At 54.0% G+C, this 57671-nt stretch carries 51 protein-coding genes (1 of these 51 running past the window's edge); 21 read left to right on the top strand and 30 right to left on the bottom strand.

What is annotated here, in order from left to right:
• Positions 1-404: the start of a nickel/cobalt transporter gene (locus J1781_RS16130; protein ID WP_217233882.1), read on the bottom strand. It extends 616 nt beyond the left edge of the window; 404 of the gene's 1020 nt are visible here — the first part of the coding sequence; it begins with the start codon at positions 402-404; its stop codon lies off the left edge, out of view.
• A complete protein-coding gene (locus J1781_RS16125) occupies positions 395-1066 on the bottom strand; it encodes a DUF1007 family protein (RefSeq protein ID WP_129955115.1) in 672 nt (223 codons plus the stop codon). The genes J1781_RS16130 and J1781_RS16125 overlap by 10 nt, the downstream gene beginning before the upstream one ends.
• Before the next feature lie 181 nt (positions 1067-1247).
• Between J1781_RS16125 and csiE the strand changes: the two genes are divergently transcribed.
• On the top strand, positions 1248-2528 hold the full coding sequence (gene csiE / locus J1781_RS16120; protein ID WP_129955114.1) for a stationary phase inducible protein CsiE: 1281 nt from the start codon (positions 1248-1250) through the stop codon (positions 2526-2528).
• Here the strand turns inward: csiE and J1781_RS16115 are convergent.
• Together J1781_RS16115 and glyA are read right to left on the bottom strand one after the other, a co-directional pair.
• Entirely contained in the window at positions 2525-3685 is a 1161-nt protein-coding gene (locus J1781_RS16115; RefSeq protein WP_217220816.1) for a 3-phenylpropionate MFS transporter, read from the bottom strand. The genes csiE and J1781_RS16115 overlap by 4 nt on opposite strands.
• A 163-nt stretch (positions 3686-3848) precedes the next feature.
• The gene (glyA, locus tag J1781_RS16110) at positions 3849-5102 is read right to left on the bottom strand and encodes a serine hydroxymethyltransferase (RefSeq protein ID WP_129955112.1); all 1254 of its coding nucleotides are present in this window, start codon (positions 5100-5102) and stop codon (positions 3849-3851) included.
• Between the two features lie 328 nt (positions 5103-5430).
• On the opposite strand from glyA, the gene hmpA reads away from it, so the two are divergent.
• Positions 5431-6621, top strand: a complete 1191-nt coding sequence (gene hmpA, locus J1781_RS16105; protein WP_129955111.1) for an NO-inducible flavohemoprotein — start codon at positions 5431-5433, stop codon at positions 6619-6621.
• Positions 6622-6685: 64 nt separating this feature from the next.
• Here the strand turns inward: hmpA and J1781_RS16100 are convergent, their stop codons facing one another.
• The 7 genes from J1781_RS16100 to J1781_RS16070 form a co-directional block, all read right to left on the bottom strand.
• Positions 6686-8086: a cytochrome c gene (locus J1781_RS16100; protein WP_129991677.1), complete on the bottom strand. Its 1401-nt coding sequence runs from the start codon at positions 8084-8086 to the stop codon at positions 6686-6688.
• A 10-nt stretch (positions 8087-8096) separates the two neighbouring features.
• Positions 8097-9698, bottom strand: coding sequence for a GMC family oxidoreductase (locus J1781_RS16095; protein WP_129955109.1), 1602 nt, complete (start codon positions 9696-9698; stop codon positions 8097-8099).
• 26 nt (positions 9699-9724) lie between these two features.
• Positions 9725-10246 (bottom strand): sorbitol dehydrogenase family protein, encoded by a 522-nt coding sequence (locus J1781_RS16090; RefSeq protein ID WP_129955108.1) that lies wholly within the window; start codon positions 10244-10246, stop codon positions 9725-9727.
• A gap of 411 nt (positions 10247-10657) precedes the next feature.
• Positions 10658-10996, bottom strand: coding sequence for a nitrogen regulatory protein P-II (glnB, locus tag J1781_RS16085; RefSeq protein ID WP_013574351.1), 339 nt, complete (start codon positions 10994-10996; stop codon positions 10658-10660).
• Positions 10997-11150: 154 nt separating this feature from the next.
• Positions 11151-12488: a two-component system response regulator GlrR gene (gene glrR / locus J1781_RS16080; RefSeq protein WP_129955107.1), complete on the bottom strand. Its 1338-nt coding sequence runs from the start codon at positions 12486-12488 to the stop codon at positions 11151-11153.
• A complete protein-coding gene (gene qseG / locus J1781_RS16075; RefSeq protein ID WP_129955106.1) occupies positions 12485-13240 on the bottom strand; it encodes a two-component system QseEF-associated lipoprotein QseG in 756 nt (251 codons plus the stop codon). Before qseG ends, glrR begins: the two co-directional genes overlap by 4 nt.
• Positions 13240-14679 carry a sensor histidine kinase gene (locus J1781_RS16070; protein ID WP_129955105.1) on the bottom strand — a complete coding sequence of 480 codons (1440 nt, stop codon included), beginning with the start codon at positions 14677-14679 and terminating at the stop codon, positions 13240-13242. Before J1781_RS16070 ends, qseG begins: the two co-directional genes overlap by 1 nt.
• Before the next feature lie 1028 nt (positions 14680-15707).
• On the opposite strand from J1781_RS16070, the gene J1781_RS16065 reads away from it, so the two are divergent.
• Complete coding sequence (locus J1781_RS16065) at positions 15708-16430, top strand: hypothetical protein (RefSeq protein ID WP_129955104.1); 723 nt, start codon at positions 15708-15710, stop codon at positions 16428-16430.
• 222 nt (positions 16431-16652) lie between these two features.
• Here the strand turns inward: J1781_RS16065 and mrdA are convergent, their stop codons facing one another.
• Positions 16653-18599, bottom strand: coding sequence for a peptidoglycan DD-transpeptidase MrdA2 (mrdA, locus tag J1781_RS16060; RefSeq protein ID WP_129955103.1), 1947 nt, complete (start codon positions 18597-18599; stop codon positions 16653-16655).
• A gap of 207 nt (positions 18600-18806) precedes the next feature.
• Entirely contained in the window at positions 18807-19205 is a 399-nt protein-coding gene (locus J1781_RS16055; RefSeq protein ID WP_235173780.1) for a hypothetical protein, read from the bottom strand.
• Positions 19206-19398: 193 nt separating this feature from the next.
• Between J1781_RS16055 and J1781_RS16050 the strand changes: the two genes are divergently transcribed.
• The 3 genes from J1781_RS16050 (at position 19399) to J1781_RS16040 (ending at position 22130) form a co-directional block, all read left to right on the top strand.
• Positions 19399-20175 carry an alpha/beta fold hydrolase gene (locus J1781_RS16050; protein ID WP_129955102.1) on the top strand — a complete coding sequence of 259 codons (777 nt, stop codon included), beginning with the start codon at positions 19399-19401 and terminating at the stop codon, positions 20173-20175.
• 365 nt (positions 20176-20540) lie between these two features.
• The gene (locus J1781_RS16045) at positions 20541-21791 is read left to right on the top strand and encodes an L-lactate MFS transporter (RefSeq protein WP_129955101.1); all 1251 of its coding nucleotides are present in this window, start codon (positions 20541-20543) and stop codon (positions 21789-21791) included.
• Positions 21792-21926: 135 nt separating this feature from the next.
• Positions 21927-22130 (top strand): hypothetical protein, encoded by a 204-nt coding sequence (locus tag J1781_RS16040; protein ID WP_129955100.1) that lies wholly within the window; start codon positions 21927-21929, stop codon positions 22128-22130.
• A 52-nt stretch (positions 22131-22182) separates the two neighbouring features.
• Here J1781_RS16040 and J1781_RS16035 read toward each other — a convergent pair whose 3' ends face one another.
• Positions 22183-23529, bottom strand: coding sequence for an enolase C-terminal domain-like protein (locus J1781_RS16035; RefSeq protein ID WP_129955099.1), 1347 nt, complete (start codon positions 23527-23529; stop codon positions 22183-22185).
• A complete protein-coding gene (locus J1781_RS16030; protein WP_217233881.1) occupies positions 23522-24859 on the bottom strand; it encodes an MFS transporter in 1338 nt (445 codons plus the stop codon). The genes J1781_RS16035 and J1781_RS16030 overlap by 8 nt, the downstream gene beginning before the upstream one ends.
• A 674-nt stretch (positions 24860-25533) precedes the next feature.
• Between J1781_RS16030 and J1781_RS16025 the strand changes: the two genes are divergently transcribed.
• The gene (locus tag J1781_RS16025) at positions 25534-25671 is read left to right on the top strand and encodes a hypothetical protein (RefSeq protein ID WP_165383765.1); all 138 of its coding nucleotides are present in this window, start codon (positions 25534-25536) and stop codon (positions 25669-25671) included.
• 656 nt (positions 25672-26327) lie between these two features.
• On the opposite strand, the gene cspE is transcribed toward J1781_RS16025, so the two are convergent.
• Positions 26328-26540: a transcription antiterminator/RNA stability regulator CspE gene (gene cspE / locus J1781_RS16020; RefSeq protein WP_013574336.1), complete on the bottom strand. Its 213-nt coding sequence runs from the start codon at positions 26538-26540 to the stop codon at positions 26328-26330.
• 352 nt (positions 26541-26892) lie between these two features.
• On the bottom strand, positions 26893-27948 hold the full coding sequence (locus tag J1781_RS16015) for a DUF1615 domain-containing protein (protein WP_165385185.1): 1056 nt from the start codon (positions 27946-27948) through the stop codon (positions 26893-26895).
• 182 nt (positions 27949-28130) lie between these two features.
• Here J1781_RS16015 and J1781_RS16010 point away from each other — a divergent pair, with 182 nt between their 5' ends.
• Both J1781_RS16010 and J1781_RS16005 read left to right on the top strand, forming a co-directional pair.
• Positions 28131-28856 (top strand): DUF3053 domain-containing protein, encoded by a 726-nt coding sequence (locus tag J1781_RS16010; RefSeq protein ID WP_238483361.1) that lies wholly within the window; start codon positions 28131-28133, stop codon positions 28854-28856.
• Positions 28857-28946: 90 nt separating this feature from the next.
• On the top strand, positions 28947-29219 hold the full coding sequence (locus J1781_RS16005; RefSeq protein WP_129955095.1) for a hypothetical protein: 273 nt from the start codon (positions 28947-28949) through the stop codon (positions 29217-29219).
• Between the two features lie 64 nt (positions 29220-29283).
• Here J1781_RS16005 and J1781_RS16000 read toward each other — a convergent pair whose 3' ends face one another.
• The 4 genes from J1781_RS16000 to J1781_RS15985 all read right to left on the bottom strand — a co-directional run bounded on the left by J1781_RS16000 (position 29284) and on the right by J1781_RS15985 (position 32999).
• Positions 29284-30846 carry a sensor domain-containing diguanylate cyclase gene (locus J1781_RS16000; protein WP_217137875.1) on the bottom strand — a complete coding sequence of 521 codons (1563 nt, stop codon included), beginning with the start codon at positions 30844-30846 and terminating at the stop codon, positions 29284-29286.
• A gap of 131 nt (positions 30847-30977) precedes the next feature.
• Positions 30978-31457 (bottom strand): 2TM domain-containing protein, encoded by a 480-nt coding sequence (locus J1781_RS15995; protein WP_129955093.1) that lies wholly within the window; start codon positions 31455-31457, stop codon positions 30978-30980.
• A gap of 114 nt (positions 31458-31571) precedes the next feature.
• Positions 31572-32063: a GNAT family N-acetyltransferase gene (locus tag J1781_RS15990; RefSeq protein WP_129955092.1), complete on the bottom strand. Its 492-nt coding sequence runs from the start codon at positions 32061-32063 to the stop codon at positions 31572-31574.
• Between the two features lie 27 nt (positions 32064-32090).
• Entirely contained in the window at positions 32091-32999 is a 909-nt protein-coding gene (locus J1781_RS15985) for a LysR family transcriptional regulator (protein ID WP_217137877.1), read from the bottom strand.
• 114 nt (positions 33000-33113) lie between these two features.
• On the opposite strand from J1781_RS15985, the gene J1781_RS15980 reads away from it, so the two are divergent.
• The 5 genes from J1781_RS15980 (at position 33114) to J1781_RS15960 (ending at position 36251) form a co-directional block, all read left to right on the top strand.
• Positions 33114-34265, top strand: a complete 1152-nt coding sequence (locus J1781_RS15980; RefSeq protein WP_217233880.1) for a serine hydrolase domain-containing protein — start codon at positions 33114-33116, stop codon at positions 34263-34265.
• Positions 34262-35506 (top strand): MFS transporter, encoded by a 1245-nt coding sequence (locus J1781_RS15975; RefSeq protein ID WP_217233879.1) that lies wholly within the window; start codon positions 34262-34264, stop codon positions 35504-35506. Before J1781_RS15980 ends, J1781_RS15975 begins: the two co-directional genes overlap by 4 nt.
• Positions 35507-35603: 97 nt before the next feature.
• Positions 35604-35753 carry a hypothetical protein gene (locus tag J1781_RS15970; protein ID WP_217137925.1) on the top strand — a complete coding sequence of 50 codons (150 nt, stop codon included), beginning with the start codon at positions 35604-35606 and terminating at the stop codon, positions 35751-35753.
• A 24-nt stretch (positions 35754-35777) separates the two neighbouring features.
• Entirely contained in the window at positions 35778-35885 is a 108-nt protein-coding gene (yniD, locus tag J1781_RS15965; protein ID WP_013574326.1) for a small membrane protein YniD, read from the top strand.
• A gap of 123 nt (positions 35886-36008) precedes the next feature.
• Complete coding sequence (locus J1781_RS15960; protein ID WP_205951619.1) at positions 36009-36251, top strand: hypothetical protein; 243 nt, start codon at positions 36009-36011, stop codon at positions 36249-36251.
• 20 nt (positions 36252-36271) lie between these two features.
• Here J1781_RS15960 and recD read toward each other — a convergent pair whose 3' ends face one another.
• The 3 genes from recD to recC are packed head-to-tail and all read right to left on the bottom strand — an operon-like array spanning position 36272 to position 45512.
• On the bottom strand, positions 36272-38326 hold the full coding sequence (gene recD / locus J1781_RS15955; RefSeq protein ID WP_217233878.1) for an exodeoxyribonuclease V subunit alpha: 2055 nt from the start codon (positions 38324-38326) through the stop codon (positions 36272-36274).
• Positions 38323-42054 (bottom strand): exodeoxyribonuclease V subunit beta, encoded by a 3732-nt coding sequence (gene recB, locus J1781_RS15950; protein ID WP_217233877.1) that lies wholly within the window; start codon positions 42052-42054, stop codon positions 38323-38325. The genes recD and recB overlap by 4 nt, the downstream gene beginning before the upstream one ends.
• Positions 42051-45512: an exodeoxyribonuclease V subunit gamma gene (gene recC / locus J1781_RS15945; protein ID WP_217137881.1), complete on the bottom strand. Its 3462-nt coding sequence runs from the start codon at positions 45510-45512 to the stop codon at positions 42051-42053. Before recC ends, recB begins: the two co-directional genes overlap by 4 nt.
• Positions 45513-45841: 329 nt before the next feature.
• Between recC and J1781_RS15940 the strand changes: the two genes are divergently transcribed.
• The gene (locus J1781_RS15940; protein ID WP_129955084.1) at positions 45842-46147 is read left to right on the top strand and encodes an Rdx family protein; all 306 of its coding nucleotides are present in this window, start codon (positions 45842-45844) and stop codon (positions 46145-46147) included.
• Positions 46148-46283: 136 nt separating this feature from the next.
• Positions 46284-48071 (top strand): methyl-accepting chemotaxis protein, encoded by a 1788-nt coding sequence (locus J1781_RS15935; RefSeq protein ID WP_217233876.1) that lies wholly within the window; start codon positions 46284-46286, stop codon positions 48069-48071.
• Positions 48072-48152: 81 nt separating this feature from the next.
• On the opposite strand, the gene J1781_RS15930 is transcribed toward J1781_RS15935, so the two are convergent.
• The 3 genes from J1781_RS15930 to J1781_RS15920 form a co-directional block, all read right to left on the bottom strand.
• A complete protein-coding gene (locus J1781_RS15930) occupies positions 48153-49310 on the bottom strand; it encodes a M20 aminoacylase family protein (RefSeq protein ID WP_217233875.1) in 1158 nt (385 codons plus the stop codon).
• A 191-nt stretch (positions 49311-49501) separates the two neighbouring features.
• Entirely contained in the window at positions 49502-49735 is a 234-nt protein-coding gene (locus J1781_RS15925; protein ID WP_129991667.1) for a putative hemolysin, read from the bottom strand.
• Positions 49736-49855: 120 nt separating this feature from the next.
• Positions 49856-50602, bottom strand: a complete 747-nt coding sequence (locus J1781_RS15920) for an SDR family oxidoreductase (protein ID WP_217233874.1) — start codon at positions 50600-50602, stop codon at positions 49856-49858.
• Between the two features lie 96 nt (positions 50603-50698).
• On the opposite strand from J1781_RS15920, the gene J1781_RS15915 reads away from it, so the two are divergent.
• Both J1781_RS15915 and J1781_RS15910 read left to right on the top strand, forming a co-directional pair.
• Positions 50699-51622 (top strand): AraC family transcriptional regulator, encoded by a 924-nt coding sequence (locus J1781_RS15915; protein ID WP_129955079.1) that lies wholly within the window; start codon positions 50699-50701, stop codon positions 51620-51622.
• 65 nt (positions 51623-51687) lie between these two features.
• Entirely contained in the window at positions 51688-51915 is a 228-nt protein-coding gene (locus J1781_RS15910; RefSeq protein WP_129955078.1) for a hypothetical protein, read from the top strand.
• A 62-nt stretch (positions 51916-51977) separates the two neighbouring features.
• Here the strand turns inward: J1781_RS15910 and bhsA are convergent, their stop codons facing one another.
• A complete protein-coding gene (bhsA, locus tag J1781_RS15905; RefSeq protein ID WP_129955077.1) occupies positions 51978-52235 on the bottom strand; it encodes a multiple stress resistance protein BhsA in 258 nt (85 codons plus the stop codon).
• A gap of 333 nt (positions 52236-52568) precedes the next feature.
• Here bhsA and paoA point away from each other — a divergent pair, with 333 nt between their 5' ends.
• Genes paoA through paoC form a run of 3 tightly spaced genes read left to right on the top strand, consistent with a single transcriptional unit; the run spans position 52569 to position 56266 of the window.
• Entirely contained in the window at positions 52569-53117 is a 549-nt protein-coding gene (gene paoA / locus J1781_RS15900) for an aldehyde dehydrogenase iron-sulfur subunit PaoA (protein WP_217233873.1), read from the top strand.
• On the top strand, positions 53114-54064 hold the full coding sequence (locus tag J1781_RS15895; RefSeq protein ID WP_129955075.1) for an FAD binding domain-containing protein: 951 nt from the start codon (positions 53114-53116) through the stop codon (positions 54062-54064). Before paoA ends, J1781_RS15895 begins: the two co-directional genes overlap by 4 nt.
• 3 nt (positions 54065-54067) lie before the next feature.
• A complete protein-coding gene (gene paoC, locus J1781_RS15890) occupies positions 54068-56266 on the top strand; it encodes an aldehyde oxidoreductase molybdenum-binding subunit PaoC (protein WP_217233872.1) in 2199 nt (732 codons plus the stop codon).
• 174 nt (positions 56267-56440) lie between these two features.
• Here paoC and J1781_RS15885 read toward each other — a convergent pair whose 3' ends face one another.
• Both J1781_RS15885 and J1781_RS15880 read right to left on the bottom strand, forming a co-directional pair.
• Positions 56441-56692, bottom strand: coding sequence for a colicin E3-like toxin immunity protein (locus tag J1781_RS15885; protein ID WP_113877978.1), 252 nt, complete (start codon positions 56690-56692; stop codon positions 56441-56443).
• 8 nt (positions 56693-56700) lie between these two features.
• A partial coding sequence (locus J1781_RS15880; protein WP_217233871.1) for a colicin E3/pyocin S6 family cytotoxin occupies positions 56701-57671 on the bottom strand: 971 nt, incomplete at its 5' end.

The following is a 57671-nucleotide window of genomic DNA, read 5'->3' as shown; positions in this document are numbered from 1 at the left end:
AACACGCCAAGGACCACACTGACCAGCAATATCGCCACCAGTCCCTGCAAAATCGCCGACGCGAAGGTCAGCTTCAGGCTGGTTTTCAGCCGTGAAGGATGTGTCGCCAGGTAGGTGGTAATGACGATTTTACCGTGCCCCGGCCCGATAGCGTGGATTACGCCGTAAATCAGGCTGAAGCCCGCCAGCGTCATCCCCGCCTGCGCAGGATTTTGTTTCACCTGCCGCAGCAATCCGGCCAGTTCCTGATGTAACTCCCGCTGCCAGATAATGCTGCTGAGCAAAATACGCGGCCAGTAATGAATTAACAGACAAGCACCGCCCGCCAGCAGCAACAGAAATACCGCCAGCGGCCAGAGATCGCGCCAGGACAGCGTTTTCGATGGCGTGGAGATTAATGACATTCCAGCGTCACCTTCTGGGCAAATTGCTGACCAAGATCCATGTCTTCCGGCGGGGCATCAGCCTTATCGAGTGACAGGGCATAGTTTTGCAGCGAGGCATCCGGCTTTGGTGTAAACAGCGCCAGCGTACAGCGTTTTTCCAGCGCCGGTGGCAAATGCAGCGCGGTGTTGTCTTTATATGTCATATCGACAAAATACGAAGGATCGAAAGTGGAGAATTCCATGGGTTTGCCTTCCAGCACTTGTGGTTTCGCCAGCGGCAGGACGAATTCCAGCACCGCCTGATCGCCTTTGCGGGAAAGCTGATATTCACTGGGCAGATCCAGATACTTCACCGGTTTTCCATCGCGATAGAAATCCGTGAAGTAATGCTGGCTTAGCACGCGCGCCATCACTTCCGCCGCCAGTTTCTTCCAGATATCCGAACCCGGTTTGGCGTTATGCGCGTCATAGAGTAAATCTGCCGAGGTGATTTCATCCATCGTCCAGACCATTTTCAGCCCGGTCAGTGAGGTTTCATTTGTCACCAGTGTGGTCTGCATATCAATAAAACTGTGCGGGTGCGCCAGCACCGTGGCGGGCAGGCCCAACAGCGCAGCGCACAGCCATTTAACGTAACGGGGAAAAGGCCGGTTCCGGGCCTGGTGTAACGTCATTTCCATATCTGGCGCCATTATATTGTTACTAAGTAACAGTATTTTGCTGTGCATTTAAGCGGTCGTCAAAAATATCTGTGATCTGAGTTGTAAGCCGGAGTAAAAGCCAATCTCCGCGCCTTATTGCGGGCATTCGCTTTGCTATGCTTGACTAATAATTTCAGGCGATACTTTTTCGGCAGGTGATATGAATCCAGAAAAACAGCCCTCCCCTGCGCTTTCCGCTACGCAACGCCGTTGCCACGTGTTGCTGATGCTTTACGCGCCGCTGACGGCGGTTCAGCTGGAGATCATCAGTGAAATTAATGGTGTCGCATTAGACATCACGTGGGAAGATCTGGCAGAAGTGACCTGCGAAATTCAGCGGATCCACCAGCTTGATGTGCTGCAATATAGCGAAAAACAGTGCCGTATTCAGGGCGACGCGCTTGCTCAGCGTCTGTGTTTATTTCAGGGTTTGCGCCGCACATTACGTATTTCCCCGGATTTCGTTTCGCGCCATTTCATCCCATGGTTGCACATCGCGTTTGAAGGCCAGACCTGCCCGAAAGCGGCACTGCGCACCGATATTCTGGGTTTGATGCTCGAAGATTGCGGTGCATTGCTGCCCAGGCCGCTGAGCGGACATGACCGCCAGCTGATGCTTATCTGTCTTCAATACTGTCTGTGGCAAAACAACGGCCCGACCGGCTTGCGTTTTACCGAACAACAGCGGCGCTGGTTGCGTGAAAAACCGGAATATCCTGCCGCCCGCGAACTGTTTAGCCAGTTGCAGGCACTCAGCAAAGGCCGTCTGGATGACTGCGAATGTGAGTTTTTCACGCTGATGTTACGGATGCTGAAAATCCACAGTTATCAGAGTTCCGGCTCAACGGAAGATCAGCGCCTGTTATTAGAAATTGAAAATATGGTGGCGCGTTTTCAGGATATTGCCGGCATGAAATTCAGCAGTTACGAAGGACTGGTCGGCCAGCTTTTCGCTCATCTGGGCCCGGCAATTGAACGCTGTCATTTCGGCATCGGCATCGATAACCTGATGCAGGAAGAAGTGAACCGGATGTATCCGCGTCTGGTGCGTACCACCCGCGAGGCGTTACAGGGGTTTGAGCACGAATACCTGATTACGCTTTCAGAAGATGAAGTCGGGCTGGTGGCCATCACCTTTGGTGCATGGCTGATGCAGGGTAACGCCTTGCAGGAGAAACAAATTTTGCTGCTGACCCACGATAATCCGCAGCTGGAAGAAGCCGTCGAGCAGCAAATCCGCGAGGCGACGCTGCTGCCGCTGAACATCAAATATCAGACGCTGGCGGATTTCTATAAATTCGGCGCACCAAGTGGCGTAGCGATGATTGTCACCCCCTACGCCACCCGCAGCACTGACGCCGATCCGCTGGTGATCCACACGCAGTTACCGCTGGCAAAAGAGCAGCGGAAACGTATCCGCTCGCTGCTCGAAGCTCCCTAACGGGCTGATGTCGCAACCGTTGACGGCGTCACAGCCGGACGCAGAAAAATCGCCAGCACCGCCAGCAACGCCATCACCCAGAATAATCCGGCATGCAGATGTTCGAACAGGAAACCGGATAACATGGTCATCACTGCCACGCCGCCCCCCATTGCCAGGGCGGAATACACCGATTGCAGACGGATCACCTGATCACCTGGCCGTGCAGCAATAAACCGCATGCCCGCCAGATGGCAGACCGTAAACGTGCCACAGTGTAAAATCTGCATCACAATCAGCCACGGCAAAGCGGTAAACGCCCCCATCATTGTCCAGCGCAACACGCCGCATACGGCCGAAAGCAGCAGAAGATCCCGTGCCGACCAGCGGCTGAACAGCTGTTTACTGAAGGTGAATACCAGCACTTCCGCCACCACACCCAGCGACCATAAATAACCGATAGTTGTGGAAGAATAGCCCACATCCTGCCAGTAAATGGCACTGAAACCGTAATACGCTGCGTGAGCCCCCTGTAGCAGCGTCACGCATAACAGAAAACGCCAGACCGGTTTTTCGCTCAGCAACGCTTTCCACGAAATACCCGGCGCACCGCTTGCACGCGGCTCTCCTGCCGGCTTCACGCTCGGGCGCAATAACATGCCGAGCAGCATCGCCGCCACGCCTGCGGTCAGCGTATAGAGAATCGCGTTATGGCCATACACCTCGACCAGTTTGCCTGTGACCGCCGAACCAATCACAAAGGCAATGGAACCCCAGACGCGCACCTTGCCATAATCCATATTGATCTGCCGTTGTAGCGTACCTGCCAGCGCATCGGTCAGCGGCACCAGCGGACCGAAGAACAGACTGAATCCGGCGATGTTAATCATCAGCCATGCCCAGCCGTTGCCAAACCAGAAACCGACGGCAAACGCCAGCGTAAGCAGCGCCAGAATACGCAGACCGGTAATAAGGTAAGAAGGGTCTTTGATGGAGGGAGAAATGATGAGCGTGCCGAGAAAGCGGGCGACCAGACCGGCACCGAGCAGCAGGCCGATGCTTTCGGAGGAGATCCCCTCGCCTTTGAGCCACAAGCCCCAGAAGGGAAGAAAAATACCGTAACTGAAAAAGTAGGTGAAATAACTGAGTGCAAGCCAGCGCGTGGAACGCAATTCCATAAATCCTCCGGTGTGAGGCCAATACTTTGACAAAGCTCACAATCGCTAGCAATCCGCAGACGCTTTCTGACTTCAGGAATGTCTGCCAGCTCACAAATTCTGATACATGCCCATAAAAAAACCCGCCGGAGCGGGTTTTCGCAGCTTAACGGCTTCGCAAATATTACGCGTAAACCGGGAAGCGTGCACAGATGTCGAGCACTTTCTGTTTAACGCGTTCGATGGTTGCTTCATCGTTCACGTTGTCCAGCACGTCACAGATCCAGCCAGCCAGTTCACGCGCTTCGGCTTCTTTGAAACCGCGACGGGTGACGGCTGGTGTACCGATACGCACACCGGAAGTCACAAACGGGCTCTTCGGATCGTTAGGCACGCTGTTTTTGTTCACAGTGATGTTAGCGCGGCCCAGTGCAGCATCCGCTTCTTTACCGGTCAGGTTTTTATCCACCAGATCCATCAGGAACAGATGGTTGTGTGTGCCGCCGGATACCACTTTGTAGCCGCGTTCCAGCACCACAGCCACCATGGCCTGTGCGTTTTTAGCCACCTGTTGTTGATAAGCTTTGAACTCAGGCTCCATCGCTTCTTTCAGTGCGACTGCTTTACCGGCAATCACGTGCATCAGCGGGCCGCCCTGGCCACCCGGGAAGACAGCGGAATTGAGTTTTTTATAGAACTCTTCGTCACCGCCTTTCGCCAGAATCAGACCGCCGCGTGGACCGGCCAGCGTTTTGTGCGTGGTGGTGGTCACGATATGTGCGTGAGGAACCGGGTTCGGGTAAACGCCTGCAGCAATCAGACCGGCAACGTGTGCCATGTCAACGAAGAAGTAAGCACCAACGCTGTCGGCGATTTCACGCATTTTTGCCCAGTCAACGATACCGGAGAATGCGGAGAAACCACCGATGATCATTTTTGGTTTATGCGCTTCGGCCTGACGTTTTACGTCTTCGTAATCGATATCGCCGCTTTCGTCGATGCCATAAGGCACCACGTTATACAGTTTGCCGGAAAGGTTAACCGGTGAACCGTGAGTCAGGTGACCACCATGGCCGAGGTTCATCCCCAGAATAGTGTCGCCCGGTTGCAGCAATGCGGTATACACCGCGAAATTTGCCTGTGAGCCGGAGTGCGGCTGAACGTTGGCGAAATCTGCACCGAACAATTCTTTTGCACGGTCGATGGCCAGTTGTTCTACGATGTCGACGTACTCACAGCCACCATAATAACGTTTGCCCGGATAGCCTTCGGCATATTTGTTGGTCAGTTGCGAACCCTGAGCCTGCATGACACGCGGGCTGGTATAGTTTTCTGACGCAATCAGCTCGATATGTTCTTCCTGACGAACAACTTCTTTTTCCATTGCTGCCCACAGCTCAGCATCATAATCGGCAATGTTCATTTCACGCTTTAACATCCGCATCTCCTGACTCAACAAACTAAAAAAAAGCCCCTTCCGGGTTCTGCGCCACAGTGTAAATGTTTAAGCGGCCTTCGGATAGGGTCAGTTTGAGGTTTTTAGGCAAACGATTGGCTCCAGATACAGCAAGGCTTTGATCTGCGAACCTCTGCCCATAATCAAGAGATATTTATTCACCCGGTCATGCACAAATTTCAGCTTTGTGACCCGACCCCTGCGGGGGAAAGCCCTTACCCCTTTAGGGGGGTTTACAGCAATAGTCGGTTTATATAACATGCATTTTAAATACATGTTATATAAAATTCTCACAGAGCCGGAGTTCACCATGCTTGATTCAGCCACTATCGCCACCGTTAAATCCACTATCCCTTTGCTCGCTGCGACTGGCCCGAAACTGACCGCACACTTCTATGACCGCATGTTCACACATAACCCCGAGCTGAAAGACATCTTTAATATGAGCAACCAGCGCAACGGCGATCAGCGTCAGGCGCTGTTCGATGCCATCTGCGCTTACGCCGCCAATATTGAAAACCTGGCGGCGCTGCTGCCTGCCGTGGAGCGCATCGCGCAGAAACACACCAGTTTTACCATTCAGCCTGAGCAATACAATATTGTCGGGACTCACCTGCTGGCAACGCTGGATGAAATGTTCAGTCCGGGCCAGGAAGTGCTGGATGCGTGGGGCAAAGCCTATGGCGTGCTGGCGGATGTGTTTATCAACCGTGAAGCTGAAATTTATCAGGACAGTGCAGAAAAAACCGGTGGCTGGCACGGTACGCGTGAATTCCGTATTGCCGAAAAACAACCGCAAAGTGAGCTCATTACCTCTTTCGTGCTGGAGCCTGTCGATGGTAAACCGGTGGCGGACTTCAAACCGGGGCAATATCTGGCGGTGTATATTCGTGATGCTTCACTGGAGAATCAGGAAATCCGTCAGTATTCTCTGACGCAGGCACCGAATGGCAAAAGCTACCGCATCGCGGTAAAACGCGAAGGGCAAGGTGCGGTGTCCAACTTCCTGCATAATTTCGCGCAACCGGGCGATATTATTCATCTCGCCGCCCCGCACGGTGATTTCTTTATGGACATCAGCGATATCACGCCGGTGGCGCTGATATCCGCCGGTGTCGGTCAGACGCCAATGTTAGGCATGCTCAACACACTGGCACAGCGCGGACACCCTGCCCCGGTTCAGTGGTTGCACGCCGCGGAAAACGGCGCGGTGCATGCGTTTGCCGGTGAAGTGAAAAACGCGCAGGAAAGCCTGCCGCAACTGGAACATCATGTCTGGTATAACCTGCCACAGGCTGATGATTTACCCGGAGAAGATTTCCAGTATCAGGGACTGATGGATCTGAGCAAAGTCAGCGGGTCACTGAGCACCCCGGACATGCATTTCTATCTGTGCGGACCGGTGGGCTTTATGCAGTTCGTCGCCAGACAACTGCTGGCGATGAACATCAGCGAAGCTAACATTCACTACGAATGTTTCGGCCCGCATAAAGTGATTTAATCCCTGCACGAAAAAAAAGGCTGACACAGAATGTCAGCCTTTATTATTGCTGCGTCAGCAGGTATTAAGGACGACGGCGACGCATAAAGAATAAAGCAATCAGCAGGATAACCACCAGCCCGGCAATGCCCATTCCCCAGTGCGCCAGTTCCAGCAGCGGCGAAGGTTTGCCGCCTGCACGCAATTCTTTCACCCGCTCCGGCGTAACTTTCGCCTGATCGTTGCCAAACTGCTGCAACAGCTGATTGCTCAGCGTAGCGACCTGCGTATCAGACAGTAAATGCTCAAAGGCCGGCATCGCGACATCTTTGTTTTCCGGCCCGCGCTGCACGCCATGTAAAATCGCCATCACCAGATTGTCGCTGTTCAGATGTCCCAGCGCAGTGTTATTCATCAGCGACGGCAGGCCACCGTCTTTGCTGCCACGCCCGTCGGGCTGATGGCAACTGGCACAATAACCGTCATACACCTGCCAGCCGGTCATTTTTCCGGCGTCAGCCGGACGCGGAACGCCACGCAGCGTATCGACATAATTCGCCGGTGATCCGAACTGATCGGCGGCTTTCGCCTGTCCTTCCTGACTGACCGGTGTGGTTTGTTTCAGCCAGACGGCTATCGCCTGCAAATCGCTGTCGCTCAGATGGCTCAGGCTGTGGTCAATCGCTTCAGCCATCGGCCCTGCCGCCTGCGCCTTGCCCGGTGCGTGACCCGTTTTCAGGTAACCGGCAATTTCATCCGTGCTCCAGTTGCCAATACCGCTGACCGCATCCGACGTAATGTTCGGTGCAAACCAGGTGCCCAGACTGCTGCCGCTCAGCGCTTTATCGCCCTGCTCTGCCATCAGCGCATTACGTGGCGTATGGCAAGTGCTGCAGTGTGCGAGTGCTTCGCCAAGATAGGCCCCCCGGTTGATCTGATCGCTTTTCGACGGATCGGCTTTAAACGCCCCTTTTTCGAGGAACAACAAGTTCCAGCCCGCCATCGACAGACGCACGTTGAACGGGAACGGCAATGCTGTCGGCGTTGATGGCACATCCACCGGTGACACACCCTGCATAAAATAGGCATACAACGCTTTCATATCGTCATCGCTGATTTTGGCATACGAGGTGTAGGGCATCGCCGGATACAGATTCGCGCCATCGCCGCGCACGCCGTCGCGCACTGCATGTTCAAACTGTTCCAGCGTGTAATTACCGATACCGTCTTTTTTAGAGGGTGTGATGTTGCTCGAATAAATGGTGCCCAGCGGCGTCGCCAGCCCGAGGCCGCCGGCAAACGGCTTGCCACCTTCGGTGGAATGGCATGCCACACAGTCTCCGGCTACGGCGATATATTCGCCTTTCCTGATCAGCGCATCCTGCTCCGGCGATAACGCGGCGTAAGCCGTGCCCGCAGTCAGGCTCAGGCCAAAGGCCAGCAACGCGCCCGTCAGACGTTTGTAAGTGAAACGGTTCAGAGTCATGTCAGTCAGCCTATAGCGCGGTTTTGGCAAGATGATCAGCGGTACGTAATGCCAGCGCAACAGCGGTCAGCGTGGAATTGACCGTGGCCGAGGTTGGCATCACGCCGGTACTGGTGATGAACAGATTTTCATGGTCATGGGTGCGGCCGAATGCATCTACCACAGAATCTTTCGGGTCATGACCCATGCTCATCGTGCCGGTGATGTGCTGGTTGTTGCCGTAAACGCCCGGCTTACTGAAGCGTAAGTTGGTGCCCCCCATCAGTCGGGCAATTTCGGTGTATTCCTTCACCGCACGCGCCATACCGCGATGCACATAATCATCCATGTGGTAAATCGCTGCCGGTTTCGGAATACCCAGTTTGTCTTTTTTATCGCTGAGAATGATGCGGTTATCGTAATTGGGCAGCTGTTCCATCACGTTTTTCAGACTGGTCTGGTGCGACGCCCGGCGACGAATTTCGTTATCCAGACTGATGCCGTAGACGCCTTCCGCCAGCAAATCCTGCGTGACCGACTGCACCTGGGAAGAGTTGGCGATATCGATACGGAACGAGGCGTAATCTTTACGGAAATCGCCGTCGCGCAGGCTGTTGATTGAAGCCGGGCTCATCGGCCCGCGCCCTGCCCACAACGGTTCTTCGGTTTCAAACGTCAGAGAATTACTCGGGTGATCCATCAGGTGACGCCCGACGGTGCCGGAACTGTTTGCCAGCCCGTCCGGATATTTATCACTGGCAGAAATCAGCAGCAGTTTCGGGCTTTCAATGCCGTTGGCTGCCAGAACGAAGTTTTTCGCCGTGACTTTATGCTCACCTTTATCCGGATCATAATAATGCGCGGCGACAATGCGGCCTTTTTCGTCATGTTCCAGACGGTAAACCACGGCGTTGGTAATAAGTTTTGCGCCCGCCGCCTCAGCAGCCTGCGCAGCGATGCCGCCGTGATATTGTGCGTCGATCGGGCAAATCGGCATGCAGTTATTGTTACCGCAACAGGCCGGACGTCCGTCATAGTTACGGCTGTTACGCGCGGTAGTGTTAACAATCACGTCATAACCGCCAGGTGCCAGTCGCTCACGAAAACGCTGTTGCAGCCAGGATTCGGCGACCGGTTCCATCGGGAAGGGCTGGTTGCGCGGTGAGCCGTTGTCAGGTGCACCGGAGACGCCCATTTTCACTTCAGCTTCGTAATAAAACGGTTCCAGTTCTTCGTATGACAACGGCCAGTCACGCCCGACACCGTACAGCGTGTTGATCTTCATATCGTTTGGCAGAACACGCCACGCCTGTGCCGCCCAGTGCCAGGTGGTGCCGCCCATAATACGGATATATTCCGCCGGGAACGGATACGGCCCCTGCTGTTGCAGATAATCATTATCTTCCGGTTTATACACCGGATGTGGCGACCAGTCGGAATACGGATACGGCGACATAAAGTCTTTTTTACGCGGCGAATTACGGAAGTTTTCAGTCAGCGTTCCGCGGTCAATGCGCGGGCCGGACTCCAGAATAATCACGGAGATACCTTGTTTTGCCAGACGCTGTGCGACCAGCGAGCCGCAGATCCCTGAGCCGATGACGACGACGTCAGCGGAAAGTTGTTCACTCATTGCTTAACCCTTTTGGAACGTTATTTTCAGACGGGCTGTTTTGCCCAGGTACCGTAAGCGCCGTAGGCATAGCTCGGCGGATTGAGGTGATCGCGAACCGCAACATTCATCAGCGCATTTTCATACGCCAGACAAACGGCCTGTTTACCCTCGCCGACCACACCGAGATACCACGCCTGAAGGATGCTGCGCGGCAGTTTCGCCAGCGCAGGCTGCTGTGCATCCAGCGTTTTTTGCAGATCAGCGGCGTCAATATGATTCGCCGTGATAAATCCCTGCAACGCCTGAACCTGTGCGGTGAAGTCCGGGTACAACTGCAACATCGTCTGGTAATAACGTTCAGAAAGGGCCGGATCTAACTGTTCGTGACCGGTCAGATACAGAGAAAGTTGGGTGAAATCCTGTTTTGCCTGAGACAAACCGGCAACCGGCGCGGCATAGACCGGGCTGAGCAGCAGCTTATTCATCAGCGGAACGGAAAGCGCCGCCAGTGCGCCCCCTAAAAATACGCGACGGGAAATACGTATGGGTTTTTCTTGTTGTGACATTGCAAAGCCTTTTGAATGGGCGTGAAAACCACGATCAACGGAGATCAATCCACACCAGTGTTGGTTGCCGGATACTTTCACCCTGAATTATTTTAGTGAGTGATTACAACGTACCTGACAAGTTTTTCTAACTGGTATAACAACAAGTGTGATTTTACTCTCACTTTTTCAACGAAGTCACAATAAAAACCCTTCAACCTTCACAAAAAACTAACAAATAGCATTTTTTGTGGTGATCGCCGAACAGGGTTTTTCCGTATACGGAACAAAAGCGGGTCATCGAAACAGAATAAACAGAGGGTTGGGTGTGATTTGGTTAAAGAGTGATTGGTATAACAAGATGGGATCAACAGGGATAGGAAAGGGAAAATACAGGGCGGGTAACCGGCAATTACCCGCCCTGATGAAACATTAAATCGCTTCTTCGTCCTGCTCCCCGGTACGGATACGGACCACTCGTGCCACATCAAACACGAAGATTTTACCGTCACCGATTTTACCGGTCTGCGCGGTCGTCATAATGGTTTCCACACAGGTATCCACGATATCATCTGCCACGACAATTTCGATTTTCACTTTCGGCAGGAAATCGACCATGTATTCCGCACCACGGTAGAGTTCGGTGTGACCTTTCTGACGGCCAAAGCCTTTCACTTCGGTCACAGTCATCCCGGTAATCCCGACTTCCGCTAATGCTTCACGGACATCGTCGAGTTTGAATGGCTTGATAATCGCATCAATCTTTTTCATGGCGGACCCTTATAATCATTCGTTTGCTCTCCGCCTTCCTGCGCGGCAGCATGGTTCACAATCTGGTTTCGGATGCCTGTGGCATGCGAAGGCGCTAAAGGTATCATAGTTCAGCGGCAGGAATGTACCTCAAGCCTCTGAAAGTAAATTCCCGTTACTCTTTAAAATCGGTCGCTTCTAACGCATGGCGGGAGAGCAACTTATAAAACTCGGTGCGGTTACGCCCGGCAATACGTGCCGCCTGCGTCACATTACCTTTGGTGATTTGTAATAGCTTACGCAGGTAGTTCAGTTCGAACTGATTCCGGGCATCGGCAAACGTTGGCAGTGCGGTGTTTTCTCCTTCCAGTGCCTGTTGCACCAGAGCTTCGCTGATCACCGGTGCAGAAGTCAGCGCCACGCATTGCTCGATAACATTCACTAACTGGCGCACATTGCCCGGCCAGCTGGCGACCATCAGCCGTTTGAGCGCGTCCGTAGAAAAACTGCGCACAAAAGGTTTATGCCTTTGCGCCGCGACACGCAGCAAATGATTGGCCAGCAGCGGAATGTCTTCTGATCTTTCACTCAGCGTTGGCAACTTCAGGCTGACGACGTTAAGGCGGTAAAACAGGTCTTCGCGAAACTCACCCTTCTCCATCGCTTTTGGCAAATCACGGTGTGTTGCAGAAATAATGCGTACATCCACATCAATATCCTGATTGCTGCCCAGCGGACGCACCTTACGCTCCTGCAGTACACGCAGTAATTTCACCTGCAGCGACAACGGCATATCGCCGATTTCATCAAGGAACAACGTGCCGCCGGTCGCCGCCTGGAACAGCCCCTCACGATGGCTCACCGCGCCGGTAAATGCGCCTTTAGCATGGCCAAATAACTCGGATTCCAGTAACTGTTCCGGTAAAGCGCCGCAGTTAATGGCGATAAAAGCTTTTTTGCCGCGCGGGCTGGCAGCGTGAATGGCCTGTGCCAGCACTTCTTTACCGGTGCCGCTTTGGCCGTTAATCAGCACACTGACATCAGACTGCGCCACCATATTGGCCTGTTCAAGCAGACGCAACATGATCGGGCTGCGGGTAACAATCGATTCGCGCCAGCTTTCATCAGCCGACGGACTGGACTGCGCCAGAGCTTCATCGATAGCCTTATACAGCGCATCGCGGTCAACCGGCTTGGTGAGGAATCCAAATACGCCCTGCTGGGTAGCGGCGACCGCATCGGGAATAGAGCCATGCGCGGTCAGAATGATCACCGGCATGCCTGGCTGGAATTTTTGGATTTCGGCGAACAGCGCCATGCCATCCATTTCATCCATGCGCAAATCGCTCAGCACCAGATCAATACGTTCGCGGTGCAGCACACGCAGCGCTTCAGCACCGCTTTCGGCGGTGGTGACACGAAAACCTTCGCTGGTCAGGCGCATGCCCAACAGTTTTAACAGGCTGGCATCGTCATCAACCAGCAATAAGCTGGCAGCTTTACGTATCGTCATTTTACGTTCTGATCCTTAGCGGGCGGCACGTAGGTTTCGGCAGGTTTGACCGCATTACCGGAAGCTGCCTTCACAGGCGTGCTGGTATCGTTATCCGGCAAATCGCCCTGACTCTGTTTGCGCGAGGAAAGCTGGCGCTCAATATCGGTCAGGTTTTCCAGCTTACGCCGCATATCCGTAAGATTATTTTCCAGCACCTGTTGTCCGGCGGTCAGCGTCTGAATTTTTTCTTCATTCAGCGCCTGCTGGCGGGCATTGCGGGCTTTTTCATCCCCCAGTACTACCTGCAGATTCTGCCGTTCACGCCATAACTGTACCAGCGGGCGAATCGAGCCCGGCATCTGGCCGCGGTACTCGCTGACTTTCGCCAGCAACGCGCGACGCTGCTGCTGATCGGGATCCGCACCGGAAAGCAGAATGCTTTGTTTAAACACCCTTTCCCACTGGGTTGCCGGGATCTGCTGCGCCTGATAACGCGCCTGCGCGTCACTCATCCGGTCAGCACAATCCATCGCCCGTAACCAGTACAGTGAATTAGTCATCGCGTCGCTGTCGTCCAGCGCCCAGAGCGTTTCACAAGGTGCAATACGAAAGTCGATCACTTTGCTGTCTGGCACGATCTGATCGGAAACTTGCTGATAATAATGGTTATTGCCGGAATGCGGCACGCAGCCTGCCAGCACCAGCGGTGCACCCACTAAGACCACCCGGCAGCGTAACAGCGCATACAAACCGCTTAAAAATTTGATCATTATTCATTCTTCTCAGCCGTCAGGGGCAATTCAATACGGAAACAAACGTCCGCATCCTCAACGGCAACCAGTTGCAGCTCTCCATGCATGCGACGAATGCAGTCCTGAGCAATACTCAACCCCAGACCGCTGCCTTTTACAGCCCCTTTTCTCTGCTGGCTACCCTGGTAAAAAGGTTCAAAAATCATCGCGCGCTCGGCCTGCGGGATCGGCATTCCGGTATTCGCCACCTCGATCATCACCCGTCCGTTTTCGTGCCGGCTGCGGACCCAAATAGTACCGGATTCAGCCCCGTAGTGCACCGCATTGGAATAGAGATTATCCAGCACCCGTCTCAGTAAAGTCGGTTCTGCCAGACACCGGGGCGCTTCGATCGTCACTTCACTGCGGATTTTTTTTGCGCGGGCAGGCAGGCTGTTAGCGGTCACAACGTCGTCCACCAACGCTTTAAGATCAACAACCACACTCAGCGTCGGTGCATCCGCCAGCTTGCGGTTGTAGTCGAGCAGTTGTTCAATCAGCGTTTGCAGGTGGCGGCTGCTGTTATTAAGAATAGCCACCACTTCTTTCTGATCCGGCGTCAGCCGCCCGGCCACTTCATCCGCCAGCAGCTCGGTGCCTTCACGCATACTGGCGAGCGGAGTTTTGAGTTCATGAGAAATATGTCGCAGAAATTCGTGGCGTTGTGACTCCAGCCAGGCAAGACGTTCACTCAGCCAGACGATACGCTGTACCAGCGAGCGGATCTCCCGCGGCCCTTTAAAGCGGGCCACATCCCCCAGATTGCGCCCTTCGCCCAGCCGGTTGATCATCCGCTCGACGCCTTTTACCGGCCCGATAATCATGCGGGTGAACAGCACCACCAATGCGCCACTGAGCAGAAAAAGCACCAGCGCCTGCCAGCCAAAAAACTGGCCGCGTTCGGCAATCGCACGCTGAAGTTGCTGTCCGCGCGAGAACACCACTTCCCGGGTTGCCTGAACCATCTCAGCATTAGTGCGTGAGAAATTTTCCAGTCGTGCAGAGGAGTCTTTATCCGGTGAGTTATTCAGACAGGTTGGTTGTGTCAGTTGTGTCAGCAAAGTGCGCAGCGTCTGGTAATAGCGCAGATCCGGCAGCACAGACGCATGCGCATCCAGCAACTGGGCATATTGTTTGTGCTGATTCTGATAAAGGCGGGAAAGCGTCGGATCGTCGAGGACACAATACTGGCGATAGCTGCGTTCCATTTCCAGCGCAATGCCGGACATCGATTCACTACGACGCGCATCACTGAGCGTGGTGCGGTTGATACGCGCCGCCTGCCGGCTGAGCTGATCCAGACTGTCATAAGCCTGATAAGCCAATACCAGTAACGGCAGCATCACCAGCAGGAAAGCCATTAAGACCAGCTGACGTAACGAACCGGGGAATAAACGTCTTCTTTTCAACGCATTCATCTCATTTACCACAGATAAAGTCATGCTAGCGGACAACGGTTTAAACAGCCAGTGTCGTCGGGGAGGTTAACAAGATGGGGAAACAGGAGAGACAGACGGCGAAGGGTTGGCCTGCTGAATATTCTTCAGAAAATTCAGCAGGCCGGAAAAGGTGGTGCCTCACTCAACGTGTCGTTCGATGCTTGATAACGTGCTTGCGCAACGATTATCGGTCGGGTGAACGATAGGCACCGTTTCTTTGGCGTCATTCGGACATTATGAGCATATCAACGCTTTCGCGTGAGCCAATCATAATCAGGTGAATGAGCAACTGCTGCAATCTAGCAGGATATGTGCCAACTTTAAAGGAAAATATTCAAGCGTATGAATTTTAATAATTTTTATTTTAATAATATTTCAAGCTTCCTCATAAGGCGCAATAATCCGTTGGAAAAACACCCAAGGTGTCGCTGAATCGCAACAGTATCCCACCGCGTAAACCGAATCGTTAATTATCAAACAGTTAAATGTCTCCAAATGGAGACAACCCAAAAGGCTATTGTCGCTATTTTTAGACACATCCTGTCAGGAGTTAATGCCGGCTTTTTTGCTCAGCAGCTTATCGCTGCACATCGCCGGGCCTGAGCCGGCCGGTAAGGCCTCCACACACCTGTCGGCTACGTCGGATGCCTGCCGTTGGGTACACTCAGCCGACAACCGGTGTAAAAACGAATAACCGGATCGCGTGGGGTTAAAAACTCACAACAGAGTGATTTCCTGTTAATTATCTTTACAGTTTCAAAGGATTATTATTTCTCAGGAGATGAATCTTCTAAAAACGCTTAATTTATGACATCCGGGATCATACAATTTTGTTTTACCCACAGGAAATAAGAACATCTAAAACACATCAGATAATACTGTCAAAACCATAGCAAAAACAAATAATTATTAACAATCCAATTATTTTTAATTATGTATTAAGCCATTCAAAAAGGATCACGTGTTATATTTCGGGGATAACCCTAAAAATAAACCACTGAGGCAGTATGTTTTCACATAAAAAGTCGGGAATTACATTTATTAAAAAACAGGATATTAAATATTTATCCGGGGACAGAGAAAAAATACTCAACAACTGGCGTTCCCTGCCAAAAAACTATGTTCTGATTCATGCCTTTGAAGGCGCGGAGAGTCCGTTTTGCCACCAACGCGCCGAATCTCTTTTAAGCAGTTGGGATATTATCAGCACCTCGCTGGTTGACTTAAAAGATATCCAACCCTTAAGCAAAACCAAGCGGTATACCGGAATGTATTGCGCCACTGCCTTAATTCTGGAAGTCCCGGTACAAAATATTCTGGGGACGCATCCGACTGACGTCTGGTTTCCTAATCACGTCGGGCGTAAAAATGGCTATGCCGGTGGCAGGATTATCGATGCTTCAGCCCTTAGTCGTGCGATATTCCGCGGAGAAGGTAAAGACGACTACCGGTGTGAAGGAGGATATCAACGACTGCTGACGCCTCAGACACTATTGTCAGAAGATAAGAAAAAACGCCATATTGAATCGCATAATGAAGTGCTCATTATCGGTCGCCCGGGAGTTAAGATATATGCCGGTCTGCCGGCAACACAAAGGATCCGGGTGCGCAAAATAGTGGTTGTCGAACATACAGAAAGTAACGATATGTATGATTATTGTGCGGAATCACCCGAAGCAGTCGCCGCTAAAGCGGCAGAAATCAACCAGTTAGAATACGAGATAATTTGAGTCAATATCGATAAGTATGGGGTATACCCTGATGTCGTCCCCTAACAATGACTCCCGGTTTTATAAAATACTGATTATTTCAGGATGAGTATCCGGCCCTTATTCAAACGAAATCCCGCTCTGCCGCCAGAACGCAGCTTCGCTGTTTAACGGCAGGGATATCAGCAAGTTGCACACCTTGCCGATCTAATAACGCAAGATGATGTGATCCGACGCCCGGCATCAATGCTCGCTAAAGCCCAGCGAATTGGGTGTCGGTACCGGCTGTTCGCAGTCAGCCGGATTATCCGCTTTCGCCGGATCACAAATTGCCGCCTGTGGCGGCAGGAAAATATGGTCAAGGATCGCACGCGCCGTTGGCCCTGCTACGACGCCGTCGCCGCCGCCATTTTCCATGATCAACGCCATCACCACTGTCGGGTGTTTATAAGGCGCAAACGCCGTATAGAAAATGTGGTCACGTAAACGTACCGGCGTCATTTTAGCGTTATAGACCTGATTCTCCCGCAAACTAAATACCTGTGATGTGCCGGATTTGGCCGCGATCTGATAAGGCGCGGTATGGAAAAGTTTATAGCCGGTACCGTTCGGGAGATTAGCCATCCCGAACATGCCGTTCTTCACGATGCCCCAGATCGGCGATTTTGGATCAGCAATTTGCTGCGTTGGCGGCATCTTATAAGGGGTAACTACTTTTCCACTTTTTGCAGAATACAGCAGATGGGGCGTTTCCAGCTTGCCGTTGTTCACCAGTGCGCTCAGCGCCCGTACCATCTGAATCGGCGTCGCCACCCAGTAACCCTGGCCGATACCTACCGAAACCGTATCCCCCTGGAACCAGCCTTTTTTGTGAACCTTCATTTTCCACTCACGGCTCGGCAGCACACCGTTATATTGCTCATCCAGATCAATACCGGTCGACTGACCATAGCCAAATTTACTCAGCCAGGTATGGATACGGTCGATGCCCATTTCATAGGCCACCTGATAGAAGAATGTATCGGCAGATTCTTCGATAGCTTTGGTCACATTCAGCATACCGTGACCGGTTTTTAACCAGTCGCGGTAATGGCGCGTGGTGCCCGGCAGCGTCCAGGTCGGCGCGCCGAAGAAAGTGGTTTGTGGCGTGATAACGCCTTCAAACAGCGCCGATGTCGCCATAAAAGGTTTCACCGTCGAAGCCGGCGGATACAGCCCTTGTGTCACACGGTTGATCAGCGGCAGATCCGGATTTTTCAGTAACGCGCTGTATTGTTTACTGGAAATGCCGTTCACAAACGGGTTCGGATCATAACTCGGGCTGGAGACCATTGCCTTGATCCCGCCGTCACGCGGATCCATCACCACCACCGCCGCACGCTGCCCTTTCAGCACTTTTTCGATGTACTGCTGCAAATCCAGATCCAGCGTCAGATAAATATTTTGCCCGGCCTGCGGCGGAACCTCTTTCAGTAAGCGCACCACATGACCATGGTTATCGACTTCAACTTCCTGATAACCTGTGCGGCCATGCAGAATATTTTCATAATACTTTTCAACGCCCTGCTTGCCGATATCATGATCAGCGGCGTAATTCTCGGCGATACCTTCTGCTTCAAGACGTTTGGCATCTTTATCGTTTATCTTCGAAACATAACCCACGACATGTGCCAGTTCTGCGCCATACGGATAACGGCGTTGCTGATAGGTACTGATGGAGACGCCGGGAAAATCAAACTGGTTAACGGAAAAGCGTGCGACTTCGACATCCGTGAGCGCCAGTTTCAGCGGGATCTGCGCAAAGCGTCGTCCATGGATCATCGCATCATGAAAACTGTCCAGATCATCCTGCGTCAGACCGACAATGGGTTTCAGCGCATTTAGCGTAGCTTTAAGATCAGGAACTTTTCCCGGGATCACTTCAATCTGATACAGGGTGATATTTTGCGCCAGCACGACACCATTGCGATCCATGATCAACCCGCGACTGGGTGCGATCGGCAGCATTTTGATGTCATTCTGATTTGAGCGGGTCTGGTAAAAATCATGCATGCCTATCTGCAGGTGATACAGATTAAACACCAGTGCAGACGACAGGAGGATCACGACCAGAAATGCGATCACGGCACGACGAACGAAAAGGACGGACTCGGCGGTATGGTCGCGGATTTCGTCGTTAAGTAAGGCCATAAGCGGGCAAATACCTTTTTTGTCTGCTTCTTGAAGCGGGCGAAAATGAAAAAACTGGATACCGGAAAAGTGCGCAAGAATAGCCCGTCGGGCAACAGGCGACTATAAGAAGTGTGCTAATGAACTGGCTGGAGTGTTTCTATTTATTGCAGGGCGTTGCGGACAGGCGTAACACCCCGGATTCAGAAAATGTGGTGGCCGGGCTTTTTATTTCGCAGTATTCACTTTGCAATCGCCGTAGACATAACCTTCAGTTTGCGTCGCGACCACAAAACTGTCTTTTACGTGAATATACATGAGGTTATCTTGCGCACCGGCTTTCATTGGCTGATTGTCTTTGCCAATGATGTCCGTCAGTTCCGGGCTGGTCACCATTTTGCTCCCATCGGGAGAAAAACTGAACGTGTTACCTGCGTCATAAACCTGTGCATTTTTATTGACGACCTCAGAAACATCGTTGCCATCATCGGACTGAGTATGATGCGTTAATACACATTGATACTGAGTGACAGCAGATGCTGAAAACGACGCCAGCACCAGGGAAACCGCCACATAACTGCCTAACCTGACCATCAGATAAATCCATAAAGTGAGCAAGAGTTCCATGCTATCACTTGTCTGACTGATAGAAAGCGCTCGCGAAAAAAATATTCGCAAGCTGAATGACTTAACTAAAATCCGCCATCATTTATGACAACCCCGTTCAGGGAAGCGCGTTTACTCGTTTTTTGTGCTGCCACCTGGAAAGATCCTGCCTATAATCCGCAGATTGCATTTAAGTTGTTAACAAAGGATTGAGATGAAATCGTTCAAAGTTCCCGGTACGGAAATGCATTTACGTTTCCATGAATTGTCAGGGCTGGGCGTCCCGCTGGTTTTCTTACACGGTCTGGGCTGTGCGGCCTCATGCGATTTTCCCCGGGTGGCGACAGATGCCTTCCTGCGTCCGCGACGCTCGCTGCTGTTGGATTTCGCCGGTTCAGGTTACAGCGATAAACCCGATAATTTCAGCTACAGCCTGCAGGCGCATACTGATTGTGTGATTGCCTGGCTGGAGAGTCTGAGTGTGCCGCAAGTCAATTTAATCGGTCACAGCATGGGCGGCAGCATCGCCATTATGGTGGCAGCGCAACGTCCTGATCTGATCCAGCGTCTGATTGTCGCCGAGCCAAATCTGGATGCCGGCGGTGGCACCTTCAGCCGCGCGGTTGCTCAGTACTCAGAAGAAGAGTATCTGCGCGAGGGCCATGCACACCTGATTAATGTCGCAGTACGCGGTAACGATCACATCTGGGCAGGGTGTATGGGCATCGCCTCGCCGCTGGCTATCCACCGTCAGGCAACCGGGCTGGTCAGAGGTGAAGCGGTATCATGGCGCGAACAGCTTTATCAGTTGGAAATGCCTGCGACGGTACTGTTTGGTGAATTTTCACTGCCTGAACCGGATGTCGCCGTTCTGCCGCAACAGGGTATTCAGACCGCCATTGTGCCGCAAGCCGGTCACTCAATGATGTGGGAAAACCCGACCGGCGTCGCGGCTGCGATTAATGCTGCGCTGAATGCCGGGGCATTGTAGGTCAGAGCATAGAAACGAAAACGAGCCAAAACGGCTCGTTTTTACAGCGTAATGATTTAAATCTCCCGGGCCGGACGTCTCCGACAGCACAACAATGCCTTCCAAAAAAGTTTGTTACCCTGCCCGAAAAAACTAAATGACGGATTAGTGATCCAGATCAACTAAAACCCGCGTCCCGCAAGGCCTGCAGCGGTGTTTTAAGTCCAATTTTGGGATGAATTTAGCCCGAAAATGGCGACTCATGCCGTCATGGATGCATTTCATTCCGCAACTCATGCATCTCACGCCACAAATCATCCGCATCCATTCAGCAGACTTATCATAGCCACAGTTAATTGAATCTACTTCGCTCGGGAGAACCCACTATGAGTGACAAATCTGGCATGCAGAACAACAACCGTACCCGCTGGCTCACACTGGCCGGTACTATTCTTACTCAGCTGGCGCTGGGTTCCGTTTATACCTGGAGTCTGTTTAACGGTCAGTTGTCTGAAAAACTCGGCGAACCGATCAGCCGCGTAGCGCTGACTTTCGGTATCCTGAGCCTGTGTCTGGCTCTCGCCTCTTCCGTTGCGGGTAAACTTCAGGAACGTTTTGGTGTGCGTACCGTCACCATCGCCGCCGGTTTACTGATGGCTGCTGGCTTCGCACTGACCGCGCATTCCGATAACGTCATCATGCTGTACATCAGCGCAGGTGTGCTGGTCGGTCTGGCGGACGGTGCCGGTTATCTGCTGACCCTGACTAACTGTGTGAAATGGTTTCCTGAACGTAAGGGGATGATTTCAGCCTGTTCAATCGGTGCTTACGGCCTGGGCAGCCTGTTATTTAAATTTGTCTGCGGTCACCTGCTGGCGACAGAAGGTCTGCAAAACACCTTTATGATCTGGGGCGGTGTGGCGATGGTCATGGTGATTGCCGGCGCACTGATGATGAAAGATGCACCGAAACAAGAAACGGCCGCAGTAACCCGCGAAGAAAATAGTCTGAATGACAACAGCAACGACAGCCGTGATTTCACGCTGGCCGAAGCGATTCGTGCGCCGCAATACTGGATGCTGGCGCTGATGTTCCTGACCGCCTGCATGAGCGGTTTGTATGTGATTGGTGTGGCGAAAGATATCGGTCAGAGCCTGGTCAAACTGGATGCGCTGACGGCGGCTAACGCCGTGACCGTGATTGCGATTGCCAACCTGAGCGGTCGTCTGGTGCTGGGTGTATTGTCTGATAAAATGCAGCGTATCCGCGTTATCTCTATTGCACAGATTGTTTCACTGGCGGGTATGAGCATGATGCTGTTCACCCAGATGAACGAAATGATGTTCTTCCTCTCCGTGGCCTGCGTCGCTTTCAGCTTCGGCGGTACCATTACCGTTTATCCGTCACTGGTCAGCGATTTCTTCGGCCTGAACAACATGACCAAAAACTACGGCCTGCTGTATCTGGGCTTCGGTATCGGCAGCATCTTTGCTTCCCTGGTGGCTTCTCTGTTTGGTGGTTTCGCAGTGACCTTCAGCATCATCACCGCATTATTGATTGTGTCATTGGTTCTTTCTGCCACGATTCGCTTACCGAATAAGTCACAAGAAGCGCATAATACGCTCCAGCACGTGTAACACAGCAGCTGAGCGCAGCATAAATGATGAACGGGAGCACAATTCGCTCCCGTTTCTTATGAATAAAGCATATAAAATCGGCCGCTGAATCACACCCCCTTATGACAAAATGTGAACAGACCGGACACCCGCAAAATGAAACGCACCACCCTCGCTCTTTTTGGCCTGATGATAGCCATGACCACTTTCAACAGTTTGGCTCAGGCTTATCCTTCCAGCGCACAGGAAGTGGCTTCCGAACTGAACCGTAAAGCCAGCGAAAGCGGCACCAGACCGTCCACGACGATCGATGCAGGCGCACATACCAAACTGAACGCCAGCACCGACTATCTGAAGTAATCTTTTTGAAAGCGAAAATACCGGCCGTAACCCCACGCCGGTCAGCCTGACGTCAGCGAACCAGTGTGGCGCGCTTGCCGTCAAACGCCCATCCGCGGATCAGATACTGCATGGCGATCGCATCATCGCGATCTTTGTGCCGCAGGTTGTTGTAACGCTGATGGGCAATGCCGACCGCATCCATATCCAGTTCAACGCCCAGCCCCGGCAGTTCATTCAGCGCCAGTTTACCGTCTTTAATCTGTAACGGATTTTTGGTCAGATGTTGACCTTCCTGCCAGATCCAGTGCGTATCGAATGGGGTGATTTCACCGGGCGCGGCGGCCCCGAGATGCGCCAGCATCGCCAGCGATACATCAAAATGATTATTCGAATGACAGCCAAGCGTCAGCCCCCACGCATTGCATAACGTACCGATAATATTCGCCCCGCGCATCGACCAGTAATGGGGATCAGCCAGCGGGATATCGATCGCATTCAGTTGCAGCGCATGGCTCATCTGCCGCCAGTCGTTAGCAATCATATTGGTCGCGACCGGTAATCCGGTGGCGCGCTTAAATTCCGCCAGCGTTTCGCGCCCGGAAAACCCCTGCTCTGCGCCGCACGGATCTTCCACGTAAGACAAAATCCCGTGCATGTCTTTGCACAGCGAAATCGCCTGATCCAGCGACCAGGACGCATTTGGATCCACCGTGATCCGTGCCTGCGGAAAGCGTTTTTTCAGCGCCCTTACCGTTTCAATTTCGACTTCGCCTGCCAGTACACCGCCCTTGAGTTTGAAATCTTTAAAGCCGTATTTATCCTGCGCCGCTTCCGCCAGTTGCACTACCTTGTCGTGGCTCATCGCCTCCTGATGACGCAGGTGGTACCACGGATGCTGCCCCTCCTGCCGCTTTCCGTCCTGATATTCCAGATCGGTTTTCTGCCTGTCAGCGATATAAAACAGATAACCAAGCACCGGAACTTCATCGCGCTGTTTACCAGGCCCGAGCAGTTGCGCGACTGGCTGATTGAGAAACTGTCCCATCAGATCCAGCAGTGCGGTTTCCAGCACCGCGACAGCATTATGATGACGTTCGAGATCCCACGGACGGAAACCTGGCAACACAGGCTTCGGCTGGCGGTTTTCCTCCAGATCGCGTTTGTGTAACTCACTGACCAGCTGATTCATGATGCCAATTTCCTGCCCGACGATATGCGGGATGGCATCCGTGAGGATCTTCAGCACCACGCCGGTGGCGGGCGCTTCCCCCACGCCGGTATGCCCGGCATTGTCCTTGAGCACCAGCAAAATACGGGTGAAATAGCAGTGATGCGCACCGGCAATGTTCAGCAGCATACTGTCGTAACCGGCAACCGGAATGACCTGCATTTCGACAATTTTTGGCGTATCAGACATGATGTTTTGGCTCCATTCCCTGCGGGGCGTGATATTCGGGTTGAGTTGGCGTGCGATGAGTTTTGGTGAAGAACAGTGTGATAGCGGCAAAAACTGAAATCCCGCTGAGGATATACAAGCCCGCCGTGGTGCTGCCGGTGGTTTGTTGCAGATAGCCAAACACCGCCGGTGCGAAGAAACCGCCAAGATTGCCAAGAGAATTGATCAGCGCAATCCCCGGCGCCACGATCGATGACGGCAACTGGCTTTGCGGGATCGGCCAGAACAACACGGCACTGGATTTTGTCCCGATACACACCACACACAGTGCAAACAAGCCAAACCACGGACTGCCGACAGTGCACAGACAGGTGCCGACCGCCGCCACAATCAGCGCCAGCGCCAGAATGGTTTCACGACTGCCGCGGAAACGGTCGCTGACGCGACCAAGAATATTGATAGCGATAATCGCACAAATCCACGGCACGGAATTCAGCATGCCAATCTGGAAAGGGGACAGCCCCGGAATACGTCCGATGATCTCCGGCTGCCAGAACACCAGCGTGTAACCGGTCATACACATCACAAAGAACAGAAAACACAGATACGCCATTTTCCCGTCAGTGATCAGCTTCCACCGCGACTGCCCCTGTGTATGTAAATCACGCGAACTGGATTCCGTGTTCAGCGCCGTACTCAGTGCCAGTTTTTCCTCGTCAGTCAGCCATTTTGCCTCTTCAGGTTTCGACACCAGAAAGAATGCCGCCACGATCCCGACCAGCACCGACAGTGCACCTTCAATAAACAGCACCCACTGCCAGCCGGGCAATCCCATAAAGTCATGCAGTTCCAGCAAGCCGCCGGTAACCGGACCGGAAAGCAAATATGCCGCTGCCGAACCGGTGAGGATCAAAGCCGTGGCACGGCCGCGGTAAATATTCGGCACCCATTTACGAAAGTAAAACAGGATCCCCGGGAAGAAACCGGCTTCGGCGACGCCGAGCAAAAACCGCAGCACGTAGAATTGCATCGATGTCGTGACAAAGCCCATGGCAAAAACTACCGCACCCCAGGTGATCATGATGCGTGTCAGCCAGACGCGCGCACCATACTTGTCCATCAGCATATTGCTGGGGATCTCAAACAGCGCGTAGCCGACGAAGAACAACCCGGCACCGAAACCAAACGCGGCGGTACTGATGCCCACGTCAGTTTCAAGGCTGTGTTTGATAAAGCCCACGTTGGTGCGGTCGATTTGATTAATGATCAACATCAGGATGAGCATAGGAATGGTGCGGGCAAAGAATTTGCGGTTTGCACTGCGTACCGCTTTGTTTTCATGACCGTTCATGGTGTTCCCTTAGCGTTGAAATTATGAACAACTGCAACACTAAGTAAGATGGGAACACCGGGATTTGCCATTGTGCAGCCGCCCAAGCTTTGATCACCAGCAAGGAATAACTCACACAGTTATTGCATATTATCAACGCATTAAACGATGTGCATAAGCACAACCCCCCGCTCAGCTTCATCATTGTTTTAGACAGATTAGCGAGGAACTTCACAGTTCAGAAAGGGATTTCCAGACGGATTGCTTAAAATAAGAACACATATTTATCCATACGGATTATATGATTGTTATAATTTTATTCTCTGACAAATTGTTGGGACATACCGTCCCGCACAAGGAGTGTGACATGAAGGCAACTGCTTTTTGGCTAATGATGGCGGGAGGTTCCGTCGGCATCGGTTATGTGATGGCTTTGATGATGGAACTTCGCGGATGAAGCAGCATTGACGACGGATAAATAAGGACATTTCATGGCATTTTACAGCCCGAAGCGCATCATTCTCTATACTACAGCCGCCATCGCGCTGCTGGTTATCGTTGGTCTGGTAACTTATTTCACCGTCGGCCATTTAGGCGCATAACATCTTTCCCTGCGTTTTCCCCTGCCTTGTGGCGGTACCGTGAGTATCGTCGCATAATGCTGCCATTGATTGAGAAATGCGAAAGGGCAAGCCATGACATACAAAGGATTAATGATTGTTGCCGTCGTTATCGTGCTGGCAGGCATCGGTTCAGAGTCGTTGATACAGAAAGGAATTGCGCTGGCGGACGCCAAAATTGATCAGGTGATTACGCATTATGCGGACAAATAAGGCTTACATCTGCTGGATTAACCTTACCGGGTGATGACAAAACCATACACAAGGTTTGGTATCTTAAATCCATCAAATGTTGTGTGATGTCCCTGTGTAATACCCCTGTAGAACCCTGTTATTTTGCCCGCCGCGTGCGGGCTTTTTTTTGCCTGTTTTCCGGCAAAGGCATCAATGGGGATTTGGGATTTGGGATTTGGGATTTGGGAAGATGAGCGATTTGCTCTTATTCACGAATAATTCGAGTTGCAGGAAGGCGGCAAGAGAAGGAGTCCCGATGAGCTTACTTATGTAAGTGATTCGGGTGACTGAGTGCGGCCAACGCATCTGCGGCTTGAAGTATGAAGGGAAGAAGTGCCGGTGCTTTCCCGGCCGTCATATTATGGCGCAAGCGTCCATCGAACACTCCGACATTGCGCGGCCTGAGCACGACCTTTTCATAACAGAAAAAACGACTGGGGGGAATAATAATTCAACCGGCTTTTCTGTTATGGCTCCGGAAATAAATTCAGAAGCTTAATAAATAATAAACCCCGGCGTTGGCCAGGGTTTATTTTTGTCATTAATAATGTCGATATTGAAACAATTATTCTGGCTGCTCCGGGTTTAACCCATCTTCGCTATTGCAGAGTGTTTGCCTTCAATATCAGGCGACATTACAGAACGACAACGTTACCCGCTGATGGGCCTTTCTGACCATTTTCGATGGTGAACTCAACGTTCTGACCTTCGTCCAGGGTTTTGAAATCATTGCTCTGGATTGCAGAGAAGTGAACGAACACGTCTTTGCTGCCGTCTGCAGGGGAGATGAAACCGAAACCTTTACCAGCGTCAAACCATTTTACTAAACCAGTCATTTTATTAGACATAGGAAATACCTTCTTCGTTTTTATTTTATGATGCCATAGGGCAATATAGGTCTGTTTTTATTTGAAATACTTATGGATGCATCAGAGAAGGAAATTCGTCGGAGAAAGGATTTGCTATATCACTTGAACCAGGAACTGCTTTACTAAAATGTCTTACATAAATAGGTCTTAACCACAAACCGTTGACGCTATTTACACACAGCCGGATTTATTAAGCAAGCTTTTATTTCAACACAATGATATTAGCTGTGTTTTTATTCCAGGGGAAAATAACGCTCAGGCCGCCCGTGACAACGGCTGTAGTCCGATTAAATAATGAGAAAGCCCACCCTGCTCCGGCAGGCTTTAAACCTTATCCTCCCGCTCTTTTCATACAATCTGCGCGGCGGCCGTCCACCCGTTTGGCAAACCAGGCGGTGGTCAGCTTGCGGGTAATCTTCGGACTTTCCAACGTGATACCCGGCAGCATTTCGCGCGGCTGACGTTTGCCGGTGGTTTTATCTGCCAGCGCAAAGACCTGCTTATAGAGCCGGGTATCTTCAAACCCCAGTTGCTCTCCCTTCTCCAGGGCCTTACGGATGGCCGAATTGCTGATGTCCAGACGTTTGCTCAGTGTGCGTACCGCCAGCTCTGTGCCGCCCGGTTTATCCGTGCCGTAGTTAATCAGGTCACCGTCCAGTGCCAGCGGAATGCCCGATATTTTACTTACCGCGCTCTGAAACGCGGCGTTACGGCTGGCATACCAACCGGCATTAAAATCGGCAAAGCGGTACAGCGGTTGCGTGTAATTCGCCGGATATCCCAACAGGTGTCTGACGCCAAAATACACACCGCCGCGGCGGCTGAACACTTCGTTGCGGATCGAACCGTCGATTTTATACGGATAGCCTGTGGCGTTTTGCTCGGCAAACGCGATGCTGACCTGCATCGGCCCGCCGGTATGCACCGGATTCAAATTACCGAACAGCTTCTGTCCCATCGGCACCATATCAATAAAATCATCAAAAATAGCGCTCAGCTGTTTCTCGGTTTTTACGTTATCCAGCCGCTCACTGTAGGATTTTCCGTTCGGGGATTTCAGCAACAGCGCTGTGTGCACCAGGAAATTAGGCACATGAACCGCATCGGCGCGCCGGTCAATCTCTTTCCAGGCAATTTTGCCTAATCCCGGCACCGGCGCATCGGCGTTGAAATTGGATTCCTGTTGCGCCACCGCCAGCACGGAACAGATGTTTTCGGTCGTCGCCGGGATGCCCTGCGTCGTAAAAGCGGCCGTAATATCAGTCGCCCAACCTTTTCTGTCAGGGGCCGATGCTGGCATCAGCCTCACAATATCCGCTTTCACATCATGCGGATTTTGCACCGGCGTTTCGCTTTTTTTCGTCGATGTACATCCGGCCAGGATCATTATGGCCAGCGCGGGCGCGAACTGTTTTATCGAAAATGACTTTTGCTTCAAAGTTATACATTCCCTGAATAAATGACTCTGAGGGTGACGTTAGCGAAGATAGCTATACCGATCTAGCAAAAAATTATCTTTATGCGTTAAGGTTAAGACTCTGATGATGGAGATAAAGGAACACGGAAATTATGCATTCAGCGCCCCGCTCTCAGGCTTTCCACCGCGTATTTTTGCTGCCTTTTATGTTGTTGCTGATGATGTTTGCCCTCAGCGGCTGCGGTGATAAAGAACCCGCGCAACGCAAAGCTTTTATAGATTTTCTTCAGTCGCGGATCCTCGATAAACCCGCACTGGCCGTCCCGCAACTGACCGAAGCGCAGAAAAAACAGTTTGGCGATTACACCCAAGATTACGCGATCATCACCGGTTTTCATCATCAGATGAATATCGAACTGGATTCTTCGCTGGTACCGGTTTTTGCCGGCATGAACGGCGTAAACAGCGTCAGTAATCTGCTGGAACAACGCGATGATCTGAAAAAAATGGCTGACAGCAGTGAAAAATGGAAAGAAAAAATTGTGCTGCTCAAAACCCAGGCCGATACCCGGCATGCGGCACTGAAACAGCCAGATGACCTGAAGAAGATTTATGATCAGGCCTACGAGAAAACCATCGTTAAACCGACACAAATCACGGAACAGGTATTCGATTTATTGCCGCAGGTGTTGAACCTGATTGTGGCGAAAGCCGACTTCATCAAAAATCAGGGTAAAAATGTCACCATCACCGGCAATCGTCTGCAATTCGCCAACCAGAAGCAGCTGGATAAATACAATGCCATTCAGCAACAGCTGGTGCCGCTGAATGCACAACTGATGCAACTCAGCCGTCAGATGCAGCAAATGGTGCGTTAATCCGTCAGGCAAAGCCTCCGCCACCGTAAGACGGTTTTTTCATGGCAGTGCTTTTGTTATGGTGTGCGGCAATTAAATAAGGAGACACCTATGAGTGATGAAACCCTGAACAAACGTGTTGACCAGCTTGAGCGCGTAAACCGTGAGCTCCTGGTGCAGATTTCCGCCATGCGTCTGCTGTTCGGCAGCGTGGGTAATGTGCTTAATGCCAGCCAGGAAAATGCCTTCACCCTCGCCGTCAATCAGGCGCTGGAAGCCAACCGTGCAGATGTCGCCAACCAGGCTGATCTGGATGACGCCTCACGAAAATTCCGCGAAGACGTCTTCAAATGCACGGAATCCCTGCTGCCGGGTTCCCGCTAAAAATAAGCTCAGGCACGGTGCCTGAGCCTTTTCTCCCCATTGAGCCTGATGCGTACAGTCGTACTTATAGATTTACCACGCGGTTACGCCCTTCATTTTTGGCCTGATACAGCGCTTTGTCTGCCGTTTTCAATGCCCCGTCAATATTGACTTTGCCAGGATAAAACAGCGTTACTCCGAGTGAAATCGTCACCTGACCGGCGCCCTCAAACTGCTGCACTTCAACCTGTTTACGCAAACGTTCAGCAAGCTGAATAGCCTGTGTCAGTGATGCATCAGGCAGCAGTAACAGAAACTCCTCGCCCCCCATGCGGCATAACAAATCGCCCTCCCGCGAGTTACTCAGAATATGGCGCGCCAGCTGGGTGATCACCACATCGCCCACATCATGCCCGCAGGTATCATTTATTTTTTTGAAGTGATCGATATCGAGTGTAATAACCGCGATGCGCGACGACTCCGTTAGCTGTTTATCCACGGCCTCATAAAAGCCGCGCCGGTTCAGCAGCCCGGTCATCGGGTCAGTATGGGCTTCGGCACTCAGTTGTTCGATGCGTTGATGCAACAGCCTGATCCCCTGCAACATCACCGTTTTCAGCTTCGACGCTTCATAATACCAGGCATTGATCTGCTGAATTTCCTCGGAAACATCATGTGAATCCATGGTGTCAGCTTTCGAGGCCAGCTGTCGCAGCGGGCGTGAAATATAGCGCGTCAGCAGCCAGATGCAGATGAACACCAGAATGACAATCGGCAGCGTGTATAACAAAACCTGCATCATGACGTGATATAACAGCACCACATCGTCTTTTGCCGGGTGCAGCACCAGTACCGTCCAGCCCGCCACTTCCATCGTGGAAAAACCGGCCAGGGATTCCTCGCCCTGCAGGTTATCCATACGTAAAAAACCCTGTTCCCGGCCGCCCAGCAATGCCTTGTTCACATGCCCCTGCGGCGCACTCTCGATCCAGCCTGACGCGGCGCGATACAACACGTCACCTTCACGGTCGATGACATAAATGTAGGCATCTTTGCGGTAATTGCGGGCATTAATCAGCGTATCCACAATACTGTTTTTACCCAGATCAATTTCAGTCGCCAGATACCCAAGATAGCCGCTTCGCGCATTACGGATGGGGGAGGAAAGCACAATTATGTGATTGTTCTGCGGGGTGCGAAAGGGCGAGCTGAGCACCGGATTGCGGGTTTTCAGTGCAACGGTATTGGCCTCAGACACCAGAGTTAAACCGACCATCGCCGCAGAGTTTCGTGAAGCCGCGCGCACAACGCCGGTTTTATCCACCACCAGCACCGAACTGAAGCGCTTACTTTGTACCTGCAAACGATCAGCTTCTTCGGTCAGCGCATCAACATTATTAAACCGGTCACCGAGTAAATCAGCGCTATAGGTAACCTGCTTCTGTGCCGCATTGAAAAACAAATCGGCCGTCAGCGACAGCCGGGTTGCAAACGACTGACTCGCCCGCAGGGAGGATTCGATGAGGAGTTTCTTCTCTACCTGGAAAATTGCCAGATAGCTGCTGAGCAAGGTGACAAGCGTACTCATCAGTGCAAGAAGCAATATCAGTCTTTTAAGATTAAATGCAAACCGCCACTGCTGATCCATTCTCTGTCCGTTGAGCTAATAACCCTGAATATTACAGAGGATAGCAGCATGTCAGGCAAGGGTTTTGATGTGTCTCAGTCAGGGCGGTTTTGCTTGTGACTAATCATGGCGCTTTAGCTGAACGTCTCCCCTCAGGGCTTGCGTATTAATTTTTGTAAACGCGCCTTCTGCCAGCGCTCTAACGTTCCACGAAATACAAAGATGCGTAAACCACGTAATAATAAAATGCCGCCCCAGATACACAGAGGCCAGACGAACCAGTTTGAATCCGGTGAGGTGTAATGGTTTAGCGCGAACAAACCTGCGTTGATCACCGCCCACAACAGAACGGAACGATAAAAACCGCTTTCTTCCACCACCTGATATCTGGCTTTTTCTATCTGTTCGTCAAGCGCCTGCCCCGGCGAACTGCCCGTTTGCACATCGTTTTCTGTCAGTTCAGACACCTTGATATCAAAGGCTGCCGCGATAGCGCCGAGAGTCTCAAGGCTGGCCTGCTCGCCATTTTCGATACGCTGTACCGTGCGCACGCTCAGTGACGAAAGTTCTGCCAGTTGCTCCTGAGACCATGCGCGGGAAATGCGAAGTTGCCTGATTTTGCTCTGATGCATAAGTTTTACCTGTAGAGTGAATGTTGAACACCCAATCAGCATGCAACGTAAGATTGGAAATCAACACGACAGCAACCTGACACGGACATGACAGCAACCTGACAGCCTTACAAATCAGAATGTTAGACGGTAAAACTTACTGTCTACCGCCATCAGCGGGAAAGCTGACGGGAGATCCGGCACCCTGATTTCCTTAAAACCGTTTTTTTCATAAAAACGATGCGCCGCCAGAAACTTGTCTGTCGTGCCGAGAAAAATATCTTTCACATTTTTCGTCTGCGCATGGTGCAGCAACGTGTTGAGTAACAATGCGGCGACGCCGTATTCCCTGCCACGAAAAGGTGCGCTGACAAACATTTTGCGCAGTGCCGTCTGCGCGTTGCCGATATCTTTCAGCCCCAGCGTGCCCACGACTTTCCCTTCATAGCGTGCCACCCAGAAATCCCCTGTGCCGCACTGATAAAATTGTGGGATATCATGCAGATCAGGCTGCTGCGCTTCGGTGATGGCAATACCAAATTCGTGATTCTGGATCGGTAGGATCACTTCAACCACACCGCGCTGATCGTCGGCACAAAAGCGTTCAATTAAGACAGAATGACTCATCACACACTCCCTCAGTTAAAGATAGGTTTAATTAGGACATCGCAGCGCCAGCTCAGGCTTTTCAGGGAAAACCCGTTCGCTGAGAAAATCAATCAGCACCCGTAACTTCGGTGTCATATAACCGCCGGACGGCCATAAAATATAAAAGTCACCGCTGCGCTTCACATAATCATCCAGCACGGTCACCAGTTGCCCGCGCGCCAGCTCTTTGCGGATACTGAAATCAGGCAGACAAGCGATGCCCAGCCCCTGCAGCGCAAAGCATTGGCGGGTTTCAATATTATTACAAACCATTGATACCGGTAGCGCCAAATCCTGATATTCCGGCAGCGGCCATATCTCAAGCTTGCCGCTGTTGGGAAAACGAAAATGCAGACAACGGTGATCAACCAGTTCCTGGGGCTTCGCAGGCGTACCGTGCTGTTCAAAATAGGCAGGCGCACCGACCAGTAAATGATGGAAAGTGCCCAGCTTACGCATCGACAATCGGGAGTCAGCCAGCTGGCCGGTGCGCACCACAGCGTCAAACCCCTCTTCCACCACATCAACAATCCGATCGGTGAAATCCAGATCCAGTTCAATATCGGGATAACGGCGCATAAACTCCCCCAGCACCGGCAAAAGTAATGTGCTGACCTGCGGCAAACTCAGCCGCAACCTGCCACGCGGACATTCCGCCAGTTGCGACAGCTCGCTTTGCGCGGCTTCAAGTTCCGCCACAATCCTGCGGCAGCGTTCGAGAAACAGCGTCCCTTCGGCGGTCAGCGCCACGCTGCGGGTGCTGCGGTGAAACAGCCGCACATTCAACTTATTTTCCATGCGCGCAATACTTTTGCCCACCGCCGACGCCGACACGCCCAAAATCCGCCCTGCCGCGACAAAGCTTCGGGTTTCTGCCACATGGACGAACACATTCAGGCTACTGAGATTTTCCATTGTCGCTCCCGATTCCGGACATCAGCGTCCGTATATTATGGAAATCTACCCTACTTTTTCCGCACTGAGGAGATCTCTATCGTGATTTAACACTTTCTGAAACTGAGATATCTCATGAATTCCTCTTCACTGAAATCCCGGCTTGATTGCGTTATCGCACAAGCCATTGACTCACAAAGACTGGTCGGTGCCGTTGCCCTGGTCGCCCTTCACGGTGAGATTGTTTATCACCAGGCTGCCGGTTTTGCCGACCGGGAAAGCCGCCAACCAATGACTGAAAACACGCTTTTTCGCCTGGCATCGGTCAGCAAGCCCATTGTGGCGACCGCAGCAATGACGCTGATCACTCAGGGAAAGCTGGCGCTGGATGACAATATTGAAACCGTGTTGCCACAGTTTCGCCCTGTCCTGCCAGACGGACAACCGGCACGCATTACAGTACGGCAGTTATTAAGTCATACCGCCGGGCTGAGTTACCGCTTTTTTGAGCCGGACGAAAATGGCCCTTATGCACATGCAGGCGTTTCTGACGGAATGGACAGCAGCGGTATTTCGCTGGCGGAAAATCTGCGGCGTTTATCGGGCGTGCCTTTGTTGTATACACCGGGCACGTCATGGGGATATTCGCTGGCCGTCGATGTATTGGGCGCAGTGCTGGAACAGGTAGGCAAACGGCCTCTCCCTGAAGTGGTAGAAATGCAACTGACCGGCCCGCTGAACATGCATGACACCGGTTTTGTCGCCCGTGACCCGGCGCGGCTGGCTACGGCGTATGTCAGTGATGTGCCGCAACCCCACCGGCTGTGCGAAGGAGAAAAGGTCGCCGCTTTCGACAATACCGTGGGGATTGAATATTCTCCCTTACGCGCACTCAACGCTCGGGCTTATCCTTCCGGCGGCGCGGGTATGGTCAGCAGCGCGACTGACGTACTGAAAATGCTGGAAATGCTGCGTTGCGGCGGCGCTCCGTTAGTCTCAGCGGCGCTGGTCGATGAAATGGGACGGGATCAGACCCGTGGTGCCGAACTGCCGGAATCGCCGGGACTGGGCTTTGGATTAGGTTTTTCGGTATTACGGGATCCGCAGGCCGCCGCTTCACCGGAGTCGGCCGGCACATGGCGCTGGGGCGGGGCTTACGGCCATTCCTGGTTCGTTGACCGTAACGCCGGACTGAGCGTCGTCGCCTTCACCAATACTCTGTATGAGGGCATGTCAGGCCCGTTCGTTACACAACTGCGCGATGCTGTGTATGGAGTTCAATCATGAATTCCCCTGTATTGAAATCCCCTCTGCCGCTTTCGGCTTTACTGGCGATGGCGCTGACCGGTTTTATCGCCATCATGACGGAAACCCTTCCCGCCGGACTGTTGCCTCAGATCGCGGCCAGTCTCGATATTTCACAGGCGATGGCCGGGCAACTGGTGACGCTGTATGCCGCCGGTTCGCTGATGGCCGTCATCCCGCTGGCGGCTCTGACACGGGGCTGGAACCGCCGCACGGCGTTGCTGACGGCAATCTTTGGCTTTCTGATTTTTAATACCCTCACCACGTTTTCAACGAATTATTTCCTGACGCTCTTCGCCCGCTGGGTAGCCGGTGCGTCAGCCGGGCTGGCGTGGGGATTACTGGCCGGTTATGCACGGCGGATGGTGCCGGTACATCAGCAAGGGCGCGCATTATCAGTGGCGATGGTCGGCACACCGCTGGCGCTGTCTGTCGGCGTCCCGCTGGGCACCTGGATGGGTTCCGCACTCGGATGGCGGATGGCGTTCGGCGTAATGTCTGTTATTACGGTGCTGCTGATTGTCTGGGTGGTGCGGAAAGTGCCGGACTATCCTGGCCAGTCCGCCGGTGAGCGCCAGCCTTTGAGGCAGGTGCTGATGTTGCCCGGCGTACGCAGTATTCTGATGGTGATCCTGCTGTGGATGCTGGCACATAATCTGCTTTATACCTACATCGTGCCATTCCTGCGCCTGTCCGGGCTCGACGCCAGTGCCGATCAGATATTGCTGGTTTTCGGCCTCGGTGCGCTGGCAGGCATTGGCATTACCGGCATGCTGGTGGATAAGCATTTGCGGCGCACCCTGCTGACCAGCCTGTTTATGTTTGCCCTGCTTTCCCTGATACTGGCGCTGAACCCCTCTTCTCCGCTGACGGTAGCGGTGTGTGTCGCGCTATGGGGGCTGACTTTTGGCGGCGCCGCCACTTTGCTGCAAACGGCAATTGCTGACGCCACCGGCGAGCATGCCGACATGGCGCAATCGATGGTGGTGGTAGCGTGGAATCTGGCGATTGCCGGTGGCGGGTTAAGCGGAGGCATTGTGCTGGAAACCGCAGGCATTACTGTTTTTCCGTGGGCCATGCAGTTGCTGATCGTCGCCGGGCTGATGATTGCCATCTGCGCCCGAAAGAACGGTTTCCGCCCCGGAGCACGTCATGCAGAGACAGTACTCATCCCTGAAGAGCAGAAACAGGATCAAAGTTTCGGAACCGGCGAAAAGGTATAATTTATTAAATTTTTCCGGAACCGGAACATCGAAGCCGCGCAGGGTGCGGCTTATTCTGATAGAGTAAAAAACAGGCAATTCAGAACCAATGAGAATCATGGAAGCACGTCACAAAACCCTTATACTTTTGTCCGTTATTGCTGCGGCGGCCCTGCTGCTGATGGTGTTTGAATGGCTCGCCGATCAGGCCGTTCCTGAACTGAAAGAACATGTTGTTCACTATGTGAACCAGCACATGGCGGGCTAAAACGCCCGGATGGCAGGAGGAGAAATGGTAACTAAACGGATGATGACCAAGCACTGGAAAATGGTTGTGGTACTGCTGTGTATCTGTGGCGCACTGATGCTGTTACGCTGGGCGGCGATGATCTGGGGGTAAAGTTTTGCAAAGGATCCCGTTTAAAACCGCTTAAATAAGCATCAACCCGGCCAGGGGGTTGAAACCTTCCGCAACGCGAGCCAGAATATCCTGAGTGATTTTTAAGAGCCCGTTCGCCCGTTTATGAAAACACCGAAACCTCGTCGTCCACATGGACGATGGACTTATTACATCATGCATGAAGACATTCTGTGGCCCTGCCCGGTTCGCTGGGAGTGGGAGAATGGCTACGGCGGCTGGTTGCCTTTTTATTATTCACCGACGCTGGAATTTGTCGCCGGCGATCCGGACAAAGCCACAAAAGTGGCGGGCAGTAAATCCCGCACTTTGCGTAAACCCGTCAGGGTTCACGCGTACGAATACTGATTTCTGCCTTCAGACACGCCTTATGCACTTTCAATTAATCCGCTGGCACGTAACACCCGACGCTTCACCGCATCCGGTAATACAGCATTTATGCCGCCGACACATCCCAGACTGAACCAGTGACGCGCACGGGTAATGCCGGTATAAATCAGCTCGCGCGTCAGGATCGGGCTGAGATTCTCCGGCAACAGCAGCGCGGTATGGGTAAATTCAGATCCCTGCGATTTGTGCACCGTCATGGCAAATACCGTTTCCACCGCCTGCAAACGCCCCGGCATCACCCAGCGGATATCCTGCGTGCCGTCTCCGGCCGGAAATGCCACACGCAGGGTGGGCACTACAGTACCATCGGTAAGACGCTGCGGGATCTCCAGCGTAATGCCGATATCGCCGTTCATCAGGCGCTGACTGTAATCATTGCGGGTCACCAGTACCGGACGCCCCGGATACCAGCCGAGCGAGGCCTTAAGTAACCCTTCTTTTCGCAGGATGTCAGCGATACGCTGATTCAGCCCTTCCACGCCCCAGCGTCCGCCACGTAAGGCGCACAGCAGCTGGAACTGGCTGTAAGCAAGAAGTACGCGGGTCGCCCACCGGTTGAACGCTTCCGGCAGTTCATCGTCTGCCGGCCGTTCCCTGATCATTACGTTGAGGTAATGTTGATAGCCAGCCGGGGATTCCGCGCCCTCGCGTGTTGCCGATGCCGGGAAATGTTTCGCACCACCTTTCACCACCCAGTCACGCAGTCCGGCGTCATCATCTGCGCTCAATGTCAGTTGTGCCAGATCAGCGTATCCGTGTTGCCAGACCTGTTTCAGCGCTTTCACATCGCCGTCATTTACCGCTTCCGCCAGCTGACCGATTCCGCTTTGTGCATCAAACCGGTAACTGTGTCGCAGCATCACTACCGCCTGATCCATCGCCGTACCTTGCGGATCAACCAGCGCATCAGGGATCTGTTCGCCGGTCACACTTTGCAGCCAGTCGCGGGTTTGCGGCAGATAATGGCCGCCGCTGGCGCGCTGACATAACTCACTCAGCAAGGCACCCGCTTCCACCGACGCCAGCTGATCTTTATCACCAAGCAGGATCAGACGCGCCTGTTCCGGTAATGCCGCCAGCAATACGGCCATCATCTCCAGATCGACCATTGATGCCTCATCGACGACCAGCACATCCAGCATCAGCGGATTGCCCGGGTGATGGCGGAAATGCCGCGTATCCGGGCGGCTGCCGAGCAGACGGTGCAGCGTCACCACATCGGTGTTGATACTTTCGCGCACCGCATTGCCGTTGCTAAGGGCGCTGAGATCCAGCTTTGAGACCGCACCGGCAATGGATTCATTGAGCCGGGCTGCCGCCTTGCCGGTCGGCGCGGCCAGCCTGATACGCAGCGGCTGATTGCTTTCCTCCAGCGCCAGCGTCTGTAATAACGCCAGCAGTCGCACCACCGTGGTGGTTTTACCGGTGCCCGGTCCGCCGGTAATAATGCTGAACGCACTGCCCGCCGCCAGCGCGCAGGCCAGTTTCTGCCAGTTCGTGTGAGCGGATTGCCCCTCTGCCGGGAACAACGCAGTGAGCGGTGCACGCAGCGACGCCACCGGGAGTGTATGCAGCACGCTGCGTGCCAGACGTTGTTCAATTGCCGCCCGCACGTTCTGTTCGTACTGCCAGTAACGGCGCAAATACAGGCGCTGGCCGGTAAGCACCAGCGGCGAACATCCTTCTCCGTGCCCGACCAGCGTCGGGTGAGCCAGCGCCGCCAGCCATTCCTGCAAACTCAGATTATCCAGCACCGCAGCCGGGCGGATCACCGCACCGTCAGCATGATCGCCCTCCGGCGGCAGCGAAAGAGAAAAGGCGCAGTCATCAAGTGTGGCCTGTAAATCCAGACACACATGTCCCCGCCCGAGCTGATAACTGGTCAGCGCGGTAGCCAGTAATAACAACGGGTGGGCATCCGGCGTTGCTTTCGCCAGAAACGTTGCCAGCGCACGATCCAGTTCGCGCAACCAGCCACATTCCACCCAGCTCGCCAGCAGAGACTCAATGTCCTCACGGCTGTTGATTTTCATACGCGTTCCTCACTGCCGCTGAACAGAACGTCCAGTTGTTCAATCAGGGCTTTATCCGGCCGCTGAACGCAGATGCCGTTGCCCGGCGCATGGCTGCCGCGCAGAAAGAGATAGACCGCGCCGCCGATGTGTCGGTCGTAGTCATAATCCGGCAGGCGGGATTTCAGCAGGCGATGCAGCGCGAACAGATACAGCGTGAACTGTAAATCGTAGCGATGATCAAGCATCGACTGCATCATATTCTTTTGGTCATAACCGCTGGCATCATCACCAAGCCAGTTGGATTTGTAATCCAGCACGTAATAACGCCCGTTATGTTCAAACACCAGATCGATAAAACCTTTCAGCATGCCGTTGAGATCTTCCGGTAGCAGCGGCGCGCGCTCCGCGCCTTCCAGCGTGTATTGCTGAACCAGCATGTCGAGACGACGGGTCGGCACCTGTTTGAGTGAAAACCAGAATTCCATTTCGACCTGATAAGGTGGCAGTTCCGCCAGCATGAAGGCTTCGCCGTCCGGCAGGCCTAGCGGCTGCGTCAGTAGTGCTGTCAGCCAGCCGGTCAGCGGCACAATCCACTTTTCCCAGCCCCACCGGTTACAACGCCGGGCGATCTGATCGGCGATTTTCGCCGGATCGGCCGCCAGCGCCGCAAATCCTTCGTCACCCGCCCATTCCAGCAAACCGTGCAGAAAGTTTCCCGGCGCAGGACCGCGCGGGAACGCATACAAATTTTCACCGGTCATTGGTTGCAACAGAGCCGCCACCGGCTCTTTTTCTTCCACAAACACTTTTTGATCTTCTAAATAACTGTCCTGCGCCGCGCTTTCGATTTCACCAGGGAGTTCGCGGTTCAGAGACTCGCGGAGGAGCGTTTCCGGCAGGATATACGTACCCACCGGGGCGATTTGCAGACCGGAGAAACTCGACACCCACCAGCGGGGGGCTTTGTGCGTACGCAGCGGCGGACGCGGCCCGAGTTCAGGCAACGTCTGTTCGCCACGATAGATTGCGCTATCAGCAACGGGCAGCGGCCAGGCGCGAATCGTGTCGGTTTCCAGCGCCTGCAAACTGGCAGGCAGTGTATCCGCAGCGATGGCCTCGCCGCCATGGAACAGATAGCCAGGTGCACTCTTTTCAAATTCTTTCAGCGGAGCCATTCCCAGCCACAATGCATAACGTGAACGTGTCAACGCGACGTAGAACTTACGCAGATCTTCCCCCAGACGTTCGCGGTCGGCCAGAGCCAGTTGCTCGTCGGAGGCACTGAGCCCCACTTTCAGCTCACCTTCCGGTGTATGCCATTTCAGCGGTGAGTCCTGTTTTTTCACTGCGCGGAAAGCGCAGGCAAAAGGCAGGAACACCAGCGGATATTCCAGCCCTTTGGACTTATGCACCGTGACCACCTTCACCAGCGCAGCATCACTCTCAAGGCGCAGTTTACGCGCATCGCCCCCCTGATGTTCATCCTGACACTGTTGCGCCAGATAACGGATCAGCGCGTGCTCGCCGTCGAGCTGAACGCTGGCCTGTTGCAGCAGTTCGGAAAGATGCAGCAGATCGGTCAGCGCACGTTCGTCACCGCGCCCGAGCAGGCGGCGCGGTACGTCGAATTCCCACATCAGGCGACGCAGCATCGGTAAAATGCCCTGCCTGCGCCAGCAGGTGCGCAAATCCTGAAACTGTTTTACGTAGCGTTCCCACTCGCTTTCATCCTGGTTCAGCCTGTCGAGGGCTTCCCAACTCAGGTTCAGCGAAGGCGTACCGAGCGCAGCGCGCAGCAGACGATCATTTTCCGGCGCGGCACAGGCCGCCAGCCAGTATTGTAATTCAGCCGCCTGGGCGCTTTTAAAAATTGATTCTTTATCAGACAGATACACGCTACGCACACCACGTTTTGACAACGCAGCACGCATGGCCGACGCCTCACGGCCGGTATTCACCAGCACGGCAATATCGCCCGGCATCACCGGCTTTAGCGTTTCGCCAGGGATCCCAAAACCGGCAGCGCCCTGCTGACCAAGCTGCAGTAAGCGAACAATTTCCGTCGCACAGCCGTCCGCCATCAGCTGAACGTACTGCGTTTTCGGCAATGCTTCCGGCTGGTTTTCCGGATACCACAGCGTCAGCGCAGCGGCTTCGGCATGATCAATCACCAGCGTATCAGCACGTCCTTTGGCTTCCACCGGCAGGAACGGCACCTGATTCTCCATACCACGCCGGAACAGGAATGCGCCTTCACCGGCCAGACGTTTCTCGGCCAGTTCAAACACCTGATTCACCGCCGCCACCATCGCGCGGGTAGAACGGAAGTTGGTCGCCAGCGTGTAGTGGCGGCCACCGGTATCGCGGCGGGCACGCAGATAGGTATAAATATCGGCACCGCGGAAAGCGTAAATCGCCTGTTTCGGGTCGCCGATCAGGATCAGCCCCTGCTCCGGCACGTTTTCCGCCACGCGGTAAATGGCGTCGAAAATACGGTATTGCAGCGGATCGGTATCCTGAAATTCGTCGATCATCGCCACCGGGAATTGCGTGCGGATGATCTCCGCCAGCCGTTCGCCGTTATCGCTGCCCAGCGCAGCATCCAGGCGGATCAGTAAATCATTAAAGCCCATTTGCGCGCGCTTTTTCTGCTCGGCGTCAAAACGGTTTTTGATCCAGCGGCAGGCGTGTTGCAGCAACCCGCTGCGGGCATCCGGCAGGCTTTCCAGCCGGGCTTTCAGGGTTTCCATCGCAGTCAGCGCCGGGTGTACAGGCGGTTCACCCTGTTTCCAGCACTCTCTCAGACCGGCTGGCGTCAGGCGCGTCCAGCCGGTTTTCAGCTCAGGTATCACTTCGCCGGTTGTCGCCCAGAGATACAACTTTTCCAGCCACGGGTTGAAAAACCGGGCCTGAATTTTTTTGCCGTCAACCACTTTTGCCGCCACCGCGCCTTCCAGCAACGTACGCAGTTCCTCAGTCCATTGCGGCCAGTCTTGTTTGAGCGCCGCCAGTTCTGCCGCTTTCTGGTTATTCACCGTTTCGCACACATCGGCGGGCGTCTGATCTGAGCCCAGTTCTGCGGCATATTCCAGCAGCGGCATCACGCTGCGGTGCAGATCTTCAGGCGAACGCCACCATCCGCGCAGCGTACGGATTTCCTGTCCGCCAAGGGAGAAATAAAAACTGCGCCAGTAATCACGCACCACATTCATCAGCAGTTCGGTTTGATCGGTTTCCAGTGTCTGGGTGAACAGGCTGTCGCTGTCGAACGCGTGTTCGCCAAGCATACGGTTACACCAGCCGTGAATGGTCGAAACGGCCGATTCATCCATCCATTCTGCCGCCAGTTGCAGCTTACGGGCGCAGCCAGGCCATTGCTCCGGCGGATACTCCGCGCGCAAAGTTTGCAAAAATTCGTCGCAGGCAGACGGTGCCAGCGGATCGGTTAAGAAACACATCGCCGCAGTAGAAAGACGTTCGCGGATACGATCCCGCAGCTCTTTAGTGGCCGCATCGGTAAAGGTTACGACCAGAATTTCCGGCGGCGTCAGCGGGCGGCCGAAGGCATTGTTGCCGCCATGGCCGAGTACCAGCCGTACGTAAAGCGCCGCGATGGTGAAGGTTTTCCCCGTCCCGGCACTGGCTTCAATCAGACGACTGCCCGTCAGCGGAAAATTGAGCACATTCAGCGCTGATGGCACCACAGAAGGCACCGCTGATGCTGATGTTAAACATTGTTCCATCATTCCTTCGTTCCTTTTTTACTGCGGGAAAGATGATTTCTCAGCGGCGCCAGCAGCGTCTGCGCGAGGCGGGCAAATTCACCGTCAGACCAGAGTGCGCTGAAATCCGGCCAGGCGCGGGCCAGATAGCGATTACTGTCGCGCTCACCGAATTTCATGTTTGCCGGATCGTGATTTTCATAACTGTCACGGGCTGAAATCCAGGCGTCGCTGTCCGGTGGGCTGTTTTCTGTCCCTTCTTTTTTCAGCCAGACAAATGCAGTTTTCACCGCCAGCGGCAACGGACGCAACTGCCCCGCCTTCCAGGTTTCGATCAGTGTGTCCCACAGGGCACGCGCCTGTGCAATTTCCAGCGGCGGCAGTTCAGCCGTGCCATTCTTGCTGATAATGACGGTGTGCATAGGCTTGCCGCCAAGGTGACCGGCGAGATGCGCGACCCAATACGGCAGCAGCCGGTCGAAACGGTAGCTGCGTTCTTTGGTCATGATGCCGATGCTTTCCAGCACCACGCGCGCACGGTCACCCTGCGGGCTGGCGCGTAAATCCACCAGCCAGTCGGAGAAACTGACCTCGCCCGCATGCCATTCCAGCGCCTCATTCACCAGCGGCTGCGGCCATGCATCGAGGACCTGCTGATAACTGGCGAATAAGGTGTCCATCGGCTCAGCGAGATCTTCACTCAGTACGACGGCAAATTCGCCCGGTGCCAGCTCACCGCGTCGCTCAATGCGTTCGAGTTGCTGGCGCAACACATCCTGACGCGAAACGCCCGCTTCCAGCGCCCGTTTTTGCGCACGGATCAGCTCGTCCTGCAACCGCCAGTTTACCAGCGCATTGATGTCGAACGGCTCCTGATCCTCACTGCCCGGATCTTCGAGCTCAAACCAGATGTTCAGCCGCTGGCGGAAGAAACTGCGCACCGGATCTGACAGGAAATCTGACAGCTGACGCAGCGTCAGTGCGCCTTCCTGCGCTACCGGTTGCAGCGGTTGTGTCGCCACGGCGGCGGCTTCAGCTTCCAGCCCCGCGCGCCATTCATGCGCATAGCTGAACAGCGGACTGCCCTGACAGAAGTAGTCGCGGCTGAACGGTTGCAGACGATGTTCGGTGGTCAGCGCAGGCAATAATTTTTCGCCATTGTCTGCTTCCCAGCCTGCCGCCAGATGGTCGCGCAACTGGGCCACCAGCACGGATGGCGGGCGTTCGGTATTGTCATGAATGCTGCGGCCAACCCAGCTGATGTGTAAGCGCTCACGCGCAGAAAGCAGCGCTTCGAGGAACAAATACCGGTCGTCTTCGCGACGTGAACGGTCGCCCGGGCGGTAATCCCGCCCCATCAGATCGAAATCCATCGGCACGCGGTTACGCGGATAATCGCCGTCGTTCATACCCAGCAGGTACACGTGGCGGAAAGGAATGGCACGCATCGGCATCAGCGTGGCGAACGTCACCGCGCCGCCGAAAAACGGCCGGGTCAGCCCCGACTGGTCAATCTGCGCCAGCCAGTGATCACGTACCACAGAAAGCGGCAGTTCGGCCTGTAAATCTACGCTTTCACAGGCTTCGAGCCAAAGTTCCAGCTCGCCGACAAGACGCACTAAAATAAAACCGTCTTCGCCGTCATCTTCGGCAAAATACCGGGAAAGGAGGGTACGCAGCCGCTCGCCCCACACCTGCGGTGCTGCGGGTTCACGTAACTGACGCCAGGTGTCATCGAGGCAGTTCAGCAGATGTGACAGCGGGCCAATCAGCGCCGCATCCAGCCCGCCGATTTCATCGAGTGGTTCGATATTTTTCCAGGCATCGCCGCTGCCTACGGCGTAACCCAGCAGCATGCGTTGCAGGCCAAAGAACCAGCTGTTTTGTTCCGGCGATAACGGCAGCTCAAGGCTCTGACGCTGTTCAGCATGCAGCCCCCAGCGTACATTGGCGGCTCTGAGCCAGCGGTGCAGCAGAGGCAGTTGTTGTTCTTCAATCCCGAAGCGCTGACGCACCGACGGTACGTCAAGTAAATCCAGCAAATCGCTGACTGCAAAACGCGACTGCGGCAGCGCCAGCAAGCTTTCCAGCGCACCGAGTAACGGGGTGTTCTGACGCGGCCCCTGATCGGCCACAGTGAACGGGATATAGCGCGGATCACTGCGCTCCGTCAGGCCAAATACCGCCTGAATGTGCGGCGCATAACCGTTGATATCAGGGACCATCACAATAATGTCGCGCGCTTTCAGCGTCGGGTCAGCGGCCAGTGCCGCCAGCAACCGGTCATGCAGCACTTCCACTTCGCGCTGAGCACTGTGGGTAATAAAGAAACGCAGGGAATCGTCATGCTGAACATCAACGGCCGGCCATTCATTGATTGTTTCGGCCAGAGGACGCAGTTGCAAAATGTCCTCCTGCAACTGATGCAACAGTGTATCGGTACCGTTTGAAGTAAAGAGGTCAATACGCGGGATCACCGGCGCCAGCTGTGACGCATAAGATTCGTGATTGTCATATTCATTCAGCAGGCCGATATAATCACGCCCCTGCTTGCCCCACGCCGCCAGCAGCGGATGTGCATGCTGATGGAGTTCATCTTCGGCTATCACCGGCGGCATTCCCGGTTTGCGTTGCTGACGTAGCCTTTGCGCGCGTAACAGATCTTTATCAGCGATGATATCGCTCCAGTCGTGTTCACACGGGTTATGTACGCACATAAAGATATGCGTCCAGCGGCCGAGGGCGGCCAGCACTTCAAAGGATTGTTGCGGCAGAGAGGAAATACCAAACACCACCAGCCGGGCAGGTAACCCGGCGGGACGCTGATCTTCAGGAATAGTTTGCGCGTGTTGCAGGAACCGCTGATGCAGCGCCGCACGGCTGGTGCCGCGTTCGCTTTCAGGGACATCCGCCAGTAATGCGCGCCATAACTGTGGCTGCCACAGCAGATTTTCGGGCAAAGGTTCGCTGCCTTTGCGGCTGGTGCGCAGAACATCCAGCCCGTTACCCCAGTCTTCCAGCCAGTCGGCGCGGTAAACCTGATATTGGTCAAACAAATCTGCCAGACGCTGCGCCAGCTGATGCAGTTTACGCATGTCGCCGTCATCTTTTAAAAAACGGGTCAGTGGCGCAAAAACCGGTTCGGTGAGCAGTTCGGGTAACAAGCGGATCAGCCGCCAGGTCAGCAGCGGACGGTCGAAAGGCGACGATTCCGGCACCTGGTCTTTGCCGAGCACCGCGCGGTATACCTGCCAGAAAAAGCGCGCCGGAAGGCTGATATCCAGCGCCGCTGCAATCCCGCAGCCCCCCTCGGCCACATCGCGTGCCAGCGCCAGTTTAAGCCACTGATTGATGCCGTTGCTCTGCACCAGAATCACTTCGTTTTCCAGCGGCGACAGCGGATGCGCCGCCATCCACGTGACCAGCACGTCCCTCAGTGCTTCTGAGTGATTGCCATGTAATACCATCAAACCTGAATTCACGCCCGCATCTCTTATTATCGCCTGCCAGAATTGGGATTTTGCGTGGATTTGAAAAGGAATGAAAGGACAGAAGAAAAACAGGCAGAAAGCTTTTTCTGCCTGTACGCTAATTTGCTGATTTACGAGGATTATCAGCGGATACAACGTTCGGCCACATCTGCTGATGCCCCCACGGGCTTGTCACCGGCAAACCCGCTTTTGCACGCACGCGGTGACTAACAGAATACCTGGCATCAGCCTGTTGCAGAAAATCACATCGCATCATGCTATTTTCTGGGTTTTATCTGCTTTCTAAAAATTCGATAAAGCTGCGTTAAGGGGTTCATATCATGGAAAAACTTCCTGCCATCACCATCACTTACTGCTCACAATGCAACTGGCTGCTGCGCGCCGCATGGATGGCGCAGGAATTGCTCAACTCGTTCAGTACCGATCTGGCATCGGTGACGCTGATCCCCGGCACGGGCGGCATTTACGAGATTAAAGTCGATGACGAAGTCATCTGGGAACGCAAACGCGACGGTGGTTTTCCGGACGCCGCACCGCTCAAACAGCGTGTACGCGATATCTGTTTCCCGGAACGTTCACTGGGACATGCAGATAAGAAGAAAGCCGGCGGGGACGGTGAGGCGTAATGCTGCGCTAAACGCCAAAAAGGCAGGATATTCATCCTGACTTCGGACATTGATGCGAGATCGGGCAGGCGGAGGGTCAAGTTTTTTGCCCCTTTGCCGATACCTGAAACTTAAGATTCCTTCCAGGGAAACGCCCATGCTTAAGACTATCCGTTCGCGCATTATCACGGCCTGCATCGCCATCGTGGCCTGCTCACTGATTATCAATACCTTCCTGAGTTATACCGTTGCAAACAAGTACAACAGTCAGGCGACAGACAGCACGCTGAACGCCCTGACCATCAGCCAGACACAAGGGATCCGCGACTGGGTAAGTTCGAAAACAAGGATGATCGTTTCACTGCAACAGGTCGCAATGTCCGAAGATCCGATCCCGGTGCTCAAACAAATCGCCGGTGCGGGTGGGTTTACCAACGTGTACGTCGGTTACGCAAACCGCACCGCGAAGTTTTCCGATCCGGCCGGTGTGCCCGCAGATTACGACCCGACCGGCCGCCCGTGGTACAGGCAGGCTGAAGCCGCCGGCCATCCGGTGGCCACACCGCCCTATATCGACGCGGGCACAGGTAAACTGGTGGTCACTTTCGCCGTACCTGTGATGGAAGCAGGCACTCTGAAAGCGGTTGTGGCAGGCGATGTATCGATGGACAGCGTCGTTAATAACGTTAATACCCTTCATCCGACGCCGGGCAGTTTTGGCATGCTGGTGGATAAATCCGGCGTAATTATCGCCCATCCGGACGCCAGTCTGGCGCTGAAGCCGTTTACCGCACTGGCAGAAGGGGGGAATTTGCAGGATGTGTTTACCGCGAATGCGCCGGTGGATATTCGTCTGAATGGCGCGATCAAACGCGTCCGTGCAATGCCGGTGGCAGGCACGGAATGGTTCACGCTGGTGGCGCAGGATAAGAAGGAGTCCACAGCCGGAATGCGATCGCTGCTGACTTCATCGGTCGTTACCCTGCTGGTGATTGTGCTGATTTCAGCCACCGTCATCGGGCTGATAATCAGCAAATCGTTCCACCGCCTGTCGGTGGTGCGCGATACGCTCAATGCGATCAGTTCGGGCGAGGATGATCTGACGCAGCGCCTGCCGGTTGACGGACATGATGAAGTGACGCAAATCGCGCATGCCTTCAACACTTTCGTCGATAAACTCAGTAAGGTGATGTCGGAAATCCGCACCACCAGTGAATCCGTTAAAATCGCTGCCGATGAAATCGCCGCCGGGAATAACGATCTGTCCGGCCGTACGGAATCTGCCGCGGCCAGTCTGCAGCAAACGGCTGCCTCACTTGAGCAGATCACGGCGACGGTTTCTCAGTCAGCCAGTTCAGCTAAGCAGGCATCCGATACTGCGAAAGCCGCTTCCGAAGCAGCCACACGCGGTGACGAAGTGGTGACCAAAGTGATAACAACGATGGAAAGCATCGAAAGCGCTTCGTCAAAAATCGGGGATATTACCGGTGTGATCGACGGTATTGCTTTCCAGACCAACATCCTGGCGCTGAACGCCGCCGTCGAGGCCGCGCGCGCAGGTGAACAGGGACGCGGTTTTGCGGTGGTCGCCAGCGAAGTCCGCAGCCTCGCACAGCGCAGCGCGCAGGCGGCGAAAGAGATCAAAGTGCTTATCGAATCGACAGTCAGCAGCGTGGCGTCCGGCTCAGCGCAGGTACGTCTCGCCAGCGACAGCATGAGCGAAATCGTCAGCAATGTGTCGAACGTCAGCAGTGTCATGCTGGAAATCACCCATGCGTCTGAAGAGCAGATGCTGAGTATTCACGAAATTAACCGTGCCATCACCCAGCTCGACGGCATGGTGCAGCAGAACGCGGCGATGGTTCAGGAATCCACCGGGGCGGCTGGCGCATTGCAGCAACAAGCCACCGGACTGGCCGTCGCAGTCGGACACTTCCGGGTGTAACTCACCCGACAGGCCGTTTGGTCCGTTAACAAAAAAACCAGACACGGTGAAGCGTCTGGTTTTTTCCGACAGTGCGCCACATTACGGTTTCAGTTCGCGTTCCACCAGTGACGTCAGTACACCAATGCCGAGCGGAATAATGTCATCATTAAAGTCATAGCGCGGGCTATGCAGCGAGTCCGAAGGCGTGGCGCCATCGGCCCCCAGCCAGAAATAGGCGCCGGGACACGCTTCCAGCAGATAAGCAAAATCCTCTGCAGCCATCGACGGCGCATTGTTGAAATGCACTTTCTCAATGCCCGGCGTGTTTTTCGCCGCATCGCGCACAATTTCCGCCTGCACCGCATGGTTCTGCGTAACCGGATAGCCTAATTCCCAGCGCACTTCCCCTTTCACGCCATACGGCAACGGCACCGCATTGACGTATTCTTCAATCAGCCGCCAGCAGGTTTCACGGGTATGACTACTCAGGCAGCGCAGCGTACCCGACATATGCAGCGTTTCAGGAATAACATTGATGGCTTCGCCCGCCTGAAGCTGGGTCAGGCTGATTACCGTTTGTTCCAGCGGTGACAAACGGCGCGAAATCAGGCTTTGCAATGATAAAATCAGCTGCGCACCGGCAACCACAGGATCAGCTCCCCGTTCCGGCATCGCCGCGTGACAACCTTTGCCGGTCAGCGTGATATAGAAATTGTCCTGCGACGCCATCATCGGCCCCTGACTGACCGCCACCTCACCAACCGGCAGCCCCGGCCAGTTATGCAGCGCGTAAACTGCCTGCATCGGAAAACGCTCGAACAGCCCTTCTTTCACCATCATTTCACCGCCGCCGATGTTTTCCTCAGCAGGCTGGAAAATGAAATGGACAGTGCCACGAAAATGGCGATTCTCACTCAGATGTTTTGCCGTGCCCAGCAAAATGGAGGTATGGCCGTCGTGCCCGCAGGCATGCATCAGGCCCGGGTTTTGTGACCGGTGAGTAAAATCATTGAGTTCATGAATGGGTAATGCATCGATATCCGCACGCAGACCGATCGCGGGGCCTTCGCCATTTCGCAATGTGGCAACAATGCCAGTCACAGCAATGCCGGTGTGCACGTCAAGACCAAAAGACAATAACAGTTCGCTGATTATTTTTGCGGTGCCATGCTCATTCAGGCCAAGTTCAGGTCGCCTGTGAAAGTCGCGACGCCACTGCTTCGCCTGCTCGATAATCTGTCCGGAAATGACCGCCATAAACCCTCTGTGCTGTTCTGAATTCAACACGGTGAGAGATTCCCACCGGCACGATACTGTTCCAAAGTATCACATCCCGCCGTGAACCGATAAACGGGAAATCCACACATAATGGCTCACGGATAACGGGTGATTAAAAAAGGCTTTCCTCTTGCGGGGAAAGCCTGATTTTCAGCCTGCGGACAGCAGATTTACTGATGATCCCGGCGGTATAACTCCCATTCATCAATACCGCGGCCGTCAGGGAATACGCAGTCTGCACGAACGCCGTGAGGCGTTTGCACACTCACTGATCTCCCGCCTCTTTCATGACAATACACAGCGGCAGGATTCGCCATCCCGGTCTGGTGTCTTTCGGGTTTATGGTGATAACCCACGCAACCCGCCAGCGCTGAAACCATGACAATGAGGAAGAGTTTTTTCATTCTGAGCCTTCGTAATGAGAGTAAAACGACGGGCAATTCTATTCCCCGCCGCCTGGCGTTATCTACTCCCGTATTCTTAAAAAGCGCCTTCTTTTTGCTTCGTTTATCAGGCGTTAAACTTTAGGAAAGGACCACAGCATCGGCTCCGGCTGGAATTCGCATCGGCGCATCAGGATCGGTGACCGCTGCCCAAACCGCATCGGCGACATCCTGTGAATAAGTCACCGGCGTGCTGGTGTCCTGCAACGAAGAAAAGACCGTGTTCCTGAATTCCTCATAGGCTTCGGGAAGGGTATCGGCAATCAGATGTCGGGCATTAGCGCCAAAGCGGGTGCCCGGCGCACGCCCCGGCAAAACCAGCCGCACGCGGATGTTAAACAGCGCCAGCTCCAGTGCGAGGGATTCGGTGAAAGCATTCACCGCCGCTTTGCTGGCGGTGTAAACCGAGAGCAGCGGCAGCGATTTCAGCGTCACACTCGACGTCACATTCACAATCACCCCGGACCGGCGCGCCCTGAACTGCGGCAATACCGCCTGCGTCATGGCAATCGTGGCGAAGGTGTTGGTTTCGAAAATCTGACGCACGCTGCTGAATTTTTCCCCTTCCAGCGGACCAATCAGGCCGATACCGGCATTATTGACCAGTGCATCTATTGGCCCGGCGTCTTCAAAACAGCGACGGATACTTTCGGGGTCGGTGACGTCAAGCGGAAGAATGCGCAATGCGTCGGATCCCGGCAACAGATCGTTTTTGGGTGTACGCATCGTGGCGATCACCCGCCAGCCTTTTTCAAGAAAATGACGCGCAATGTCGAGGCCGAAACCTGAAGAACAACCGGTGATCAGAATGGTTGATGGTGATGACATGGGAAACTCCGTAACAATGGACAAGATCTTTAAGATAGGCGACTCTTTCCGGGATCCCTATGTTCAGATATCCATCTTTTTGTCGAGATCGTCCAAATGGTAGATCCTTTAGCAGACGTTATTTCGTTACTTCAGCCTGGCGCTCCGTTCTCAAAACTGGTGGCTGCCTCCGCACCGTGGGCGGTTCAGCGCGCTGAAACAGGACGCCCTTTCTACTTCGCGGTGCTGGAGGGATCCTGTTACCTGACAATAGAAAACGATGATCATCGTGAAACGCTTCTGCTCAGCGAAGGCGATTTTGTGCTGATCCCGGAAGCAAAGCGTTTTTCAACCTCCAGCCTTGACCGCCAGCCGCCCGTTACCGGGGAAACAATCACCACACCCATCACACCTATGCCCGGTGGCGCACGTGTCGGTAACCCTGACAGCGTGGTGGATATGCGGATGCTGGTCGGAAATTGCGTTTTCGGTTCGCCGGATTCAGCGCTGCTGGTGTCGTTGCTGCCACAATGGCTGCATGTCCGCGGAGAAAAGCGTTTATCGACGCTGGTGCAGATGGTCGGTGAGGAATATCGCGCGGATAAACCCGCGCGGGAAATGGTGATGACCCGCCTGCTGGAAGTATTGCTGATAGAAGCGTTCCGCTCAGCGGCTGTGACCGCGGCGTCACCGGGCCTGGTGCGCGGATTATCGGACCCGAAACTGGCCATCACGTTGCGTTGTATGCACGGTTCGCCCGCAGCGGGCTGGACAATCGCACAACTGGCACGGGCAGCGGCGATGTCGCGATCCGGCTGGTGCGAGCGCTTCAACCGCGCCGTCGGCATGCCGCCGATGGCGTATCTGATGGCCTTACGAATGGCGATCGCCAAACGGCTGCTGAGAGAAGGCGAACTGCCCCTTGCCGATATTGCCGAACGCACCGGTTACCGTTCGGTCAGCGCTTTCGGTGTGGCATTTACCCGCTACACAGGGATGCCGCCGGGACGTTTTGCCAAAAAAGCTTTCTTACTCACATAACCTGCAAAAATTTATAGCTATTATTATTCAGGTCGTGAATGGCTTCATCAATCAGGAAGGGGAATATGGAAAAGTACCAAAACCGGGGGGGCAATTCGGGTATCATCGCTTTCACGACGACGGAAGATTCAATTACCGTAAAGTTCAAAGACGGCTGGCATTACATCTATAATACCATCCGCCCGGGGGTAACGGACGTTGACCACATGATCGCCATGGCAAAAGCCGGCAGCGGCCTGCATGGTTATATCAACCGGAAAATCCGCAATAACCACTTCCATAAATTCCGCTAATCGCAGACACGAAAAAGGCGGCAACCGCCGCCTCTTCTGCTTACTGCTTGTTACTGCTCAGCTTATTTATACATTTCTGCGGTACCGTAAAGCTGATTATTACCGGATGCACCGATAATACGGTATGAACTTGCGCCCGCCTGGGTGGCTTTAGCATTCAGTTCTGATTGCAGGCCTGACAGTGAACCGGTGGTTGACGCCCCGACGACACCCAGGGATTGCTGACCTGCGGGAGCTGACTGCACTTCAGTTGCTGCCAGGGTGGAGAAAGAAGCGGTTGCCAGTGTCAGAGCGGCGAGGGTCATTGCGATAGTTTTCATGATGTTAATTCCTGTTCTTCGAATTTTGATGGGATAGCCTGTTTCAGGTGTCCCGGTTTCAGGTCAACGTTATTTATTAATTAACGTTCGATAAGTAAATACTAAGCGCCTGCGAGAGGTTGCGCAAGCAATTTATTTAATGATCGTTAACTAAATGTGCGATCACAAGATGCAGGACGAAAAGAGGAACACACCGGAGAAACCGGACTTCAGGATTAATCCCAACGCCATCGCCGACTATGCTTAAAGCTTCGTGATAAAAAAATTCCGGAAAAAAACCCGCGAGTACATCTCCCTTTTCCGATTTAATTTTTGTAATACCGGAGGTCTGGTATGAGCAACCATGACAACGATGGCAACGAAATACATCAGTCCCACCTGAAACTGAAAGTGAACGGTCAGATCCGCCAGCTGGTCGTTGATACACGTACCACCCTGCTGGATGCGCTGCGGGAGAATCTGCAACTGACCGGCACCAAAAAAGGCTGCGACCATGGTCAGTGCGGCGCCTGTACCGTTATTGTTGATGGCCGCCGCATCAATGCCTGTCTGACGCTGGCGGTTATGCATCAGGATGCCGATGTCACCACCATTGAAGGTCTCGGCACACCTGACAATCTGCACCCGATGCAGGCTGCGTTTATCAGACACGACGGCTACCAGTGCGGTTACTGCACGCCGGGGCAGATCTGCTCCTCAGTAGCGGTGTTGCAGGAAATCGAGGCAGGGATCCCGAGCCATGTCACGCCGGATCTGGTCTCACCGCCAGGGCGAACCGCAGAAGAGATCCGCGAACGCATGAGTGGCAATATCTGCCGCTGCGGCGCGTATTCCAACATCCTTGCCGCCATTGAAGACGTCGCCAGGGGGCAAAAACCATGAAAGCTTTTACCTATGAACGGGTGCAAACGCCCGCCGACGCCGCAGGCAGCGCACAACAACATCCGGGCGCAAAATTTATTGCAGGCGGCACCAACCTGCTGGACCTGATGAAACTGGAGATTGAGCAACCCTCTCACCTGATCGACGTCAACGGGCTGGCGCTGGATACCATTGAACCCGACGGTAACGGTGGCTTGCGGATCGGCGCGCTGGTGCGCAATACCGATCTGGCGGCAGATTTACGTATCCGCCGCGACTATGCCGTACTGTCGCGGGCCCTGCTGGCCGGTGCCTCCGGCCAGTTACGCAACCAGGCCACGACGGCCGGTAACCTGCTCCAGCGCACCCGCTGTCCGTATTTTTACGACACCCATCAGCCGTGCAATAAACGCCAGCCCGGCAGTGGCTGCGCGGCCCTGAAAGGCTTCAGTCGTCAGCATGCAGTGGTCGGCGCAAGTACGGCCTGCATTGCCACCCATCCGAGCGACATGGCCGTTGCGATGCAGTTGCTCGATGCTGTGGTCGAAACCGTCAACCCTGACGGTGCGGTGCGCCGTATTCCGCTTGCCGGTTTCTACCGCGCACCGGGCGACACGCCGCATCTGGAAACCGTGCTGGCTGCGGGAGAACTGATCACCGCCGTCACCCTGCCGCCACCCGCCGGCGGCACCCATATTTACCGTAAAGTGCGTGACCGCGCCTCTTATGCCTTTGCGCTGGTGTCTGTCGCCGCCATCGTTCAGCCCGATGGCACGGGCCGTGTTGCGCTGGGCGGCGTCGCACATAAACCCTGGCGGCTGGCAGAAGCGGATGCGCAGGTGCCGCAAGGCGCGGGGGAAGTTTACGCGCGGTTATTCGCCGATGCGCAACCGACACCTGAGAATGCGTTCAAGCTGATACTGGCAAAGCGAACGCTCACCTCCGTGCTGACTGAAGCGAGGGCATAACAGATGAAATTCGATACGCCTGCAACAGACAATCCGATCGACCAGATGAAAGTGGTGGGCAAACCGCATGACCGTATCGACGGTCCGTTAAAAACCACCGGTACCGCGCCCTACGCCTATGAATGGCAGAATGACGTGCCGGGTGCCGCGTACGGTTATGTGGTCGGTTCCGCCATTGCCAAAGGCCGGATCACTGCCATGGATTTACATGATGCCGAAACCGCGCCCGGCGTGCTGGCGATTGTCACCGCTGACAACGCCGGTAAGCTGGGCAAAGGCGACATGAATGCTGCGACCCTGCTCGGCGGCCCGCAAATTGAACACTATCATCAGGCGATCGCCGTGGTGGTCGCGGAGACCTTCGAACAGGCGCGCGCTGCGGCATCACTGATAAAAGTGGATTACCTGCGCGGGAAAGGCGCGTACAGCCTTGCGGAGCAAAAGCCTGCTGTCACTACGCCACCGGAAGATACGCCGGATAAAACCGCTGGCGATTTTGGCCGTGCCTTCGCGGCCTCAGCGGTGCAGCATGATGCCCTGTACACCACGCCGGATCAGAGCCATATGGCGATGGAGCCGCATGCTTCGCTGGCCGTCTGGGAAGAGGATAAACTGATCCTGCGCACCTCGAACCAGATGATCGCCTGGTGTCGCAGCGAGCTTTCTAAAACGCTCAATATCCCTGAAGAGAACGTGCGGGTGATATCGCCGTACATCGGCGGTGGTTTCGGCGGCAAACTGTTCCTGCGCAGTGATGCCGTACTGGCTGCGCTGGCTGCCCGTGCCGCCAACCGGCCGGTCAAAGTCATGCTGCCGCGCCCCCTGATCCCCAACAACACCACGCACCGTCCGGCCACTATTCAGCACATCCGCATCGGCACGGATGAAAAAGGCCGCATCAGTGCCATCGCCCATGAAAGCTGGTCCGGTAACCTGCCCGGCGGCACACCTGAGACGGCGGTGCAGCAAAGTGAGCTGCTCTATGCGGGCAAAAACCGTCTGACCGGACTGCGGCTGGCTCAATTAGATCTGCCGGAAGGCAATGCCATGCGCGCACCCGGCGAAGCGCCCGGCCTGATGGCACTGGAAATCGCTATTGATGAGGTGGCGGAAAAAGCCGGAGTCGATCCGGTGGCGTTTCGCATCCTTAACGACACGCAGGTCGATCCGCTCGATACTGAACGCTTCTTTTCACGCCGCCAGTTGATCGAATGTCTGCGCACCGGCGCGGAGAAATTTGGCTGGCACCGCCGTAATGCCATTCCGGCGCAGGTTCGCGACGGACGCTGGCTGGTGGGTATCGGCGTCGCAGCGGGCTTTCGTAACAACCTGCTGGAGAAATCCGGCGCACGGGTGCATCTCGACGCCCGGGGCACCGTGACCGTCGAAACCGACATGACCGATATCGGCACCGGCAGTTACACCATCATCGCCCAGACTGCCGCCGAGATGATGGGCATACCGCTGGAAAAAGTGGGGGTACGGCTGGGGGATTCCGACTTCCCGGTCTCCGCCGGATCGGGCGGGCAATGGGGGGCCAATACCTCCACCGCCGGTGTGTATGCCGCCTGCATAAAATTGCGCCAGGCCATCGCTGAAAAACTCGGTTTTGATGCGGATAAAGCGGTGTTTACCGACGGACTGATTTGTCAGGACGCCCGCACCGCTCCGCTCGCACAGGCTGCTGCCAGCGGAACCCTCACCGTGGAAGACACCATAGAATTCGGCGGACTGGACAAGACATTCCAGCAATCCACTTTCGCCGCGCACTTTGCGGAAGTCGGTGTGGATATCGCGACGGGCGAAACCCGTGTCCGCCGGATGCTTGCCGTCTGCGCTGCGGGCCGGATACTTAACCCGAAAACAGCACGCAGCCAGGTGATCGGTGCCATGACCATGGGCATCGGCGCGGCGCTGACGGAAGAGCTGAATGTCGATACGAATCTGGGATATTTCGTGAATCACGATCTGGCAGCTTATGAAGTGCCGGTTCACGCCGATATTCCCGATCAGGAGGTAATTTTCCTGGAAGACACCGACCCGGTCTCCTCACCGATGAAAGCCAAAGGCGTTGGCGAACTGGGCTTGTGTGGTGTCAGCGCCGCCATCGCCAATGCCATTTATAACGCAACGGGCGTCAGGGTGCGGGATTATCCGGTCACGCTGGACAAACTGATTGAGGGGCTGCCGGAACTGGGTTGACAAGAAGCAATTGCTGAAAATTCAAAAGCCCTAATATGATGGATTAGGGCTAGTTATCTTTAGTCTGAGATTATTCATGATTTGAGGACCTGGAGATCTTAATCTCCAAATCTCATTACCGCCTTCTCATAGAAAGCTACTGTTTACAATAAGGGCATCAGCATTCACTACTTATTAACTATCTGTTCTTTTGAAAACCAACTGATAATCATATCGACTGAAATCAATTCTGTGCTGAAATAATGGCTGTAAATCACTCCTCCACGCCTGTAACACATCAAATCCACCATCGTAAATCCTTCCATTAAAAGGCAGGGAAAATTTCTTTATAAGGCTGCCATCATTGCCCAGGTCGACAGATACTTCTTTACCAACTAACAATTCATCAGCTTTATCAAACCATTCAAGTTTCAGAGCTAATCCCATCTCAAGCCTCACAGATACCGTTTAATATTTCGACCTTTAACAGCGGGTTTCAGCTGTTGTCCTGTTTTGTGATCTACGGAACCAAGATGTTCACCATCACTCGCTCGATATTCCTCAAGTTCACCATGCTGTGAATCCCACTCATAAATTCGGCGCCCTTTGCTATCAACCCAGCGCTCTCTTAATCCACCACCACTTTGCTTTGGTGTTTTCTTTTTGGATTGTCTCAATCCTGAAAGACCTGAGATTTCTTCTGTTTCAGGAGCCGGATGGTAATCGTAATCTTTATTAGGTATACCCGACCGGCTCTGGCTAAGATAAATATAAACCGGCGGCATGCCGTGCGGCAGATTGACCAGGATGTAATCATCGAATGACTGTTCATCCGGGATCGGCAGCGAGGTTGACGTGCTGCCCAGTTCTTCCGCGCCGGGTAACGGTAATACGGTGATGGTCGAAGGTAAATACGGCTCGTCACGATTACCGGTATTACCGGGGGCTTTAAACTCCAGCTCGTCGGGTGTCCAGATGATGGTGGGCTTTTCCGCACCATCCGCCCAGAACTCATAATTACCCGTGAATGTGTTCCGCTCCATCGGGCGCACGCGAACCTGATCCAGACCGCTGTCAGCGCCGGTGTGATAAGCCACGGGAATTAACCGCCCATATTTATCCTTCGTCCACTGAAAGCGGATCCGCGTCGGGGCGGACTTTCCGGCCAGTACCGCAAGCTGGCTGTCGCTTAAAATATCCGCCTCACCAGCGTTCAGCTCGTTCGAATAAAAGGTTCCGATAACACCGACGGTTACCGGATTCACGAACAGGCTGCCGAGGCGGACTGACGTCACCCCATGCAGTGCACTCATGCCCGACGCGATTAGCTGAGTGCTGCCCCCCGTTGCCACGGGGAGTGCCAGCGGCATGCCAGACTGTGCGGGCGTATCAGCCTTCCCGCCAAACATCTTTTTGTACCACGGCG

It is taken from the genome of Rahnella perminowiae, from assembly GCF_019049695.1.
Taxonomy (GTDB): domain Bacteria; phylum Pseudomonadota; class Gammaproteobacteria; order Enterobacterales; family Enterobacteriaceae; genus Rahnella; species Rahnella perminowiae.
This window is presented reverse-complemented; position numbering and strand designations above follow the sequence as displayed.

Bases quoted from the DNA above. Each gene is read 5' to 3' on its own strand.
- J1781_RS16125 (WP_129955115.1), bottom strand. From the start codon at position 1,066: ATGGAAATGACGTTACACCAGGCCCGGAACCGGCCTTTTCCCCGTTAC.
- csiE (WP_129955114.1), top strand. From the start codon at position 1,248: ATGAATCCAGAAAAACAGCCCTCCCCTGCGCTTTCCGCTACGCAACGC.
- J1781_RS16115 (WP_217220816.1), bottom strand. From the start codon at position 3,685: ATGGAATTGCGTTCCACGCGCTGGCTTGCACTCAGTTATTTCACCTAC.
- glyA (WP_129955112.1), bottom strand. From the start codon at position 5,102: ATGTTAAAGCGTGAAATGAACATTGCCGATTATGATGCTGAGCTGTGG.
- hmpA (WP_129955111.1), top strand. From the start codon at position 5,431: ATGCTTGATTCAGCCACTATCGCCACCGTTAAATCCACTATCCCTTTG.
- J1781_RS16100 (WP_129991677.1), bottom strand. From the start codon at position 8,086: ATGACTCTGAACCGTTTCACTTACAAACGTCTGACGGGCGCGTTGCTG.
- J1781_RS16095 (WP_129955109.1), bottom strand. From the start codon at position 9,698: ATGAGTGAACAACTTTCCGCTGACGTCGTCGTCATCGGCTCAGGGATC.
- J1781_RS16090 (WP_129955108.1), bottom strand. From the start codon at position 10,246: ATGTCACAACAAGAAAAACCCATACGTATTTCCCGTCGCGTATTTTTA.
- glnB (WP_013574351.1), bottom strand. From the start codon at position 10,996: ATGAAAAAGATTGATGCGATTATCAAGCCATTCAAACTCGACGATGTC.
- glrR (WP_129955107.1), bottom strand. From the start codon at position 12,488: ATGACGATACGTAAAGCTGCCAGCTTATTGCTGGTTGATGACGATGCC.
- qseG (WP_129955106.1), bottom strand. From the start codon at position 13,240: ATGATCAAATTTTTAAGCGGTTTGTATGCGCTGTTACGCTGCCGGGTG.
- J1781_RS16070 (WP_129955105.1), bottom strand. From the start codon at position 14,679: ATGAATGCGTTGAAAAGAAGACGTTTATTCCCCGGTTCGTTACGTCAG.
- J1781_RS16065 (WP_129955104.1), top strand. From the start codon at position 15,708: ATGTTTTCACATAAAAAGTCGGGAATTACATTTATTAAAAAACAGGAT.
- mrdA (WP_129955103.1), bottom strand. From the start codon at position 18,599: ATGGCCTTACTTAACGACGAAATCCGCGACCATACCGCCGAGTCCGTC.
- J1781_RS16055 (WP_235173780.1), bottom strand. From the start codon at position 19,205: ATGGAACTCTTGCTCACTTTATGGATTTATCTGATGGTCAGGTTAGGC.
- J1781_RS16050 (WP_129955102.1), top strand. From the start codon at position 19,399: ATGAAATCGTTCAAAGTTCCCGGTACGGAAATGCATTTACGTTTCCAT.
- J1781_RS16045 (WP_129955101.1), top strand. From the start codon at position 20,541: ATGAGTGACAAATCTGGCATGCAGAACAACAACCGTACCCGCTGGCTC.
- J1781_RS16040 (WP_129955100.1), top strand. From the start codon at position 21,927: ATGAAACGCACCACCCTCGCTCTTTTTGGCCTGATGATAGCCATGACC.
- J1781_RS16035 (WP_129955099.1), bottom strand. From the start codon at position 23,529: ATGTCTGATACGCCAAAAATTGTCGAAATGCAGGTCATTCCGGTTGCC.
- J1781_RS16030 (WP_217233881.1), bottom strand. From the start codon at position 24,859: ATGAACGGTCATGAAAACAAAGCGGTACGCAGTGCAAACCGCAAATTC.
- J1781_RS16025 (WP_165383765.1), top strand. From the start codon at position 25,534: ATGACATACAAAGGATTAATGATTGTTGCCGTCGTTATCGTGCTGGCA.
- cspE (WP_013574336.1), bottom strand. From the start codon at position 26,540: ATGTCTAATAAAATGACTGGTTTAGTAAAATGGTTTGACGCTGGTAAA.
- J1781_RS16015 (WP_165385185.1), bottom strand. From the start codon at position 27,948: ATGATCCTGGCCGGATGTACATCGACGAAAAAAAGCGAAACGCCGGTG.
- J1781_RS16010 (WP_238483361.1), top strand. From the start codon at position 28,131: ATGCATTCAGCGCCCCGCTCTCAGGCTTTCCACCGCGTATTTTTGCTG.
- J1781_RS16005 (WP_129955095.1), top strand. From the start codon at position 28,947: ATGAGTGATGAAACCCTGAACAAACGTGTTGACCAGCTTGAGCGCGTA.
- J1781_RS16000 (WP_217137875.1), bottom strand. From the start codon at position 30,846: ATGGATCAGCAGTGGCGGTTTGCATTTAATCTTAAAAGACTGATATTG.
- J1781_RS15995 (WP_129955093.1), bottom strand. From the start codon at position 31,457: ATGCATCAGAGCAAAATCAGGCAACTTCGCATTTCCCGCGCATGGTCT.
- J1781_RS15990 (WP_129955092.1), bottom strand. From the start codon at position 32,063: ATGAGTCATTCTGTCTTAATTGAACGCTTTTGTGCCGACGATCAGCGC.
- J1781_RS15985 (WP_217137877.1), bottom strand. From the start codon at position 32,999: ATGGAAAATCTCAGTAGCCTGAATGTGTTCGTCCATGTGGCAGAAACC.
- J1781_RS15980 (WP_217233880.1), top strand. From the start codon at position 33,114: ATGAATTCCTCTTCACTGAAATCCCGGCTTGATTGCGTTATCGCACAA.
- J1781_RS15975 (WP_217233879.1), top strand. From the start codon at position 34,262: ATGAATTCCCCTGTATTGAAATCCCCTCTGCCGCTTTCGGCTTTACTG.
- J1781_RS15970 (WP_217137925.1), top strand. From the start codon at position 35,604: ATGGAAGCACGTCACAAAACCCTTATACTTTTGTCCGTTATTGCTGCG.
- yniD (WP_013574326.1), top strand. From the start codon at position 35,778: ATGGTAACTAAACGGATGATGACCAAGCACTGGAAAATGGTTGTGGTA.
- J1781_RS15960 (WP_205951619.1), top strand. From the start codon at position 36,009: ATGAAAACACCGAAACCTCGTCGTCCACATGGACGATGGACTTATTAC.
- recD (WP_217233878.1), bottom strand. From the start codon at position 38,326: ATGAAAATCAACAGCCGTGAGGACATTGAGTCTCTGCTGGCGAGCTGG.
- recB (WP_217233877.1), bottom strand. From the start codon at position 42,054: ATGATGGAACAATGTTTAACATCAGCATCAGCGGTGCCTTCTGTGGTG.
- J1781_RS15940 (WP_129955084.1), top strand. From the start codon at position 45,842: ATGGAAAAACTTCCTGCCATCACCATCACTTACTGCTCACAATGCAAC.
- J1781_RS15935 (WP_217233876.1), top strand. From the start codon at position 46,284: ATGCTTAAGACTATCCGTTCGCGCATTATCACGGCCTGCATCGCCATC.
- J1781_RS15930 (WP_217233875.1), bottom strand. From the start codon at position 49,310: ATGGCGGTCATTTCCGGACAGATTATCGAGCAGGCGAAGCAGTGGCGT.
- J1781_RS15925 (WP_129991667.1), bottom strand. From the start codon at position 49,735: ATGAAAAAACTCTTCCTCATTGTCATGGTTTCAGCGCTGGCGGGTTGC.
- J1781_RS15920 (WP_217233874.1), bottom strand. From the start codon at position 50,602: ATGTCATCACCATCAACCATTCTGATCACCGGTTGTTCTTCAGGTTTC.
- J1781_RS15915 (WP_129955079.1), top strand. From the start codon at position 50,699: ATGGTAGATCCTTTAGCAGACGTTATTTCGTTACTTCAGCCTGGCGCT.
- J1781_RS15910 (WP_129955078.1), top strand. From the start codon at position 51,688: ATGGAAAAGTACCAAAACCGGGGGGGCAATTCGGGTATCATCGCTTTC.
- bhsA (WP_129955077.1), bottom strand. From the start codon at position 52,235: ATGAAAACTATCGCAATGACCCTCGCCGCTCTGACACTGGCAACCGCT.
- paoA (WP_217233873.1), top strand. From the start codon at position 52,569: ATGAGCAACCATGACAACGATGGCAACGAAATACATCAGTCCCACCTG.
- J1781_RS15895 (WP_129955075.1), top strand. From the start codon at position 53,114: ATGAAAGCTTTTACCTATGAACGGGTGCAAACGCCCGCCGACGCCGCA.
- paoC (WP_217233872.1), top strand. From the start codon at position 54,068: ATGAAATTCGATACGCCTGCAACAGACAATCCGATCGACCAGATGAAA.
- J1781_RS15885 (WP_113877978.1), bottom strand. From the start codon at position 56,692: ATGGGATTAGCTCTGAAACTTGAATGGTTTGATAAAGCTGATGAATTG.